Origin of the sequence: Kribbella sp. NPDC050459, from assembly GCF_040655315.1 — a bacterium.
Lineage (GTDB): Bacteria > Actinomycetota > Actinomycetes > Propionibacteriales > Kribbellaceae > Kribbella.
Map to the genome: position 1 here is coordinate 814,300 of NZ_JBFAJQ010000003.1, position 57,671 is coordinate 871,970.

Sequence of the window (57,671 nt, forward strand, 5' to 3'; positions counted from 1 at the left end):
CTCGCGCCCGACGCGGACAGGTCCTTCGACCTGCTGGTCGTCGGCGCCGGACCGGGTGGGCTGGCCGCGGCTGTGTACGGGTCGTCGGAAGGGCTGCGGACGCTGGTCGTCGAGCGCGAGTCGATCGGCGGCCAGGCGGGCACCAGTTCGCTGATCCGCAACTACCTGGGGTTCTCGCGGGGCATCCGCGGCTCGGAGCTGGCCCAGCGCGGCTACCAGCAGGCGTGGGTGTTCGGGGCGCACTTCCTGCTGATGCGCACGGTGGAGCGGCTCGAGAAGCGCGGGGACGTGTTCGTCGCGGAGATCGGCGAACTGGGCGAGGTCACGGCGCGGGCCGTCGTCCTGGCGAGCGGCGTGTCCTACCGGCGCCTCGCCGTACCGTCGCTGGAGAAGCTCGTCGGGGCCGGGGTGTACTACGGCGCGAGCGTCTCGGAGGCGCACGGGTTGAAGGACCGGGACGCGTGCGTGGTCGGCGGCGGGAACTCGGCCGGCCAGGCGGTCCTGCACCTCGCGCGGTACTGCCGCCGGGTGCTGCTGGTGATCCGTGGCGACGACCTGTCCGCGAGCATGTCGCAGTACCTCATCGACGCGATCGACGCCGCGGACAACATCACCGTCCGGGCGTCGAGCGAGGTGGTCGGCGGGGGCGGCGAGGGCCGGCTGCAGGAGGTCGTCCTGCGGGACCGGCGGACCGGTGCCGAGGAGACGATCCCGGTCGACGGATTGTTCGTGATGATCGGTGCGGTTCCCGGGACCGAGTGGCTGCCGGAGCAGGTGGGACGGGATCCGCACGGGTTCGTGCTGACCGGGTCGGACGCCGCGGCGGATCCCCGGTGGCACGAGGAGCGGCCGCCGCAGCCGTACGAGACGACGGTGCCCGGGCTGTTCGCGGTCGGGGACGTGCGGAGCGCGTCGGTGAAGCGGGTGGCGTCCGCGGTCGGTGAGGGATCGGTGGTGGTCTCGCAGATCCACACCCATCTCAAGGTTCGTTCGGATGCTTGAGCGCCGGTTCGTGTACTCACCGGCGATGGTCGGCCTGACCGCGCTGGTGCTGATGATCCCGCTCGCGGGCCTGATACTGCTGCTGCAAAGGCCACAGCTCGACGTGCACTTCGAGCACCACCCCACGCACTTCTGGCTCGTGCTGCTGACCGCCGCGCTCAGCGCCGTCCTCGCCTACACGACCGGAGCGGCCGCCGTACGACGGGGTGACGCGCGGGTGCTGTTCGTGTCGCTGGCATTCCTGTCGGCCGCCGGGTTCCTGGGTCTGCACGCGCTGGCGACGCCGAAGGTGCTCCTGGACACGCCCAACGCCGGGTTCACGCTCGCCACACCGGTAGGCGTGGCGCTGGCGTCGGTGTTCGCGTTCCTGTCGAGCCTGACCGTCTCCGGCATCACGTTGGGTCGAAGGCTGCGGGTCGCTCTGCTCGTGCTGATGGCGTTGTGGGCACTGGCCTCGGTGTTGCGGTTGTGGCCGCTGCACGGCCGCGCCGTTCCCGAGGTTGCCGACGGCATCCTCGCCGCGCTCGCCATACCGACCATCCTGCTGTACGTCGTCGCCGCGGCCCGGTACCTGCGGACGTGGTGGGCTCGGCCCTCGCTCATGCTGCTGTCGATGATCTCCGCGTTCGTGTTGCTCGGGGAGGCGATGGTCGCGCTGGTGTTCGCCCGCAACTGGGCGCTGTCGTGGTGGGAGTGGCACGTGCTGCTGCTCTCCGCGTTCGTGCTGGTCGTCGTGGGCGTCCGGATCCAGTGGTACGAGGAGCGGTTCGCCGACCTGTACCAGGAGGACACCGTGTCCGGGCAGCGCGAGCTGAGCGTGCTGTTCGCGGACCTGCAGGGGTTCACCGCGTTCTCCGAGCAGCACGAGCCGGCCGAGGTCACGGCGATGCTCAACACGTACTTCGAGGTCGTCGTACCGCCGGTGGTCCGGCGGCACGGCGGCGACGTGGACCGGATCATCGGGGACGCGCTGATGGTCACGTTCAACAAGCGCGGCGACCAGCCTGACCACGCGCGGCGGGCGGCCGAGGCCGGTCTGGCGCTGCAGGAGGCGGCCACCGCCGTCCGGGCGGCGCACCCGAACTGGCCGCAGTTCCGGGTGGGGGTCAACAGCGGGATCGCGTCCGTCAGCCTGCTCGGGACGGAGGGCGGACGGACCCACACGGTCATCGGCGACACGGTGAACGTGGCGTCGCGGATCGAGGGCAAGGCTCCGGGCGGGGCGGTCGCGATCGGGGCGGCCACGAAGGCGCTGCTGCCGCAGGCCCGCACCGAGTCGCTCGGACTGGTGAGCTTGAAGGGCAAGGCCGAGCCCGTCGAGGTGTTCCGGCTGGTCGCGCTCGGGTGAATGATCACCCGTGCCTTTCGGACGGGCACCGGGTGTTCACGTGTTGGACCTTGGAACGGCCGCGTGCCGGTGTGAGAATCCGGGCCATGTCTGCCCAGTACCTACCACGGCGCCGCGTGGGCGCTCTCGTGGTCGCTTCAAGTCTTGCCTTAGCCGGCGCCGCCGCACTGGTCGCCCGGCCTGCCGACGCCGCGTCCACCGACGTGGTCGTCACCGAGGTGTACGGCGGTGGCGGCAACAGCGGTGCGCCGTACACGAACGACTTCGTGGAGCTGACCAACAACAGCTCGGCCCCGGTCGACGTGAGCGGCTGGTCGATCCAGTACGCGTCCTCGACCGGCTCGTCGTGGCAGGTCACCAAGTTGACCGGCACCATCGCGCCGGGTACGGCGTACCTGGTCCAGGAGGGTGGCGGCGCCAACGGCCAGCCGATGCCGACGCCGAACGTGACCGGGACCATCCCGATGTCCGCGAGCAGCGGCAAGATCGCCCTGGTCACCAACCAGACCGCGCTCGCCTGCGGCGCCACCTGCCATGCGGACCCGGCCGTCAAGGACTACGTCGGCTACGGCACCGCGACCGACTCCGAGACCGCGCCGGCGCCGGGTCTGTCGAACACCACCTCGGCCGCGCGGGTCGACCCGAAGGCCGACACCGACAACAACAGCGCCGACTTCGCCGCGGGCAACCCCTCCCCGGGGACGCTCACCGGCGGTCCCGCCGAGCCGCCCGTCGACGCGAAGATCCACGACATCCAGGGCGCCGCGCACCGCTCTCCGCTGGAGGGCAAGAAGGTCGCGAACGTCACCGGTGTGGTGACGGTCAAGGGCAGCAACGGCTTCTGGTTCCAGGACCCGCAGCCGGACGCCGACCCGGCCACCAGCGAGGGCCTGTTCGTGTTCACGAGCTCCGCGCCGACGGTCTCCGTCGGTGACGCCGTCACGGTCGAGGGCTCGGTCGCCGAGTTCCGGCCGGGCGGTTCCGGCGGTACGACGAACCTGACGACCACCGAGCTGACCAACACGAAGGTCACCGTGACCGGCACGGCCGCGGTCCCGGCGCCGACCATCGTCGGCCCGGGCGGCCGGGTGCCGCCGTCGACGGTGATCGAGGACGACGCATCCGGCGACGTCGAGACGACGAGCACCGCGTTCGACCCGGCCACCGACGGCCTCGACTTCTGGGAGTCGCTGGAGGGCATGTGGCTGGGCATCGACCAGCCGGAGGTCACCGGGCCGACGAGCTCGTTCCGTGAGCTGTCCGTCGTGGCGGCCGGCGCGGGTGTGCGTACGGTGCGCGGCGGCATCCTGCTGCAGAAGACCGACAGCAACCCGGAGCGGGTGCTGCTGGACGACGTGCTGACGCCGATCCCGGACGCCAAGACCGGCGACAAGCTGGCTGGTGTGGTGACGGGTGTCCTCGACTACTCGTTCGGCAACTTCAAGCTGCTGCCGACCACGACGCCGACCGTGATCGACGGCGGCGTCACGCGGGAGACGACCAAGGCCTCGTCTCCGGTGCAGCTGTCGGTGGCGACGTTCAACGTGGAGAACCTGGACCCGTCCGACGGTGACGCCAAGTTCGACGGGCTCGCGCAGGCCGTCGTCCACAACCTCGCGTCGCCGGACATCGTCGGTCTCGAGGAGGTGCAGGACGACGACGGCGCCGTCAACTCCGGTACGACGACCGCGGACAAGACGCTCGGCCTGCTCGCCGCGGCGATCGTGAAGGCGGGCGGCCCGCAGTACGCCTGGCGGCAGATCGACCCGGTGAACAACGCCGAGGGCGGTGAGCCGGGCGGCAACATCCGGGTCGCCTTCCTGTACCGGACGGACAAGCCGTTGAAGTTCGTGGACCGGCCGGGCGGCGGCTCGACGGTCGCCACCACGATCGTCACCGACGCCGCGGGCCGGCCGCACCTGAGCTCGTCACCGGGCCGCGTCGACCCGGCGAACCCGGCCTGGGCCGCCACCCGGGTGCCGCTCGCGGGCGAGTTCAAGTGGCACGGGCAGACCGTGTTCGTGGTCGTGAACCACTTCAGCTCCAAGGGCGGTGACAACCCGCTGTGGGGCCGTTTCCAGCCGCCGGTGCAGGTCACCGCGGAGAAGCGGCACCAGCAGGCCGCGGTGGTGCGCGGGTTCGTGGACCAGATCCTGGCCAAGGACACGGGCGCGAACGTCGTCGTGCTGGGTGACCTGAACGACTTCGACTGGTCCGAGACCGCGGACATCCTGGTCGGCTCGGGCATGACCGCGCTGATCGACCTGCCGCGGACCCTGCCGCTGCCGGAGCGGTACAGCTACGTGTTCGAGGGCAACAGCCAGATCCTCGACCAGATCCTGATCTCGCAGAACCTGCGGCCGGCGTCGGCGTACGACGTCGTACACATGAACGCGGAGTTCCCGGACCAGATCTCCGACCACGACCCGCAGGTGGTGAAGCTGATCCCGCTGCCGTCCTGGGTGCGGTAACCGGAGTCTTACGTCGGTCGCCCGGGCGGGGTTTTCTTGCCCGGGCGACCGATACTGGTGTCGTGACTGATGACACCAAGCAGTACGCCGTACAGAAGTCCGACGCGGAGTGGAAGGCGCAGCTGTCCCCCGCCGAGTTCCACGTGCTGCGACAGGCCGGCACCGAGCGGCCGTTCGTCGGCGAATACACCGACACCAAGACGGTCGGCGTCTACAAGTGCCGGGCCTGTGACGCCGAGCTGTTCCGGAGCGAGACCAAGTTCGACTCGCACTGCGGGTGGCCGTCGTTCTTCGCGCCGCTGGCCGAGGACCGCGTCGAGTACATCGAGGACAGCACGCTCGGCATGAAGCGCGTCGAGGTCCGGTGCGCCAACTGCGGCTCCCACCTCGGCCACGTCTTCGAGGGCGAGGGCTACGGTACGCCCACCGATCTGCGCTACTGCATCAACAGCATCAGCCTGACCCTGACCCCGGCCTGACCTGCGCTCCGTTCGCCCGGTCGGGTCCTAGACTGGGTCGGCTGGTGGACGCAGGGGAAGGAAATCGGTGGCTGACGACGTCCGTAGACCGCGGGTTCTCGATGTGCTGGCGGCGGAGGAACCGTGGGAGGTGCCGGGCGCGTGGCTGTCCCGGATCCGGGCGCAGCTGAAGGCCTGGGCCGACGATCCTGAGGCGTTGCGGCCGTTGCGGCCGGAGGCATTTCCGGACTTCGTGAAGGGCACACCGGCGGCGGTCTGGTTCACCCACCAAGCCGCGCCGCTGCTGACCGGGTGGATCCCGGTCCTGCACGGTGAGTACGCCGACCTGCCGACCGAGCTGACCCGCGAGTTCTACCGGCCGTCGTCGCGGCTCGGCGGCAACGGCCACGTCATCTACGTGGCGCCGACGGACTGGCATCTGCAGGCGATCGCCGGCGCCCGCGGGTTCCGTGAGAACGGCCGCCGGCACGCGCTCCAGCTGTCCCGCAACGTCGTCGGGATGTTCGTCGACGCTCCCCCGATGGCGGCCCGCGCCACCGCCCTGGCCGCCGCGTTCGACCGGGTGCTGGCCGACCGCGAGCTGACCGATCTGCACGTCACCGGCGAGTACGACGAGATCGCGAAGTACTGGCGCACCGACGCGCTCAAGGATTCCGAGCGCGCCGTGCTGCCGGAGCTCGCCGGCCCCAGCGCGGCGCTGCGCTACTCGATCAACTCGGTCCGCGACACGCACGCGCGGATGCTGATGGCGAGCCCGGACGAGTACGCCGGCGACTTCGCCCAGGTGCTGGCCGAGCTGATCCTGGCCACCGGCCTGCGCGGTATCCCGCAGTCGGTGGCGAACGTCCTCGGCGACGCCGCGCTCGACGTGCACAAGGCGCTCGAGGACATCCACGAGGCCTTCACGCTGCCGATCTGGCACGGCCACGTCAACCAGTGGATGTCCCGTGCGATCCGCGGCGGCCAATCGGCGCTCGCCCGTTCCTGGGGCGCCGCCGCGGCCCGCGTCGGCGTGCACCTGTCCGGTGTGCTGGCCAAGGGCCCGTGGCCCGTGGCCGAGGTCCCGGATCTGACCACGCTGTTCCGGATGCTCGACCGCGAGCGCTGGAGCATCATCGAGAACGCGGCCGCGGCCGACCAGGAGGCGTCGCTGTCGGCCGCCTGGAAGACCGTCAAGGACGACGAGGAGCCGAAGGCGCGTCCCAGCCGAAGCGGCACCCTCGACGATCCGATGCCCGAGGTCGTCGACTTCAGCGACGACCCGCTGGCCGAGCTCGACTCGCTGATCGGCCTGGAGTCGGTGAAGGACGCGGTCCGCCGGATGGTCGCCGAGGTGAAGACCAACCTGCGCCGCACCGAGCTCGGCCTGCCGAGTCACGAGCGCGCCCGGCACATGGTGTTCGTCGGGAAGCCCGGTACGGCGAAGACCACGATCGCCCGGCTGCTCAGCCGGATCTACCACCAGCTCGGCGTCCTGGAGAAGGGTCACGTGGTCGAGGTCGACCGCTCCGACCTGGTCGGCGCCGCCGTCGGCTCGACCGCGCCGATGACCGCGGCCAAGTTCCGTGAGGCGCTCGGCGGCGTGCTGTTCATCGACGAGGCGTACAGCCTGACGCCGGAGAACACGCCCGGCGACTACGGCCTGGAAGCGGTCTCGACGATCCTGAAGATGATGGAGGACCACCGCAACGACTGCATCGTGATCGTCGCCGGGTACCACCGCGAGATGCAGCGCTTCATGGAGTCGAACACCGGTCTGCAGTCGCGGTTCCCGAAGCTGCTGTCGTTCAGCGAGTACGACACCGACCAGCTGGTCGCGATCTTCGAGCTGCAGGCGCGGCAGAAGGGCATGATCTACGGCGAGGAGGTGCTGGACAAGGTCCGCACCGTCATCCCGCCGGCGCCGCGCGGCCACAGCTTCGGTAACGGCCGGTTCATCCGGAACGTGCTCGAGGAGGCCGTCTCCAACCAGGCGACGCGGCTGTCCGCGAGCGACCCGGACTCGCTCACCGAGCGGGACCTGCGCGAGCTGATCCCGTCCGACGTCCGGCCGCCCACGTCGATGCGCGCTGAGGACTACCTGCTGCAGAAGCCCGGCACCTAAACCGGCCTCAGTTTGGCCTCAGATCGGCATGGCGAGTGCCACCGGGTTGCCGTCGGGGTCCGCCAGGTACGCCTGGCGCTCGCCCCACGGCATCGTGGCCGGCTCCTGCAGGACCGGGTGGCCGGCCGCGCGGAAGCGTTCCACCTCGGCCTCGACGTCGTCGACGTACACGAACAGCTCGAAGCGCGGCGCCGTGCCGACCGTGATGCCGAGCTGCGCCTCGGGCCAGTTCGCGTCGGACAGGCCGAGCGACGACTCGCCGCGCTCCAGGCCGACGTAGTGGGGGTCGCCCTCCAGCGGGAACTGGTACGTCGGCTCGTACCCGAGGAGCGTGTAGAACCCGACGGCCCGGCGTACGTCGCTGACGTAGAGCACCGGGAACGCCTTGCGGTGCATCCCTAGACCAGGTTGGCGATCAGGTCGCCGAGCTCGGTCCGCTTGCCGGTGAAGAACGGGACCTCCTCGCGCACGTGCCGGCGCGCCGTCGACGCCCGCAGGTCGCGCATCAGGTCGACGATCCGGTGCAGCTCGTCGGCCTCGAAGGCCAGCATCCACTCGTAGTCGCCGAGCGCGAACGACGCCACCGTGTTCGCCCGGACGTCGGGGTAGCCGCGGGCCATCTTGCCGTGCTCGGCGAGCATCGCGCGGCGCTCCTCGTCGGGCAGCAGGTACCACTCGTAGGACCGGACGAACGGGTACACGCAGATGTAGGGCCGCGGCTCCTCGCCGGCGAGGAAGGCCGGGATGTGGCTCTTGTTGAACTCGGCCGGCCGGTGCAGCGCGAACTGCGACCAGACCGGGACCAGGTGCCGCCCCAGCCGCGACCGGCGCAGCGCGTGGTACGCCTGCTGCAGCGCGTCCGACGTCGGCGCGTGCCACCAGATCATGAAGTCCGCGTCCGCCCGGAACCCCTCGACGTCGTAGATCCCGCGGATCACCACGTCGTCGGCCGCCAGCTTCCCGATCAGGTCGTTGAGCTCGGCGGTCAGCTCGTCGCGGTCCGCGTCGCCGAGCGGCGTCTCGATCTTGAACACCGACCACAAGGTGTACCTGATGACGTTGTTGAGCTCGCGGGCTTTCGGCTTACCAGTCACGGTCTCATTGTCTCCAATGCGTCCAGGTGCTCCCGCACCCGGGTGGCCGCGTTGCCACCCGATGCCACACACGCGGCGATCCCGACACCCCGGTACGCCGCTCCGCAGACCGCCAGTCCGGGGACGCCGGCCACCGCGGCCTCGACGCGATCGACCCGGTCGAGGTGCCCCACGGCGTACTGCGGCAGGCCACCGCCCCAGCGCGTCACCAGCGGGCCGACGACCGGCGCGTCGAGCCCGATGGCCTGCTTCAGGTCGGACACCGCGAGCTGGACCAGCTCCTCGTCGGACCGCTGCAGCACGTATTCCTCGCCGAGGCGGCCGACCGAGGCACGCAGTACGGCCAGCTCTCCCCCGGCCTCCGCCGACCAGGCCCACTTGGCGTGCGAGTAGGTCGAGGCCTTGATCGTCCGGTCCTCCACCGACGGGACGAGGAACCCGGAGCCGATCGCGCCGGCCGGCCAGTCACGCTTGCGGACCGCGAGTGTGACGATCGCCATACTCGCGTACTCGATCGCGGCCAGCTCGGCCGACGCCGCCGGCGCCAGCTCCGCCAGCATCCGGCCCGCCGGAGCGGCCGGTACGGCGACCACGACCGCGTCGGCGATGAACAGCGTCGGCGCGGGCACCGGCCCCGCCTCCAGCTCGAACCCGTCGGCGGTCCGCGAGATCCGGCGGACGGCGAGCTTGGTCCGGATCTCCACGCCGCGGGCGGCCAGGTCCTGTTCGAGGGCGCCGATCAGCCGGTTGATGCCGCCGACGAGGCCCGCGAACACCGGCTGGCCGGCCCGCTTCTGACCCAGTGCGCGCAGCTCGGCCGTGGCCGCGAGCAGGCTCGGCGCGGTCCGCAGCTTCGCGTACAGATCGGGTACTGCCGCGGCGAGCGAGATCTCCTCGGCCTTCCCGGCGTACACCCCGCCGAGCAGCGGGTCGATCAGCTTGTCGGTGACCGCGGAGCCCATGCGCTCGGCAACGAACCGGCCGATCGCCACATCCTCGGTCAGCGCGGGAGCCGGCAGTTCGGCCTCGTGCGCGACCTGCTCGGCGGCCGCGGCCCCGAGCACGTCGGCGGTCGCCGCCGGGTCCACCGGGACGCCCATCACGGTCGGCGGGATGGCCCGGATCCGGTCGCCGACCCACAAGCCGGCCGAGGTGGTCGCCGGATGCACCACGTCGTCCCCGAGGCCGACGGCGCGGATCAGGTCGACCGCCTCCGGCCGCCGCGCCAGCACGGACTCGGCGCCGAGATCGACCGGCACGCCCTCGATCGCGTCCCCGGCCAGCTTCCCGCCGAGCCGCGGCGAGCCCTCCAGCACCGTGATGTGCGGCGGGTTCGGCCCGGTCGCCAGCGCGTGCGCGGCCGCGAGCCCGCTGATCCCGCCGCCGACGACCACGACCCGGTTCATACCAAGCTCATTTCGTACTTCTTCCCCGGTCCCAGATCGGTGCTGCTGCTCCCGACCGCCCGGAACCCGACACGCGTCAGCACGGTCTGCGAGGCGGGGTTGTGATTCGAGGCCCCGGCCCGGAGCGCGGTCAGCCCGTAGGCAGGTGCGAGCTCGATCACCGCGCGCACCGCGGCCGTCGCCAGCCCCTTGCCTGCCCACTGCTCCGCGATCCGGTAGCCCAGCTCGGCCGATCCGTGCTCCAGATCGATCAGGTTCACCCGCCCGACCACGGCGCCGGTGCCGTCGACCAGCACGTGGAACCGGCAGATCCCGGCCTCCTGCTCGGCGAGCAGGGCCGCGTGCCGGGTCGCGAAGTCGGCGAAGTACTCGTCGCCGCGGTCCCAGATCCAGGCCGCGAAGTACGCCCGGTTCTCGCGCTCGAAGGCGAGGACTGCGTCCGCGTGGTCCGCGCGCAGCGGCTCCAGCGTGACGCCCTGGTCAGGCAGGTACATGGGCCGCCTGCACGTACTTGGTGATCCGGCGCAGCACCTCGGGGTCGGCGTCCGGCGGGACACCGTGGCCGAGGTTGAAGATGTGGCCGGGCGCCGCCTTGCCCTCGGCGAGGATCCGGTCGATCTCGGGCTCGATCGCGTCCCAGCCGGCGAACAGCAGGGCCGGGTCGAGGTTGCCCTGGACCGGCTTCGGCGCGCCGCCGGCGGCCGTGATCCGGCGGACGGCCTCGTCGAGCGGGACCCGCCAGTCGACGCCGACGACATCCGCGCCGACCTCGCTCATCAGGCCGAGCAGCTCGCCGGTGTTCACGCCGAAGTGCACCCGCGGGACGCCGTACCCCGCCATCGCGTCGAACACCTTCGCGGAGTGCGGCAGCACGAACCGCTCGTAGTCCCGCGGCGACAACCCGCCGGCCCAGGAGTCGAACAGCTGGATCGCCGACGCGCCCGCCTCGACCTGCACCGCCAGGTACGCGATCGCGACGTCGGCCAGCCGGTCCGCGAGCGCGTGCCACAGCGCCGGGTCGCCGTGCATCATCGCCTTGGTCTTCGCGAAGTCCTTGCTCGGCCCGCCCTCGACCAGGTACGACGCGACGGTGAACGGCGCGCCGGCGAACCCGATCAGCGGCGTACCGCCGAGCTCGGACACCAACTGCTGCACCGACTCCGTGGTGAACGACACATCGGCCGGCGTGACCGGACGGACCCGGTCGACCCCGGCGGCGTCCCGGATCGGGTCGGCGACGACCGGACCGACGCCCGGCTTGATCTCGATGTCGAACCCGGCCGCCTTCAGCGGGAGCACGATGTCGGAGTAGAAGATCGCCGCGTCGACGCCGTAACGGCGGACCGGCTGCAGCGTTATCTCGACGACGAGGTCGGGCCGCATACACGACTCCAGCATCGAGATTCCCTCCCGCACCGCACGGTACTCGGGCAGTGCCCGGCCGGCCTGCCGCATGAACCACACCGGCGTGTGCGGCACCCGCTCACCCCGGGCAGCGAGCAGGTAGGCGGAATCGTCCAGAGCGGAGGGTCGCGTCACACAGCGATGATCCCACGCGCTCCCGAACGCCCGGACACCCCCGGCCACGCCGCGCCGCACGCGCGGCCACACACAGCTACCGGCGCGTCTTGACGCGCGGCGGTGAGTAATCGGTCGTAGGCTGCCGATATGGGTGCCCGCAAGCAGGTCGACGCGCCACCCGCGGAGTTCACCGAGGCAGTCTCGCAGTTACGAGGTGCCCGGTTCCGGCCCGAGGTTTTCGTCGAGGAGATGCCCGCACCGCAGCGGATCGCACCGCATGCGGCGGCGGTCAGCGCCGACGTGACGGTCGACGGTGACGATGTCGCCACCGGCCGTCTGGTCGTCCTCTACGACCCGGCCGGGAACGACGCCTGGCAGTCGACCTTCCGTTGTGTCGCGTACGTGCGTGCCGCCGTCGAACCGGAGATGGTGACCGACGCGCTGCTCGGCGGCGTGGGCTGGACGTGGCTGATGGAGGCCTTGGCGGACCGGGGTGCAGACTTCCTGGCGCCGAGCGGTACCGTCACCAGGGTGGTATCGGAAAGCTTCGGCGGCATGGCCGACGACGACGCGACGGCGGAGATCGAGATCCGCGCGTCCTGGAGTCCCGTGCCCGGCCCCGGCGGCCTCGTCGACGTGACCCGCCACGCCGAGGCGTGGGGCGAGGTGCTGTGTACGGCGGCCGGACTGCCGCCCGTTCCGCCGGGGGTAGTCGCGATGCCGACCCGGCGCGGACAGCGGGGCCGATGAGCCCAGCCACCCAACAGCCGTCCGTCCCCGACGACCCGACCGCGCATCTGCCCCTCCTGGAGCTGAGGGACGGGCTCTCCGACGTCATCGACACCGACCCTGCCCTGACCGGCACGGTCGAGGCGTTCCGGTCCGGCAGCGGCCCGGTCGCGGTCGACGCCGAGCGCGCCTCCGGCTACCGCTACTCACACCGGGCGTATCTGGTCCAGTTGCGCCGTGAGGGCTCCGGCTCCGCGCTCGTCGACCCGATCCCGTTCGGGGACCTGTCGGCGCTCGGCGACGCGATCGTCGACGCCGAGTGGATCATCCACGCCGCGAACCAGGACCTGGCCTGCCTGGCCGAGGTCGGCATGGTGCCGCGGCAGGTGTTCGACACCGAGCTGGCCGGTCGCCTGCTCGGCTACCCGAAGGTCGGGCTCGCCTCGCTCGTCAGCGAGGTGCTCGGCTACCGGATGCGCAAGGAGCACTCCGCCGCCGACTGGTCGACCCGGCCGCTGCCGGCGCCCTGGCTGGTGTACGCCGCGCTGGACGTCGAGATGCTGATCGAGCTGCGGAACGCGATCGAGCAGGAGCTGCACCGCGAGGGCAAGTGGGAGTGGGCGGCGCAGGAGTTCGCCGCGATCCTCGACGCGCCGCCGCGGGAGCCGAAGCCGGACCCGTGGCGCCGTACGTCGGGCATGCACCGGGTCCGGAACCGCCGTAGCCTGGCCGTCGTCCGGGCGCTGTGGGAGGCCCGGGACCAGATCGCCGAGTCCGCGGACATCTCCCCCGGCCGGGTGCTGCCGGACGCCGCGATCGTCGAGGCGGCGTCCGCGATGCCGACCGACCGCGACACGCTCCAGCGGCTGACCGCGTTCAAGGGCCGCGGCGCGCACCGCCACATGCGGACCTGGTGGGAGGCGATCGACCACGCCCGCCGGCTCCCCGACTCCGAGCTCCCCAAGCAGGGCCCGCGGTACGACGGCCCGCCGCCGGCCCGCGCCTGGGCCGACCGCGACCCCGACGCGGCCGCCCGGCTGTCGGCCGCCCGCGCCGCGGTCGCCGAGATCGCCGAGGCGCACCGCCTCCCGACCGAGAACCTGCTCGCGCCCGACACGATCCGCCGGCTTGCCTGGTCCCCGCCCAAGGAGGTGAACCTCGAGGTGGTCACGACCTTCCTCCGCGACCACCACGCCCGCGCCTGGCAGATCGCCCTCACCGCGGAGGTCCTCACCGACGCGATGGCGTCGGAAGCCGCGACCCTCGACTAGGTCCGATTCAGCGAGGGAGCGGCTCCGGGCGCCGATGATCGCCGGCCGTGAGATCACCGCGGATCTGGTCGCGCAAGGTGAGGACGATCTGGAGTGCGCCGAGCAGGATCACCGTCGCGATGACGACAAAGATCTGGCGGTAGCTGAGCAGGCTCACCAGCAGGCTGCCCAGGGCCAGTGAGATCGCCTGCGGCGTCGCGACGAGTACCTCGACGGCGGTCGACACGCGCCCGATCAGATGACCCGGCGAACGGCGCTGCATCAACGTCGTGAACGAGACGAACGTCCACGGCAGGCCGACACCGCAGATCGCGGCGCCGACGAGCACCACGACGATGCTGGGGGCGACCACACAGACGACGGTCGACGCGGCGAGCACGACCAGTCCGAGGGCGCAGGTGGCGACCTCGCCGAGACGGCGTACGGCGCGGCTCGCGGTCAGGCCGCCGACGATCGCGCCGATCCCCTGACAGGTCACGAAGACGCCGGAGAAGGTCGGCGGCTTGCCGAAGGCGTCCATCAGCGCGTAGATCGACGACTCGAAGAAGCCGATGACGAGGATCGAGATCGCCAGCCCGGCCAGCACGTGGCGGAGCACCCGGTCGCCGGCGAGGAAACGGACACCGCCGAGCAGGTCCTCGCGGAAGGTGCTCTTCGACGGGGCCGTTGTCTCGGAGACCTTGATCGTCGCGATCAGCAGGCCGGCCAGCACGAAGGTGGCCGCGTCGACGATCGCGACGAGCCAGCCGCCCGCGGTGGCGAAGATCGCGGCGCCGGCCAGCGGGCCGAACAGCCGGTACCCCTCTTTGATGGTGGCCAGGCTGGAGTTCGCGTCGACGAGCAGTTCGTCCGGCAGCAGGTCCTTCAGCAGTCCGTTCAGCGCCGCGGGCAGCACGACGAACGAGACGCCGTACAGGAAGGCGACCACCCAGATCAGCCACACGTCGCCGGAGTCCCGGACGAGTACGAGCGGGAGTACGGCGGCACCGCTGGCGACGTTGCCCCAGACCAGGATCGGCTTGCGCGGCAGCCGATCCACCCAGACGCCGAGCACCGGAGCAGCCAGCGCCGGCAGCACCATGAAGAAGAACGTCAGGCCGGCCAGTGCGTTCGAGCCGGTGAGGGTCTTCACCCACATACTCAGCACCAGCAGCATCACCGAGTCGCCGAGCATCGACGTACTCAGGCCACCGAACAGGCGCGGGAACCCGGGCTGCGCGAACAGCCTCCTCATGAGGTCTCCACCCCCGGAAAGTACGTCGGCACGCCCCAGGCGACGAACTCGCACAGCCGCGCGTTCGCCGGGCGTTGCGACGGATCGGTCAACCGCTCGGCATGGCGGTCGAGCACGGCGTTGATCGCGCTGTTCATCTCCTCGAGCTCGTCCGCGGTCAGCCAGGCGACCATCTCGGTGTTGCTCCGCGCGGCACGCCACTCCTCGGTGTCCTCCGGGGCGCGCTGCTGCGACTCCCGCAGACGGTCGATCGCCCGCCCCATCATCACGTCGGACAGTGCTTGCGCCGCGCGTCGTTCCTCGAGCGACGGTGATGCATGCTCCTCGTCCCAACGGAACCCGAGTCCTGGCACCTTCCAGGGGCGTTGCCGGCCCTTCCCGCCCTCGGCCTCCTCGACGAACCCATGCTGTGCCAGCTTGCGGAGGTGCCACGAGCAGTTCGCCGGGGTCTCGTCCAGCCGGTCGGCCAGCTCGGTCGCGGTCAGTGGCCCGCTGAGCGACAGCAGCTCGATGATCGCCATCCGCACAGGGTGCGCCAGGGCGTTGAGTTCCCGCGGGTCGCTGAGTCGGCGGTGAGGGTTCGGCATCCATCGAAAGTACTCTTTCGAAAGAGTTGTTGCAATGCCGCACAGAAAAGATCCCCGCCGCGCGCCTGCGGCGGGGATCTCCGGTGGTCAGGCTGGGAGCTGGGCCTCGATGGCGGTGACGATCTCGTCGGACTCCGGCTCGGTGCGGGGGCGGAAGCGGGCGGCGACGGTGCCCTCGGGGCTGAGGAGGAACTTCTCGAAGTTCCACTGGATGTCGCCGGCGTCGCCGTCGGCGTCGGGGGTCTGGGTGAGTTCGGCGTACAGCGGGTGCCGGTGGTCGCCGTTCACCTCGAGCTTGCCGAGCATCGGGAACGTCACGCCGTACGTCGTGGAGCAGAAGGTCTCGATCTCCTCGGCCGACCCGGGCTCCTGACCGCCGAACTGGTTGCACGGGGCGCCGAGCACGGTGAAGCCGCGGGACGCGTACTTCTCCTGCAGGTTCTCCAGGCCCTCGTACTGCGGCGTCAGACCGCACTTCGACGCCACGTTCACGACCAGAACGGCCTTGCCCTTGTACTCGCCGAGCGAGGTCGGCGCGCCGGACAGAGTGGTCAGCGGAATGTCGTACAGGCTCATGCTCATCCTTGGGAGGTTGGGAGGTGACGGGCAAGGAAGTCTTCGGTACGGCGCCAGGCCAGCGCGGACGCCTCGGCGTGGTGGAACATCGGCAGGGGGTTGTCGAACGCGTGACCGGCGCCGTCGTAGCGGTGGATCTCGGCGTCACCCAGCCCCGGCACCACCGCATCGACCTCCAGGTAGGCGTCGTTGTTGCCGAAGTGGTGCAGGCTCGTCGCTCGCACCTTCGGCGCGAGCTCGAGCAGCCCAGGCAGGGCAGAGCCGTAGTAGCTGACCAGGACGTCGGGCGACGACACCGCGGCCACGTTGAAGCCCAGTCCGCCGCCGAAGCAGAAGCCGACCACGCCGGTGCCCCGGCCGCGCGCCCGCAGCCGGTCCAGCACCGCGACAGCGTCCTTGACCGCCAGGTCCCAGTCGAGGCGGCCGACGATGCCCATCGCCCGTGGCAGCAGGTCCGGCGAGGACTCGTCCAGGTCGGTGTCGTCGAGGCGCCAGTAGATCTCGGGCGCGATCACGTAGTACCCGAGGGCGTGCAGATCCGCCGCACGGCGCCTGATGTAGTCGGAGACTCCGAAGATCTCCTGCAGCACAAGGATTCCAGGCGCCCCGGAATCAGCGGATCCCCACTCGTGGACTGGTATCTCCGACGTCACACAGTGAAGCGTACGACCTCAGGAGTAACCGGCTCCGTTGCGGGCTCGGGCGCTGGCTCGGGTACGGGCGCCGGCATCCACGCCGTCGTCTCCGCGATCGCGTCGACGAGCAGCTTGTAGAGCCGGTCGTCCGGATCCGTCACGCACGCCTGCGAGATGCCCTCGACCGCGCACGACACCGCGCGTGGCGCCGTCCGGCGGGCGAAGTCCGGGGTCGCACGGCGCGCGCGGGCGGTGAACGACCGCGCCCACTTGGTCGCCGACGGCACCGACTGCAGCACAGCGAGCGAATCCGGCTCGACGTCGTCGAGCGGCCTCCCGTCGAGCGCCGCCAGTTGCTTCTCCCCCACCAGCAGCGCGACGGCCAGGATGTACTGCCGTTCCTGCGAGACGACCGGCAGCGCGTGCTGGATGCAGCGCGCGGTCACCCGCGGTACGACGTGCGGGTCGTCCGGGGTCAGCCCGATCACCGACGGGATCAACGGAGCCAGGCGCGAGCGCCCGGCGTCCGTGGTGCAGTCGTTGACGTCGCGGGCGACGCCCGCGAGCAACGGATGCGTGCAGGACGGATGGTCCGACCACGGCTCACCGGCCAGGTAGGACGCGAACTCCATGAAGCAGGCACCCTTGCGTGGGTTCCGATGTTTCCCCCGGCTCAGGACCGGCACGGACAGATCAAAATTGTTCATGGAACAACTCCAGTAACGCGGACCTTGAACACAGCATGCGCTCATTCGCGCCGCTTTTCCACGGGTCACGCTTTTGTGAGCGGACCCACACGCGCGGCTACTTTGGCGGTTCTGTTACTCACGGGTAGCATCGGGGTAGCTTTCCCGACCCCAGAGGAGGGCCCTCGTGCCCCGTGAGATCCGCGATGTCGTGTACGTCGACGGCGTTCGCACCCCGTTCGGCAAGGCCAAGGGCCAGTACGCCGAGACCCGCGCCGACGACCTGGTGATCAAGTGCATCCGGGAGCTGCTGCGGCGCAACCCGGGCCTCCCCCCGGAGCGGGTGGACGAGGTCGCGATCGCGGCCACCACCCAGATCGGCGACCAGGGCCTGACCATCGGCCGGACCGCCGCGCTGCTGGCCGGCCTGCCGAACACCACGCCCGGCTACGCCATCGACCGGATGTGCGCCGGCGCGATGACCGCCGTCACCACCACCGCCGCCGGGATCGCGTTCGGCGCGTACGACGTGGTCGTGGCCGGCGGTGTCGAGCACATGGGCCGACACCCGATGGGCGAGGGCGTCGACCCGAACCCACGGATCATCGCCGAGAAGCTCGTCGACACCTCCGCGCTGGTGATGGGCTCCACCGCCGAGAACCTGCACGACCGGTACCCGGGCATCACCAAGGAGCGTGCCGACGCGTACGCCGTGGCGTCCCAGGAGAAGGCCGCCAAGGCCTACGCGAACGACCTGATCCAGCCGGACCTGGTGCCGGTCGCGACCCGGTCCGCCGAGCAGGGCTGGGGCTATGCCAGCACCGACGAGCCGATGCGCCCGGGGACCTCGCTCGAGGACCTGGCGGGCCTGAAGACGCCGTTCCGTCCGCACGGGCGGGTCACCGCCGGCAACTCGGCCGGTATCAACGACGGCGCGACCGCGTGTGTGCTGACGTCGGCGGAGACCGCCGAGGAACTCGGCCTCACCCCGAAGATGAAGCTGGTCTCGTACGCCTTCGCCGGGGTCGAGCCCGAGGTGATGGGCGAAGGCCCGATCCCCGCCACCGAGAAGGCGCTGCGGCTGGCCGGCCTGACCATCGACGACATCCAGGCCTTCGAGGTGAACGAGGCGTTCGCCGTGCAGGTGCTGGCGTTCCTGGAGCACTACGGCATCGCCGACGACGACCCGCGGGTGAACCCGTACGGCGGTGCGATCGCGTTCGGTCACCCGCTGGCGTCGTCCGGGGTCCGGCTGATGAACCAACTGGCCAAGCAGTTCGAGCAGCGCCCCGAGGTCCGCTACGGCCTCACCACCATGTGCGTCGGCCTCGGCATGGGCGGCACGGTCATCTGGGAGAACCCGAACTGGGAAGGTGCGGCCGCATGAGCCTGCAGGAACTGATCGACAGCGCTTCTGCTTTGTCGACCGACGAGGTCGTCACGCTCGCACATTCCCGGGACGTCGTACTGCCCGGCAAGGCCGGCACGATGGCGCTCATCACGCTGGACAACGGGCACGACCACACCAAGCCGAACACCTTCGGGCCCAAGGGTCTGGGGTCGTTGAACGCGGCTCTGGACGCGGCGCTCGCCCGCGACGAGATCGTCGCGATCGGCGTCACCGGCAAGCCGTTCATCCTGGCCGCGGGCGCCGACCTGACCGGCGTACCGAAGCTCACCGACCGGGAGCAGGCGCTCGCGCTCGGCAAGATCGGGCACGGCGTGATGCGCAAACTCGTGGACGGCGGCAAGCCGTCGTTCGCGTTCGTGAACGGCGTCGCGCTCGGCGGCGGGCTCGAGGTCGCGCTGCACGCCACCTACCGGACCGTCTCGACGGCCGCGGGGATGCTGTCGACGCCCGAGGTCTTCCTCGGGCTGATCCCGGGCTGGGGCGGCAACTTCCTGCTGCCGAACCTGATCGGCGCGGACAACGCGGTGAAGGTCGTCGTCGAGAACGCCCTCAACCAGAACAAGATGCTCAGCGGACCGGAGGCGGTGAAGCTCGGCATCGGCGACGTGCTGCTGGAGTCGGCGGACTTCCTCGAGCAGTCGCTGCTGTGGGCTTCGAAGGTCCTCACCGGTGCTGTCACGGTCGAGCGGCCTTCGGTAGACCGCGGCGACGCGTGGGACGCTGCCGTTGCCCGGGGCAAGGCCTTCGCCGACGTCAAGGTGAGTGGCGCGGCGCCCGCGCCGTACCGGGCGCTGGAGCTGATCGCGGCCGCTCGCGACAACGATCGGGACCGTGGGTTCGCGGCCGAGGACGAGGCACTCGCCGACCTCATCATGAGCGAGGAGCTGCGCAGCGGGCTGTACGCGTTCGACCTGGTGAACAAGCGGGCCAAGCGGCCGGCCGGTGCGCCGGACAAGTCGCTGGCGCGGCCCGTTTCCAAGGTCGGTGTCGTCGGTGCGGGTCTGATGGCGGGTCAGCTGGCGCTGCTGTTCGCGCGGCGGCTCGAGGTTCCCGTCGTACTCACCGATCTCGACCAGGAGCGGGTGGACCGCGGCGTCGGGTACGTGCACGGTGAGATCGACAAGCTGCTCGCGAAGGGCCGGGTGCGCCCGGACAAGGCGAACCAGCTGAAGGCGCTCGTCACCGGGTCGGTGGACAAGGGCGTGTTCGCCGACGCCGACTTCGTGATCGAGGCCGTGTTCGAGGAACTGCAACTGAAGAAGACGATCTTCGCCGACCTGGAGAAGATCGTCCGGCCGGACGCGATCCTGGCGACCAACACGTCGTCGTTGTCCGTGACCGAGATGGCCGCAGACCTGGAGCACCCGGAGCGGGTCGTCGGGTTCCACTTCTTCAACCCGGTCGCGGTGCTGCCGCTGCTGGAGATCGTCCGCGCGGACCGGACCGACGACGCCTCGCTCGCGACCGCGTTCGCCGTCGGCAAGCAGCTGAAGAAGTCCTGCGTGCTGGTGAAGGACGCACCGGCCTTCGTGGTGAACCGGCTGCTGACCCGCTTCCTCGGTGAGGTCAGCGCGGCGGTCGACGAGGGCACGCCGATCCCGGAAGCCGATCGCGCCCTGTCTGCGCTCGGGCTGCCGATGCCGCCGTTCGTCCTGCTGCAGTTGGTCGGGCTGCCGGTCGCGCTGCACGTCGCGGAGACCATGAACCGGGCGTACCCGGAGCGGTTCGCGGTGTCGGAGAACCTGGCCAAGGTCGTTGCCGCCGGCAAGAGCTCGTTCTACGTGTGGCCGGAGGGCAAGCCGGTCGTGGACCCGGAGGTCGAGGCGCTGGTGACGGTCGGCGACAACCCGTCCACCGCCGACGAGCTCCGCACCCGGGTGCTGACCGCGCTCGCCGAGGAGATCAAGATCATGCTCGACGAGGGCGTGGTCGCGGAAGCCCAGGACATCGACCTGTGCCTGCTCCTCGGCGCCGGCTGGCCCTTCCACCTCGGCGGCATCACGCCGTACCTGGACCGCACCGGCATCGCCGAAAAGGTCAACGGCACCCGCTTCCTCCCCCGAGGCGCAGCCAGCCTCGCCTGACAGACCTGCTGGGGGGCGGTACGGAGCCGGAAGCCCGCTCCGTCCCCCAGCAGCAGTACAGCAGAGATCTGGGTGGCTGACTCAGGTGCCCTGTAAGCCGTCCAGCCGCTAGCGGAATTGGGCCTCGCGAGTTGGTACACGCCAAGCCCCCGACGGCGTCGCAGTCCGAGAATGCCAAGCCCCCAGGGCTGTTGCGTTCACATCCAGGCGGCGCGACATCGCCAACGGACACCTAAACGCTCCCCCGCCGCCTCCCGAAGACATTCCCACGGCTTTCGGCGCCCAATAGCGCGGCACCCGCCGACACAACCCCGTACGCCGGATACACAGGGCACGCCAGGAACGCCGGTACCGCTCGAACGGCAGGAAAGGCGAGCACGCCGGCTACACCGGGCACCCGCACCGCAGGCACGCCCGGCACCGCAAGCACGCCCGGCACCGCAGGCGCGGCGGGAACGCCGCGCACCGCACGGCGGGCACGTCGGGCACATCAGACCCGGCAGGTACGGCGGGCGCCACCCCGGCACGGCAGCAACGCCCGACACCGGTACCTCGGGTCCGGCGGGCACCTTGAGTACGGCAGGCACGAGTACGGCACGCACCTCGAGTACGGCGGAGCACGACAGGCACCCCGAGTACGGCGGAGCACGACAGGGCACGGCGGGCGCCCCGCCACGGCAGGAACGCCCGGCACCGGCACCCCGGGTACGGCAGGCACCCCGGGTACGGCAGGCACCCCGGGTACGGCAGGCACCCCCGGCACGGCAGCGACGCCGGCACGGGCACCTCGGGTACGGCGGGCACCGCAGGGCATCGCAGGCACGCCGGTACCGCTCCAACGGCAGGAACGGCGGGCAGGCCGGCTACACCGGGCACCGCCGGCACGCCCGGCACCGCAGCCGCGGCGGGAACGCCGCGCACCGCACGGCAGGCACGGCACGCACGTCGGGCACCTCGGGCACGTCAGACCTGGCAGGTACGGCGGGCGCCACCCCGGCACGGCAGCAACGCCCGACACGGGCACCTCGGGTAGGGCAGGGGCGCGGCAGGGCACGGCGGGCGCCCCCCGGCACGGCAGCGACGCCCGGCATAGGCACCTCGGGTACGGCGGGCACCTTGAGTACGGCAGGCACGAGTACGGCAGGCACCCCGAGAACGGCGGGCGCCATCCCGGCACGGCGGCAACGCCTAACACGGGCACACCGGGTACGGCAGGCACCTCGGGTACGGCGGAGCACGACAGGGTACGGCGGGGTACGGCGGGCGCCGCGCCACGGCAGGAACGCCCGGCACCGGCACCCCGGGCACGGCAGGCACCCCCGGCAAGGGCACCTCGGGTACGGCGGGCAACTCGGGTGCGGCGGGTACTTCGGGTATGGCGGCTTCGGATTGGTTGGGCCATAGGACGGGCTATGTGCTGCCGGGGGGGTGGAAGGATTCGGCTCTCTCCTGATCCGTTGCAGCACAACAGCCTCCTGCCTGCATGCCTGCGGGTAGGAGGTTGTTGTGTTGTCCGGCGTCGACCGGTATCAGCCCGCGGCTGCAAAGGCGGCCGCTTGCTCGAGAGCAGCCTGGTCGGCGCGCCATCGCGAGCGACCGTCGATGATCTCCTCGCGGTCGGGTGGCTCGGCGTCCGGCGGCGCCGCACGTCCGGGTGGCTCGGCCTCCGGTGGCGCTGCACGTCCGGGTGGCTGGCCGTGTGGCGGTGCGGCGCGTCGGGCTCTGGTGAGGGTGGGTGCGGGTTCGGCCCAGCTGGGGCGGGCGACGTGGACGATGCCGTCGAGGATGGTGACGTGCCAGCGGCCCCTGTGCAGGTCGACGTGGTGGCGACGGCACAGCAGCGCCAGGTTGTCGACCTTGGTGTCGCCGCCGTCGATCCAGGAGATCAGGTGATGGGCGTCGCACATGATCGGCGGGGCCCCGCAGACGACGCAGCCGCGGTCGCGGGCGTCCAGCGCGCGGCGCATCGCCCCGGTGACCAGCCGCACGCGGCGGCCGACGTCGAGGGGTTCGGAGTTCGAGCCGAGCACCAGCGGGATGATGTTCGCGTCGCACGCCAGGCGCCGGATCGTGGCCGCGGACAGCCCGCCGCTGTAGACGGTGCGCCCGATCGCGTCCGCGGTGGCGGACCTGAGGTCTTCGAGGTCGATCGTGATGGTGATGTTCGCCTTCGCGCCGTGCCCGGCCACCCGACCGCCCGTGCCCGCGGCGGCAGCTGTGCCTGCGCTACCCGCGGTGGGTGCGGCGGTGTCCCATGCAGCGGCGGCGATGGTCAGCGCGGTGGACAGGGCGTCGGCCTGGCGCTTGTCGCGCGGGCGCGGGTCGTGTTCGCCGTCGATGGTCTTGTGCGGGCGGGCGCCGGCATGGACGACCGCGCGCAGGAGTTCGGCGTTCTCGTTGGCCAGGAACCCCTTGAACTTCACCCCGTTGTCCGCAGCCGAGAGCGTCAAGGAGTCGCGTTCATACGCCTTCAGCTCTTCCGGTTCGGGGCCGTCGGAGTCCAGCAGGTCGGCGATCTCCTTGGCGGCGGTGCGCAGTTCGCCGGGCGACAGGTGGCCGGCCAGCCCGACCAGCTGCTCCGCGGCCGCGTCCAGGTGTTCCACCGGCACCCGCGACCGGACCCGGTCGAGCGGGGACACGATCGCGGCCGCCTGCGCCGGCCGCAGCAACCAGCCATCACCACCACCGGCCCCGGATCCGCTGTCGTCGGATCGGTTGTCGTCGGGTGCGTCGGTGGGTGCGGAGGAGGCGGTGCGGTCGAGGGCGGCCGACACGGCCGGGTAGTGCGGGGCGGTCTGGGCGAGGCGGAGGGTGCGGCGGGCGGCCGGTGGGTCCAGGCGGTACCGGAAGCGCAGGAGTTCTGCGGTGTCGCGGGCGCCGAGCTCCTGGGCGTACCCGGTGGACTCGATCGCGGCGACCACGCTCAGCCGGTAGGCCTCCAGGCGGGCGAGCTCGGCCTCGACTGTGTCGAGAGTGGACAGCAGTTCGCCGCCACTCATCGACCACGCCGGCCGCTCGCCCAGGAGTTCCATGGCATCGACTCTAGACGGCGGCACCGACAGTTTCCGAGCCGGAATCCCCTTATTTTGTGGGCTGTTCGGGGGCCCACACCAGCAAACACCACGCGCCACCCGACGGCACCGATGTGGCGTTCGGACATGGGTGGGGCCTCCGCGATCGCCGTCTCGTCATGATCTAAGCGACGCGCGGTGGGCGATTCTGGAATCGTTGCTGGCGATCGCTGGGGCCACGTGGCGGGGCTGGCAAGGCCCGCGCGGGGCTGGTCGACGGTGTGCGGTTCAGGATCCGGGTCAGCCGTCCGATGGGTACGGCCCGTGGTGGCGGGCTTATGCGTTGTTCGCGTGCTGGCAGTTGGTCGGCGTGTCGGACGAACTCGAGCAGGCATTGATCGCCCCGGCTGACGCCGGCGGCAAGGCCGGCTGGCAGGTCTCGGTGGACTCCAGTACCGCCCAGGTCCCATTGCCCGCCGCGACAGCACCCACCGCGTGCCTGACGAGCCCGACGACGGCGCGCTCGGGCGATCGCGCCGAGGCTGGTCAACCAAGATCCAGTTGCTCTGCGAACGCGACCGGCAGGTGCTGGCGTTCGTGCTCACGGCCGGCCAGGCCGGCGACTCACCGCAGATGATCCCCGTCCTGCAACGAATCCGGGCCTCGCGGCCCGAGCGGGTGCTGGCAGACAAGGCCTACTCGTCACGCGCCAACCGCACCTACCTGGCCCGCCGAGGCATCAACGCCCTGAAAGACAAATGCCTCGTCGCGACGCGCTACTCGCCGACCTCCTCGCGATCCAGCCCCACGGGGTCGTGGCCGGGTGAGGTCGTGGTGTTTGCTGCGGTTGTACGGCGTACCGCGGTAGGTCAGCCTTTGAACTTCTTGGCTGCGGCCGCTAGTTGGGCGGGGGTCAGGCCGGTGTCCTTCTGGAGGGCTGACTCGCCCTGGGTCGACAGGTCGGCGTACAGGGTGGCCAGCTTCTTTTCGCCCAGTTTGTCGGCGAGGTAATCGACGATCCACCAGCTGGTGCCGTAGGCCAGGTCTGCGTCGCCGTCGAAGGTCGCGGTGCTGGGGAGGGACTTGAGCTTCGGCAGGTACGCCGTGCGGACGCGTTTGCGGTACGGGTCGACGGACCAGTGCGGGTCGTCCTCGATCGAGCGGCAGCGGACGTACTCCGCCAGGCCCTCGACCGCCCAGATCGGCGTGTTCATCCCGAGCGTCGCCGTCGCCACGTGCGTCATCTCGTGCACGAGCAGGTCCTTGTCGAGCCGCTTGCGCAACGCCGGGTTCACCACGATCCGGCTGCCGATCGGCCGCCCGACGGGCTTGCCCATCTGCTCGCCCTCGAACAGCGTGACGGCCTTCGCGGCGATCGTCCAGCCGTCGCCGCTGCCGGCTGTCCAGAGCGTCGACATCACCCGCACCTGCGGCATCGCGACGACCAGCACGGCGCCGTTCCACGGTCGCTTCCAGTGCCTGCGGACCGATTTCACGGCCTGATCCGCGGCCGCTGCGACCTTCTTGCCGAGCGCCGCCTCGCGCTTGTCGACGACCACGACGACCTTGCCCCGGCGGACGAGCTGGACCTCCTCGAAGTCCCACGGCTGCCGGTGCCCGGCCTCGGTCAGGGTCTCGTCGAACCCGGTGTCGTCGACCAGCACCCAGGTCCCGCCGCGCGGCACGAACGTGTATCCGAGGTCGGTCTGCACCGGCCGCGGGTCCAGCCCACCGATCTGGTACCGCATCATCACCCGCGTCGAGAACGCCGTCATCCCGAACTTCTCGACCAGCGCCGGCGAGTCCTGGAACGCGTCTGCGGTGAAGTACTGCAGCGTCGCGAACCCGAACTTCCGCAGGTTCGTGAACAGCAGCCGCTGACGGGCGACGAGCTCGGCCTGCTTTGGGTCCACGGGGGCCAGGAAACCCTTCAGGTCACCCTTCCGTACGGCGGCGGCCCGCCGGGCCAGAACGGCGTCGACCGCCTTCTTCCGCGCCGCCTGCTCGGCCGCGCTCAGCTCCCCCGGCGTCTTGCTCGCGGTGCCGGTCTTCGCCAGGACCGCGGTGGCCGGTACGCCGCCGTCCAGCGCCCGGACGGCGACCACCGCGCCGGACGCGGTCAGCGCCAGCGCGGCAACGCCTGCGAACAGGCGTTTCGGGTGTTTCATCGGTGCCCCCCTCGGACAGTCGGCTGATCCTAGCCGACTGCCCGAGGGCTGCGTTCAGGCTTTCTGTACCTCGCCGGTGCGCTGCTCCAGCCCGACCCGGCTCTTGCGGTAGCCGTAGGCGGCGTAGACCACGAAGCCGAGCACCATCCAGATCGCGAACCGCAGCCAGGTCTCCAGCGACAGGTTCAGCATCAGGTAGAAGCAGATCAGCGCCGCGAGGATCGGGATCACCGGGTTGCCCGGCACCCGGAACGAGCGCTCGATGTCGGGGCGGCTCTTGCGCAGCAGCGGCACCGCGATCGACACCAGGGTGAACGCGGCCAGCGTGCCGATGTTCACCATCTCCTCGAGCTTGCCGATCGGGGTCACGCCGGCGACGATCGCGACGACCACGCCGATGCCGATCGTCAGGCGGTACGGCGTACCCCACTTGGCGTGCGTCTTGCCGAGTTGCCGGGGCATCAGGTGGTCGCGGCTCATCGCGAACACGACCCGCGCGGCACCGATCATCAGGGTCAGCACGACGGTGGTCAGACCGGCCACCGCACCGGCGGAGATCAGCGTCGCGAAACCGCCCCGGCCGACGGACCGGAACGCCTCGGCCAATGCAGCCTCACCGCTGATGTCGGTGTAGTTCACCATGCCGGTGATGACGATGCAGACCAGCACGTACAGCACCGTGCAGATGGCCAGCGACCCGATGATGCCGCGGGGCAGGTCGCGCTGCGGGTTCTTCGCCTCCTCGGCGGTGGTCGCGACCACGTCGAACCCGATGAACGCGAAGAACACCAGCGACGCGCCCGACACCAGGCCCATCACGCCGAACGTCGAGGGTGTGAAGCCGAACAGGGCCTGGAACAGCGGCGTCGTGATCGTGACGTCGCCGTTCTCGGCCGGCACGCTGGGCGGGATGAAGGGCGTCAGGTTCGAGCCCTTGATGTAGAACAGGCCGGCGACGATCACGAACAGCACCACGAACAGCTTGATCGCAACGAGCACCAGGTTGACCCGCAGCGACTCCTTGATACCGATCGTCGCGAGTGTCGCCAGCACCAGGACCAGCAGCATCGCGAGCACGTTGACGTTGCTGTCCGGCCCGATCGAGGACGGCCAGCCCAGTCCGATCTGTTCCAGGAACAAGGCGGCGTACGTCGACCAGCCCTGCGCCACGACGCTTGCCCCGAGCATCAACTCGAGCAGCAGGTCCCAGCCGATGATCCAGGCGAAGATCTCACCGAGGGAGAAGTACGAGAACGTGTACGCGGACCCCGACACCGGGACGGTCGACGAGAACTCGGCGTAGCACAACGCGGCCAGTGCGCAGCAGACGGCGGCCAGCACGAAGGACAGTGCGATGCCCGGTCCGGCGTACAGCTTGGCCGCGCGGCCGGTCAGGGTGAAGATGCCGGCACCGATGATGACACCGATACCGAAGACGGTCAGGTCGACCGCGGTGAGGCGTTTCTTGAGCTGGTACTCCGGTTCGTCGGTGTCGGCGATCGACTGCTCGATCGTCTTCTTCCGCACAAGACTCATCTGGCGCCTCCTCGAGGTGGACGGAACCCTTCGAGCCTGTACCTCTGACCGGGTGAGGTCAAACCGCCACTCAGCGTTGCGGCTCGTATGTTGTCAGCGACGTCCACAGCGTCGCCTCGGTGAGCCCCGTACGGCTCAGCAGGATGCGGTCGCGGGCGGCCTGGTCGGTGCCGTTGCGGGCCATGTCCTCGTACAGTTCCTCGACCTTGCCGAGACCGATCCGCCGCACCAGGTACCGGACGGCCAGCCAGCTCACGCCGTACACGTCGGCGGAGTTCTGGTAGAAGCCGGCGTCGCTGGGCAGCGAGCTCAGCTGCGGCAGCGCCTCGTCGACGACCTCCTGCTCCCACTTGCCGACCTCGCCGGCTCCGCTGACCGCCTCGATACCGCTCCAGGACACGTACTCCGCGGCGCCTTCGGCCAGCCACAGCGGTTCGTACCCGCCGAGGTCCGCGGTCGCGACGTGGGTGATCTCGTGCGACAGCAGGATCTCGTCGACCCGGTCGCGCTCGTTCGGGTTGACCACGATGTACCCGCCGGCGACCGTACCGTCGGCCGTCTCCTGACCGGGCAGCGAGGAGAACGTCGTACCGGTGCTGGCCGCGGACTCGATGTCCTCGTCGGCGAACCTGGCGTCGCGGACCTCGGTCTCGTCGAGCGCGATCACGAACACCGACCCGCTCCACCGCAGCGGCCAGTACGCCGCGACCTCGCCGAGGCCCTCGGTCGCCTCGGCGACGATCGCCCGGCCGCGCGCCGTGTCGCCCTTCTCGACGACGACCAGGACGCGCGGCCCGCGCTGCACCTCGATCCGGCCGAGGTCCCAGGCCTCCCGGTGCGCGCCCGGCCCGAGGTCGGAGTCCAGCTCGTCGTCGGCGGTGATCAGCCAGCGGCCGCCGCGGGCGACGAAGGTGTAGCCGAGCTCGGTCGTCACCGGCGTGAAGTCGACCTTCTGGATCTGGTACCGCATCAGCACCCGGACCAGGTACGTCGTGCTGCCGTGGGCCTTGAGCACCGCCGGGTTGAACCGCTCCTCGGCCTGGCTGTAGCCGATCTCGGTGAAGCCCATCTCGACCAGATTCGCGAACAGGACCTTCTGCTCGGCGCGGAGCTTCTTGTTCGCGGGGTCGACGTCGGCCAGGAACAACGCCTCGTTGCCGGTCTGCACGGCCTGCGCGCGGCGCAGCAGCACGGTGTCGACGGCGACCCGGCGGGCGGCGACGGCGGCGGCGATCCGGGACGGCTTGGTGCCCGTCGCCGGCGGCGGGGCCGGGGTCGCGGTGCGGGTGGCGGCCACCCGCTCGCGGGCGTCCTGCTCGCGCTGTTCAACGGTGTACACGACGCCGCCCGACACCAGGGCAACCGCCACCAGCAGACCCAGCCAGCGGCGGGGTCCTGGCGGACCGGACTTGGGCGTCGTCGCACTCACTTCGGGTCGTTCCCTCCGAGTACCCGGGTGGTCGCAGCCGGGCCACCCTACTCGACGCCGGGCGGTTACGCTGCCGCAGCAGCCTTCAAGGCGCGGAAAAGTCCCGCTTCCGTCATCCCGACGTGCTCGAGCATGATCCGGTCGCGCTCCTTCTGGCTCGACCCGAGCGCGGCCAGCTCGCGGTACAGCGTGCCGACCTCGACCCCGCCGAACCGCGTGAACAGGTAGTCGAGCGCCAGCCAGGACAACGGGTACGAGCTGTCGGCGCGCGCGAAGAACGTGTCGTCGGTGGGCAGGCTCGTCGCCTTCGCGAGGTACTTCGTCCGCACGTCCAGCCGGTACTGCGGGATCGCCAGGGGTTTCTGCCCGTCCATCGGCAGGAACTCGACGTACGTCGCGGCGCCTTCGACCATCCAGCGCGGGGCGTACGGGCCGTACGGCGCGGTGGCGACGTGGGTGAACTCGTGGGCCAGGGTGCGGGCGTCGACCTTGGCGCGGTTGTGCGGGTTCACCACGACGTACGAATCGGTCCGCTGGCCCTCGCCGGTGACCTCGCCGGGCAGCGTGCGGTACACCCAGGTCGCCATCGCGAGCGCGTCCTCGGCGTTCTTCGGCTGCGTGTAGTCGGCGCCGCGGACGATCTTGTCGTCGAGCGCGATCACCACGCCGGAGCCGTTCCAGCCGCCGGGCCAGTTCTTCGAGACCGCCTGCACCGCGCTGCCCGACATCGCGGCCAGCTTGTCCGCGAGAGCCTCCTGGCCCTGCTCCACGACGACGAGGACGCGCGGCTCACGCTTGACCAGGACCGGGCCGAAGTCCCAGGCCTCCTGGTGCGAGCCGCGCGGCAAACGCTTGTCCAGATCGGAGTCGGAGACGAGCACCCAGGTGCCGTTCGAGCGCTGGGTGAACGTGTAGCCGAGCATCGCGCGCACCGGGACCAGGTCGATGGCGCGGATCTGGTAGGTCATCGCGACGGCGACCAGGTACGTCGACGGGCCGTACTTCTGGGCGATCGTGTCGTCGTACTGCTGGGCCAGCTGCTGGTAGGCGAGCTTCGCGAAGCCGAACTGGCGAAGGTTCGTGAACAGCGTGCGCTGGCTCGCGACCAGCCGCTTGTCGCCGGCGTCGACATCGGCGACGAACGCCTGCTCGTTGCCGGTCAGTACAGCCTGCGCACGGCGTTTCAGGACCGCGTCGACGGCCGCCGCCCGCGCGGCCTGGTCGACCGTCGGCGTGCTCGTGGCCGGGTTGGCAACGCGATCGCCGGCCTGGCTCGACCGATGCAGGGCGAGGCCGCCGGCCACCGCAATCGCCACCAGGACGAACGACAGCAGCAGCGGCCAGACCCGCGATCGCCGGCGCGCGGCAGCGTGTCTGCTGTGCCGCCCTGGCTCGGCCATGGGCCGTTAGGCGTTACCCGGACGGCCGCGGGCCGGATCCGGCTCGTTGAGCGCGTGGCCGTGCTGGCGCGTGAGCTGCTCGGTGATCTCCCGCGCCACCTCCTGGCCGGTGAGCCCGATCTCCTGCAGGACAGCGGCCCGCTTGGCGTGGTCGAGGAACTGCTGCGGGATGCCGAAGTCGCGCAGCGGGGTCTTCACACCCCCGTCGCGCAGCGCCTGGGCGATCATCGTGCCGCAGCCGCCGGCGCGGCCGTTGTCCTCGATCGTGGCGACCAGCTCGAACTCCCCGGCCAGCTCGATCAGCTCGGGCGGCACCGGCTTCACCCAGCGCGGGTCGACCACGGTGACGCCGAATCCGTGCGCCTCGAGCCGCTGCGCCACCTCCATCGCGGTCGCGGCCATGGCGCCGATCCCGACGAGCAGCACGTCCTTGCCGGTCCGCCGCAGGATGTCGAGCTGCCCGATCCGGTCGATCGCCTCGATGTCCGGGAACACCTCGCCCTTCGCGTACCGCAGGACGGTCGGGGCGTCGTCGACGTCGACGGCCTCGTTGAGGAGCTCCTGGACGCGCTTGCCGTCCCGCGGCGCGGCGAGCCGCAGGCCGGGCACGACCTGCAGGATCGACATGTCCCACATGCCGTTGTGGCTCGCCCCGTCGTCACCGGTGACACCGGCCCGGTCGAGCACGAACGTGACACCGCACCTGTGCAGCGCGACGTCGAGCAGGAGCTGGTCGAACGCCCGGTTGAGGAACGTGGCGTACAGGCCGACGACCGGGTGCATGCCGCCCATCGCCAGACCGGCCGCGCTGGTCACCGCGTGCTGCTCGGCGATGCCGACGTCGAAGGTGCGGTCCGGGAACTCGTCGGCGAACGCGGCCAGGCCGGTCGGGTGCAGCATCGCGGCGGTGATCGCGACCACGTCCGGGCGGCGGTGGCCGATCTTCACCAGCTCGTCGGAGAACACGTCCGTCCAGCCGCGCGGCTTGTTCGCCGGGCGGATCTGGTGGAAGTTGTCCTCCTCGTCCTGCTCGGCGGCGGCGTATCCGTAGCCCTTCTTGGTGACCGCATGCACGATCACCGGGCCGCCGAACGACTTGGCGTTGCGCAGCGCGTCCTCGAGGGCTTGCCGGTCGTGGCCGTCGACGGGGCCGACGTACTTGAGGCCGAGGTCCTCGAACATGCCCTGCGGGGCCAGCATGTCCTTCAGCCCCTTCTTGATGCCGTGCAGCACCTCGTACATCGGCGGGCCGACGTACGGCGTGCGGCCGAGGTTCTTCTTGATCAGGTCGAGGATCTTCTCGTACCGCGGGTTGGTGCGGAGGCTGGTCAGGTGCGTCGCCAGGCCGCCGACGGTCGGGCTGTACGAGCGGCCGTTGTCGTTGACGATGACGACGAGCTTCAGGTCCTTGGCGGCGGCGATGTTGTTCAGCGCCTCCCAGGCCATCCCGCCGGTCAGGCCGCCGTCGCCGATCAGCGCGACGACGTGCCGGTCCTCCTTGCGCAGGCGGTACGCCTTGGCGAGCCCGTCGGCGTACGACAGCGCGGTCGAGGCGTGGCTGTTCTCGACGACGTCGTGCTCGGACTCGGCGTGGCTCGGGTACCCGGACAGGCCGCCTTGCTGACGGAGCGTGCCGAACTCGCCGGCGCGGCCGGTGAGCAGCTTGTGCACATACGTCTGGTGGCCGGTGTCGTAGACCAGGCGGTCGCGTGGCGAGTCGAACACGCGGTGCATCGCGAGCGTGATCTCGACCATGCCGAGGTTCGGGCCGAGGTGACCACCGGTCCGGGACACGGTCTCGACCAGCACGTCCCTGATCTCCGCCGCCAGATCAGTCAACTGCTGATCGGTCAGCTTCCTCAGGTCGGCCGGCCCTCCCAGCGTCTCCAGCACGCGCATCGAGCTCCTCCCGCGGGTCGTCCTCGAATACTTGAGTCTATGCATCCCGCGCCCGGAATCCGAACTCGGCAACGGCCTTCCCGGTCGTCCCGGGCAATCTCACCTTCCAGGACGCCGCCCGGGTGCGCCAGGTTCGAACGTGTGGCTCGTCTCACCTAGGGTGATCGCGTGGAGATGGTGACGACGTTGTTCCGGAAGTACGACGGGCAGCCGCATCGTCTGGTCGAGGCGATCCGGCTCGGCGAGGACGAGTACGGCCTGTGGGTCGGCTCGGTCCCCGGGACGCAGGGCCGGCGCGCCGACGGCAGTTGGCAGACGATCGACCATCACCGTGTCCGCCTGTTCCCGCACGGTCAGTGGTGGAGCGCCCTGTTCAACGACACGCCGCACCAGACCGCGATCTACTGCGACATCACCATGCCGCCCGAGTTCGGCGTCGACTCGGTCACCGCCGTCGACCTGGACCTCGACATCCGCCTGCTCCGCGACGGCACCGTCCGCGTGATGGACGAGGACGAGTTCCGCGACCACCAGATCCGCTACCACTACCCGCCCCAGGTGATCGCCACCGCCCAGGCCACCTGCAACCACCTGGCCGCCACCATCACCACCACAGAACCCTTCCTGACCGCCTACAAGCCGTACCTGGAGCAGGTCCGCGCCCTGTCCGAAGACTGAGCGGTTGAGGTGACCGGCCCCCAGGGCTAGGAGCCCCCCTGAGCCCTCGAGGGCCGATCACGATGACGACCTAGGGCCGACATCCCACCATGCTCGGTCGCTGTCGGCGACGGGTCCACCGCTGACAGCAAAATTGCAGGAAGTTGCAGTGCTGCCGAGCGCGGCGGCGGGCTCGCGGATGAATATGCTGCGGCGGTGGGGATCACGGTGACGATCATTGACGTGTCGGGGGCAGGGCGGGTCGGGGCGACGACCCTGCTGGAGGGGATCTCGAGCCGGACGACGCTGCGCGATCTCGTGCGGACGCGGGTCCGGGACGAGGTGGCGCGCTTCAACGCCGCGCCGCAGCCGATCTTCCGGGGACTGGTGATGCCCGAGGGCGGGTCGCCGGCCGAGGACGGGTTCCGGGTGCCTCGGCAGCGGCAGCTCGACTGGGAGCGGCAGGCCGATCGGGCGATCGAGGCGTTCGGAAGGAACGGGTTCTTCGTGCTCGTGGACGACCGGCAGGTGACCGGGCTCGACGAGGAACTCGAGCTGACCGCGGACACGGACATCCGCTTCGTCCGCCTGGTCCAGCTGGTCGGCGGCTGAGCGTGGCAGGCGACGAGGCCGCGACCCTGGTCGCCGCGGCGCTGGAGGCGTTGCGTGGCAGGTCCTGGACGGCCGACGGGGACGCCCGGGCGATGCCTCAGATCCAGGCGATCCAGCAGGCGCCGGAAGCGCTGCGGCGCGAGTGCATCCTGACCGCCTCCGATCGGGTGGACAGCTACCACTGCGTGCAACTGCTGTCGGTGATCGCGCGCAAGCGCGTCCAGCTGTCCGAGGAGCAGATCGAGCGACTGCTGACGCCGCGGCTCGGCGAGCTCGAGCAGCCCGAGTTCTGGTGGAGCAGCGAGGCGCTCCGCGCGGTCAGCCGCCAGATCGAGCACGCGTACGCCGCGTTGCCCGGCGTAGAGCAGGAGCGGTTGAAGCCGCTGATCGTCCGGGCGGCTGATCAGGCTCAGGACGCGGCGACCGCGACCCGGCTGAGGAAGCTGGTGGGGCCCGAGGACAAGCTCCGCGTCGACCTGATCGACGGGGGCGACGACGTCGGGCCGCGCCTGCGCAGCGCGTTCGAGGCCGCCGGCGAACCGGCCGACGTGGTGGCAGCGGCGGTCGACGTTCTCGCGGCGTTTCCCGGCAGCGGCCGACCGTCGAAGAAGTGGCTCACCGAGGCAGAGCACGTCGCCGGCCGGCTGACCGGTCCCGCGGAGCTGGTCGGTGCACTCCTCGATGCGCCTCTCGACGCGAGCGACAGCGAGACGGCGTACACCCACAACGCCAGCACCTACACCGTGCCGCACTACGCCACCGCCGCCAACGAGGCCTTCCTGTGCGGAGTCGTCGCGCTCGCGGGGCTGCTGCGGGATCCGGCGCTCCTGTCGCGGCTGCGGCGGCTTGCGCTCAAGACCGTGACCGTTATCGGGGGTCAGTTCGGAAACCCCCGAAGCCTTCGGATCGCCAACGCCTCGGCGCAGGCGATGGCCGACATCGGCGCACCGGCGTCCATCACCGAGCTGCTCGCACTCGAGCGCTCCGTGCGGCACGGGACCCTGTTGAAGCAGATCCGCAAGGCCGTCGACGCGCTGGCCTCGGCGCAGGGAATGACCCGCGACCAGCTTCTGGAACGCGCCGTCGAGACCCATGACCTCGACAGCGACGGCAAGCGCCGCACGGAGCTGTCGCGAGGCTTCGCCGAGGTCGTCGTGGACGGAAGTACGGCCTCGCTCGTGTACGTCGACGAGAACGACAAGCCCCGCAAGTCCGTACCCCCGGACGTGAAGCTGGCCAGCGGCGACAAGCTCGCAGCGATCCGCGATCAGCTCAAGGCGATCCGGAAGACGATCGCCGGCGAGCGTGTGCGGCTGGACGGCCTGATGGCGGCCGACCGCTCCTGGCCGCTCGACGACTGGCGCAGCTGGTACCTGGACCACCCGGTCACGGGTCGGCTGACACGCACTCTGGTCTGGGTCTTCAGCACGCCGCAAGGAGAGAGCATCGTCGGCGTTCCGCTCGACGGCGCGACCGCGGTCACGAGCTCGGGTCAGCAGGTCGAGATCCCCCGGCAGGCAGAGGTACGGCTCTGGCACCCGATCCACGCGTCCGCGGACGACGTACGGGCGTGGCGACGGCGGCTGCTCGAGCAGCAGGTCGTCCAGCCGTTCAAGCAGGCGTTCCGCGAGCTGTACGTGCTCACGCCGGCCGAGGAACAGACGCGCGTGTATTCGAACCGCTTCGCCGGGCATGTCTTCGGACAGGTCCAGGCTCGCGCGTTGATGAAGGGGCGCGGATGGTCCCCGGTCGCGGTCGCGTGGTGGGACGACGGCATCGACAACGGCGTGGCCCGGCGTACGTTCGACGCGGCGGGAATCCGCGCCGAGTTCTACTTCGACCCGATCCACGACCTGCAGCCGGACGCGACCGACCTCTACCCGTACTGCACCAGCGACCAGGTGCGTTTCGTCGACGTCCGCGGTGACGAGTCGGTCGAGCTGGCCCAGGTTCCGCCGCTCGTCCTCACCGAGGCGCTGCGCGACGTCGACCTGTTCGTCGGGGTCACGTCGATCGGCGCCGATCCGGAGTGGCTCGACCGCGGTACCGAGCGCCGCTTCGACACGTACTGGCACACGTACGGCTTCGGTGATCTGTCCGCGGCCGGCGAGATCCGGCGCGAGGTGCTCGAGCAGCTAGTCCCGCGCCTCGCGATCGCCGACCGGTGCTGGTTCGAGGACCGCTACCTGATCGTGCGCGGCGACCTCCGCACGTACCGGATCCATCTGGGCAGCGGCAACATCCTGATGGCGCCGAACGACCAGTACCTGTGCATCGTGGCCGCCCGCGACGGCCAGGCGCAGAAGCTGTTCCTGCCGTTCGACGACGACCCCGTCCTCAGCCTGGTGCTCAGCAAGGCGTTCCTGCTCGCGAACGACACCGCGATCACGGACCCGACGATCACCGCCCAGATCAACCGCCGCTGACCCGGCGGCCGATAGGTTGGGCGGCATGCGTGATGTTCGGGTGGTCTATCGCAAGTACGACGAGAAGCTGCACTGGCATCAGTGGATGCGCTATCTGGGCGAGGACGAGTACGGCGTGTGGCTCGGCGCGCCGGCGGGGTCGGTGTCGCAGCGGGGCGACGAGCTGACGGTGACCCAGGAGCAGGCGCACGTGCAGCTGTTCCCGCGGGACCAGTGGTTCACCGCGATCTTCAACGACGAGCCGCGGTACACCGAGATCTACGCCGACATCACCACGCCGGTCGAGTTCTCCGACGACGTGGTGACGATGATCGACCTCGACCTGGACGTGATCAAGCGCCGCGACGGGACCGTGTTCATCGACGACGAGGACGAGTTCGCCGAGCACCAGGTCAAGTACGCGTACCCGGCGGACGTGATCGCGACCGCCCGCCAGACCTGCGACTGGCTGGTGCGAGCGGTTGCGACCGACGAGCCGTTCCTCACCGTCTACAAGACCTACCTCGACAAGGTCAGGTAGCCGGGCTAGAGCGAGGTCCGGCCCATCGCCACCGCGACGACGCCGACGAACGTGAGCAGGAGCGCCGAGCCGGGGTGCATGCCGATCGAGATCCGGATGTCGCGCTTCTTCCAGGCCAGGTGGACGCCCGGGTACAGGAAGACGAGCTTGGACAGCACGGTCCACGGGGCCCAGAAGTGGTACACCGAGAAGAAGAACACGTTGAAGATCGGGGCCCATCCGCGCAGCTGCGGCAGGCGGGGCAGCAGGAACCCGCGGAAGTAGTACTCCTCGATCAGCGGCAGGAACCAGCCGGTGAACGGGCCGCAGATCAGTAGGGTGGTCAGGAGCTTCTGCTGCGAGTACCCGTTGAGGTACGACGTGGCGCTGTCACCGGTGCCCGCGTAGTGGATCCACGAGAAGGCGTTGTCGTAGAGGAAGTTGTCCAGCGGGGTCAGCGACAATGACACGACGGTCATCCACAGGAGGCAGCCCACGATCAGCGCGGTGACCTTGCCGCGCGAGACCGGGCGGTCCAGGTACCTCAGGGCGCCGCGCAGGCAGTAACGACCGGTGACCTGCCTACCCAGCCAGGCCATGCCCAGCAGCAGCGGAAACAGGACCACCGCCAAGGCGATCGCCCAGGCAAGGAACGGCGGGTAGTGGATCGCGCGGACGACGGGCGCGGCGACGAAGGCGTAGACCGCGACGATCAGGGCGCCGGGGACGAGGTGCAGCGCGATGGACAAGGGGATCGAGTGTTTCTCGGCGAGCAGGGTCTCGACGAACTTCGGACGGGGCTTCGTGAGCGTGGTTTCGGTCATGCCAAGAAGATTCGCGGCCCAGCCTGACACGGACCCGCCACGAGCCTGACGCGCTACCGCCACCGAGAACTACTGCGCTGTATGGACGCTCAGGACCCCGTTCTTCAGCATCATCACGCCGGGGAGCGGGCCGCGCTGGCCGGCGTACATGTCGGCGATCGGGGCGACGGTCAGGTAGAGGTTCTGTCCGGGCGGTACGTCGACGGCGACGGCGGGGAGTTCGATCGTGCGTCGTACGCCGCGCGCGGTGGCCTTCTCGCGGAGCGGCATCGTGTTGTTCTGGACGACCTTCGCGGTGAGCGGGCTCGTGCCGACGCTGAGGGCGAAGTACGCCCCCGACCGCGGGATCACCGTGTAGACGTCCGCGGTCAGCGTGGGCGTGCCGGCGATCGTGACCGGGCCCTTCGCGATCGGCAGGTTGACGGGGAGTCCGACGCCGGTCGGCGCGACGATCTTGCCGAGCTCGTAGCGCTTGTCGAGCGTCAGATTCCGTTGCGTGAGGCAACGGCCGTCGGCGGTCGCCAGGTGGTACGCGCCGAAGCCGGTCAGCCCGGTCGCCTGGTGCAGGAGCCGCAGCCGCATGAAGCGGATCGAGAGGCTCGAGAACGACGGCGATCCGAGCGTGACCGAGCAGGGGTCGCCGGCGGTCGCGTAGCCGGGAGGTACGACGCTGGGCAGCGTGTGGCCGCCGTTGTACCCGACGAAGATCGACCGGGCCCGGGCACGAGCGGTCAGCGCGTGGTCGAAGTTCGCGAGGCCCTGGTTGAGGTTGAACAGGTTGTCGGAGATCCCCTGGCCGAACAGCACTGGGATGTCGAGCTTGCGCCCCTGCCGCACGTGCCAGGCCGGTCCGTTGTGCGCGAAGAACGCGTCGAGGTCGCGTCCGGCCTGGCCGGCCGGCCAGGCGCCGGTCGCGATCAACGCCACGAACGCCTTGGACACCGCCGGCGGCAGATGCGTCCCGCCGCCCGCGAACAGGATCGACAGCCACATGGTCCGGGCGGCCTCCTGCGGCGCGAGGCTCTGCTTGAGGTCCCACCAGGTGATCTCCGGTGCGAGCGCGTCGAAGCGGGTCCGGCCGCGGTCGCGAAGCTCGGTGAAGGCGCCGGCGAACTGGTAGCCGCCGCCGTACGACCCGCCGATGGCACCGATCAGCGGGTCACCGGGACCTTGCTTCGTCACCCAGTCCAGCCCCGCGACGAGGTCGACGAGCTTCACCACGTCGCGCCCCTCGTAGTCCGGGTTCATCACGTGCGCGACGCCGGTGCTCTGGCCGAAGCTGCGTTGGTCGAAGCTCAGCACGCCGAAGCCCGCGTCGAGCCACGCCTTGAATGCGGCCGGGTCCGTGGTGCGGCTCCCACCCCAACCGTGGCTGTGGAAGATCAGCGGCACGGTGTGCTGCGTCGACGCGGTGGCCGGCTTGAACAGCGAGTAACAGATCCGCACGGGCGTCGTCGTACCGGTCTCCGGGACCGACTCCACACATCCGTTGCTGACCGTGTCGGCCGCCGCCGCGGGAACGACCGAGGAGCAAAGCAGCGCGATCACAGCGACCAGCCACAGCAGACGACGCATCAGTCACTCCCGGTGATCGACGGATCTCGCTTCGCACACGCTAGAGGACCGGCTGGGGCCTGACCAGTCCCCGGCCTCAGCCGTGGGCGAACCGTTGGGCAGAAACTGGGTGGAATCGGCCGCGCGCTGCGACACTGTGCGCGTGCATATCGCGATCGAGGTCGTGGCCCTCGTCGCCGTCGTCGCGGCCGGCGCCGCGTTGGCGCGGCGGTTAGGGATCTCGGCCCCTCTGCTGCTGGTGGTCGTCGGGATCGCCGCGTCGTACCTGCCGTTCATCCCCCGCGTCGAACTCGCCCCCGAGGTCGTCCTGGTGGGATTCCTGCCGCCGTTGCTCTACTCGGCGGCGATCAAGACCAGCCTGGTCGACTTCACCAAGCACCGGCGCTCGATCGGGCTGCTGTCCGTCGGCCTGGTCGCGTTCACCGCGCTCGGTGTCGGCGTGGTCGCCTGGTGGCTGCTCGGCCGGGTCGCGGAGTCGATCGGTCAGGAGCCGCTGCCGTTCTGGGCCGCGTTCGCGATCGGCGCCGTCGTCGCGCCGCCCGACGCGGTCGCGGCGACCGCGATCGCGAAACGGGTCGGCCTGCCCCGGCGCGTCGTCACGATCCTCGAGGGCGAGAGCCTGATGAACGACGCCACCGCGCTGGTGTGCCTGCGCACCGCGATCGCGGCCGCGCTGGTGGCGCCGACCGTGTGGGACGTCAGCCTGGACTTCCTGCGTGCGGCCGGCGGCGGTGTGCTGATCGGCATCGCGGTGGCGTTCGTGCTGGCCAAGGTCCGGCGCCGGTTCACCGATCCGGTGCTGGACACCACGCTCAGCCTCACCGCGCCGTTCATCGCCTACATCGCGGCGGAGAACCACTACGTGCACGCGTCCGGCGTCCTCGCGGTCGTGGTCACCGGCCTGCTGCTCGGCCACAAGGCACCGATCATCCAGTCGGCCAAGTCGCGGATGTCCGAGCGGACCAACTGGCGGACCTTCCAGTTCCTGCTGGAGAACACGGTCTTCCTGCTGATCGGGCTGCAGACCCGGTGGATCCTCGACGACCTGACCGCGAGCCCGCTCCCGACGTGGCTGATCGCGACCACGACGATCGCGGTCTTCGTCGCCGTGGTGCTGCTGCGGCCGATCTGGATCATCCCGACGACGCTGCTGTCGCGGCGCTTCCTCGGACCGTCCCGGCCCGGACCGGTGTCGCGCAACGCGCTGATCGTGGTGTCGTGGGCGGGGATGCGCGGCGTGGTCACGCTGGCCGCGGTCTTCACGCTGCCCGAGAGCACGCCACACCGGGAAGTGCTCGTGTTCATCGCCCTGGCCGTCACCGCGGGCACCCTGCTCGTGCAGGGCTCGACGCTCCCCTGGCTGGTACGCCGCCTCCGCCTGCCCGGCCCCGACCCGGCGGAGGACGCGTTGCAGGAGGCCGCCGTACTGCAGGGCGCTCATCGGGCCGCGATCGAGAAGCTCGACGAGATCTCGACGCCGACCGATCCGCCCTCGGTCCTCGACGTCCTGCGGCAGCGGGGCGAGGCGCGCGCACAGGCCGCGTGGGAGCGGCTCGGGCGGCCGGAGACCGAGTACGAGACGCCCAGCGAGGCGTACCGGCGGCTGCGGATCGAGATGCTGCAGGCCGAACGCGCGCACATCCTGAAGGTTCGCGACGCCGGGCTGGTCGCGGACGAGGTGCTGCAGCGGGCGCAGAACGTGCTCGACATCGAGGAGTCGATCCTGGATCGCGACGAGGACGACGACGTCGGCGGGCGGTCCGAGGACCTGAAGCCGAAGACGACGCCGGGTGGGGCGTGTGAGCACCTGGAGCAGGCGCCGGTCGTGGTCACTCCGAACACCCCGGACGGCTGCGAGGAGTGCCTGGCCGAGGGAGGCTCCTGGGTTCACCTGCGGCTGTGCCTGGGCTGCGGTCACGTCGGGTGCTGCGACTCGTCGGTGATGAAGCACGCCAGCAAGCACCACGAGGAGACCGCGCACCCGGTGATGCGCAGCTTCGAGCCGGGCGAGACCTGGCGCTGGTGCTTCGTCGACGAGAAGCTAGGTTGACCAGATGGCGGACTGTCTCTTCTGCTCCATCATCGCCGGTACGACACCTGCGCAGATCGTGCTCGACACGCCGGACGTCGTCGGCTTCCTCGACATCCGACCGGTGTTCAAGGGGCACACGCTGATCGTGCCGCGGGCGCATGTGCCGACGATGGTGGAGATGACCGACGAGGTGATGATCCCGCTGTTCGGGGCCGCCCGATCGGTCGCGAGCGCCGTCCGGACCGCGTTCGACGCGCAGGGCTCGTTCGTTGCCGTGAACAACGTCGTGTCCCAGTCCGTGCCGCACCTGCACGTCCACGTCGTACCACGCACCAAGGGCGACGGTCTGCGCGGCTTCTTCTGGCCCCGCACGAAGTACGCCGACACCGCCGAAGCCGAGGAGTACGCCGGAAAACTGCGCGCCGCCCTCGGCGACTGAGCAGCTCGGCTTTCCTGGTCAACTCGATGACGTGAGCATCAGCCGGGGATGCTTTTCTCGTACTCCACCTGGGGCAGCGGGTTGCCGTCGCCGAAGTCGCGGGTCCGGGTGGCGCCGGTCTCGGTGAAGCCGCACTTGAGGTAGAACCGGCGGGACTGCGGGGTGTCGCGGAGGGTCCAGAGATGGACGTGGCCACCGAGCTCTCGCAGGGTGGCTTCCATCAGCGCGGCCGACACGCCGCTCCCCCAGCCGTCGGGATGCGTGTAGAAGCTGTGAATCTCCGCGAACCCGGGCCGGCTCCCGGACGCGCCCGCCCACGACATCGCGAGCGGTCGCTCGCCGACGAACCCAAGCATGACGAGCCCGTCCCCCGCGCTCAGTCGCTCGTGCCATCTGGTCAGCCGGCTCTCGATCCCTTCCCGCGCGACATCCTCGGAGAAGAGCGGCGCGTAGGCGGCGCCCCAGGACGCGGCATGAATCTCGCCGACAGTCACACCGTCGGCCGCCGTCGCGCGTCGCGCGGAGAAGGCTCCGGCCGCCCGGTCGGGGCGCTCCGTGGACCGGTGAGTCGGGGCTCCCGCGACTCCGTCCGCGGACTGATCCGTCGGGGCTCCCCCAAATCCATCCGCGAACTGATCGCTCGGGGCGCCTCCAGCTCTCTCAGTGGACTGGTCGGTCAAGGCGCTCCTCCAGCTTCGTCAGCGCGCGCTCGACGGCGACGCGCACAGCCTGATCGGGGTCGTCGGCCAACGGCCGGATCGCCTCCGCGTGCTCGAACTCCCCCGCCGCACCGACCGCGCGAACCACGGCCGCCCGCACGCGCGGCAGCTCGTGGCCCAGATCCGGCAGCAGCGCGTCGACCAGCTGGCCGAGCTCGCGCTGCGCGGTGATCTTGGCGACATGCTCCCGCACCCGCCAGGCCGGATCATCCGCTGCTCGGCGGAGCACGTCGACGACGTCATCCCGCCAGATGTACAAGAACACGCGGGCTGCCCAGACCCGGATCCAGTAGTAGTTCACCGGATCAACAGGCGACTTCCACCCGCCCGGGTTGTCCGCCCCGGTGATCGCCACCAGCTTCGGCAGCTCAGCCCCGTACGCCGCCTCCCCCGAGATCTCCCCGCCGAGAAACGCGACACACCAGTCGATCACGGTGTCCTCGCCGTACGCCGCACACGCGGCCCGCACGACGTCCCGCGGCGACTCCCTCTCGCTCATCCCCCCAGTCAACCCCACGGCTCCGACAGTTCCCGGCCGCCGAGTCGTGGACAGCGGCTCTGAAGATCAGCCACAATCCACGACTCGCGCTGCGCCGCACGAACCATTCGCCACGACTCGGCGACCGCCGGGAGTGCTCAGCCCGCGATCAGCGAGCGCAGCACGTACTGCAGGATGCCGCCGTTGCGGTAGTAGTCGGCCTCGCCGGGGGTGTCGATGCGGACGACCGCGTCGAACTCCTTGACCGCGCCGTCGGGCGACGTCGCCTTGACGTACACCGTGCGCGGGATGGCGCCGTCGTTCAGCGCGGTGACGCCGGTGATGTCGAAGGTCTCCTCACCGGTCAGGCCGAGCGACTCTGCGGTCTCGCCCTCCGGGTACTGCAGCGGGAGGACGCCCATGCCGATCAGGTTCGACCGGTGGATGCGCTCGAACGACTCGGTGATGACGGCCTTCGCGCCGAGCAGCGCCGTGCCCTTCGCGGCCCAGTCCCGCGACGAGCCCGAGCCGTACTCCTTGCCGGCCAGGATCACCAGCGGGGTGTTCTGTTCCGCGTACGCCTGCGCGGCGTCGTAGATCGTGGTGACCGGCGCGTCGTCCTTGGTGAAGTCGCGGGTGAAGCCGCCCTCGGTGCCCGGCGCGATCTGGTTGCGCAGCCGGATGTTCGCGAACGTGCCGCGGATCATCACCTCGTGGTTGCCGCGGCGGGAACCGTACGAGTTGAAGTCCTTGCGGTCCACACCGTGCTCGGCCAGGTACTTGCCGGCCGGGCTGTCGGCCTTGATCGAGCCGGCCGGGGAGATGTGGTCGGTGGTGACCGAGTCGCCCAGCTTGGCCAGCACCCGGGCCCCGGCGATGTCGGTGACCGGCGACGGGTCCTTCGCCATGCCCTCGAAGTACGGAGGCTTGCGCACGTAGGTCGACTCGGCGTCCCACGCGAACGTCTTGCCCTCCGGCGTCGGCAGCGACTGCCAGCGCTCGTCACCGGCGAACACGTCGGCGTAGTCCTTCGCGAACATCTCCTTGTTGATCGAGTTCGCGATGGTGGCCTCGACCTCGTCGGCGCTCGGCCAGATGTCCTTCAGGAACACGTCGTTCCCGGCGGTGTCCTTGCCCAGGGCATCGGTCTCGAAGTCGAAGTCCATGGTGCCGGCCAGCGCGTACGCGATCACCAGCGGCGGGCTGGCCAGGTAGTTCATCTTCACGTCCGGGTTGATCCGGCCCTCGAAGTTCCGGTTGCCGGACAGCACGCTCACCACCGCGAGGTCGGCTTCCTGAACTCCGGCCGAGATCGCCTCGGGCAGCGGGCCCGAGTTCCCGATGCAGGTGGTGCAGCCGTAGCCGACCAGGTGGAAGCCGAGCTTCTCCAGGTACGGCGTGACGCCGGCCTTCTCGTAGTAGTCGGTGACGACCTTCGACCCGGGCGCGAGCGAGGTTTTCACCCACGGCTTCGACGCGAGGCCCTTGTCGACCGCGTTCTTCGCGAGCAGCGCGGCCGCGAGCATGACCGACGGGTTCGACGTGTTGGTGCAGGAGGTGATCGAGGCGATCACGACGTGGCCGTGGTCGAGCTCGATCTCCTGACCCTCCAGCGAGACCTTCGTCTTCTTCGACGGGCGGTCCTTGGCGGCGTGCACCTCGTGCGGGCTGTCGTCGACGTTGCCGTGGCCGTTCGGCGCGTCGCTGGCCGGGAAGCTGCCGGTCTCCGACGGGTCGACGTCCTTCTCCTCCGCGGCGTAGTCCGGCAGCACGCCGCGGAACGACTCCTTGGCCTTGCTCAGCTCGATCCGGTCCTGCGGCCGCTTCGGCCCGGCGATCGACGGTACGACGGTCGACAGGTCGAGCTCGAGGTACTCGGAGAACCGCGGCTCGACGGCCGGGTTGTGCCAGAGGCCCTGCTCCTTCGCATACGCCTCGACCAGCGCGACGTCGTCGTCCGACCGGCCGGTCAGCCGCAGGTAGTCCAGCGTGACGTCGTCGATCGGGAAGATCGCACAGGTGGAGCCGAACTCCGGGCTCATGTTGCCGATCGTGGCGCGGTTCGCCAGCGGGACCGCCGCGACGCCGTCGCCGTAGAACTCGACGAACTTGCCGACCACACCGTGCTTGCGCAGCATCTGGGTGATCGTCAGCACGACGTCGGTCGCGGTCGCACCGGCCGGGACCGCACCGGTGAGCTTGAAGCCGACCACCTTCGGGATCAGCATCGACACCGGCTGGCCGAGCATCGCGGCCTCGGCCTCGATCCCGCCGACGCCCCAGCCGAGCACGCCGAGGCCGTTCACCATCGTGGTGTGGCTGTCGGTGCCGACGCAGGTGTCCGGGTACGCCTGGCCGTTGCGGACCATGACGGTGCGGGCCAGGTGCTCGATGTTCACCTGGTGCACGATGCCGGTGCCCGGCGGGACGACCTTGAACTCGTCGAACGCGGTCTGGCCCCAGCGCAGGAACTGGTACCGCTCGCGGTTCCGCCCGTACTCGAACTCGACGTTGCGCTCGAACGCGTCCGGCGTACCGAACACGTCGATGATGACCGAGTGGTCGATGACCAGCTCGGCCGGCGCCAGCGGGTTGATCTTGGTCGGGTCACCGCCGAGCTCGCCGACTGCCTCGCGCATCGTGGCCAGGTCGACCACACACGGGACGCCGGTGAAGTCCTGCATGATCACCCGCGCCGGGGTGAACTGGATCTCGGTGTCCGGGGCCGCGTTCTGGTCCCAGTTGCCGAGCTTGCTGATGTGCTCAGCGGTGATGTTCGCGCCGTCCTCGGTGCGCAGCAGGTTCTCCAGCAGGACCTTCAGCGAGTACGGCAGCGTGTCCGCACCCTCGATGCCCGCCAACCTGAAGATCTCGTACGACTGTCCGTTGACCTCGAGTGCACCCTTGGCACCGAAGCTGTCGACGCTCGCCATCAACCCGCTCCTCTTGTCCGCTCCGTGTCCGCTGCGCCCCATCCTGCCGAGCGCGTTGACCGGCTGCGAGGTCAGGTTCACCTAACCTCGCGCCGCAAACTCTCTCGACATCAAGATACACGACATCGAGCCAACTTTCCCGCGATCAGGAAACCTGTGGAAGAACCTCCGCCGCGATCAGGTCGAGGTGGTCGAGGTCCTGCAGATCCATGATCTGCACGTACTGGCGCTGCGATCCGACCGCCGCGAACTGCCCCAGCCGGTCCACGACCTCGGCCGGCGTCCCTGCGATGCTGTTCGCCTTCAGGTCCTCGACGTCGCGGCCGATCGCCTCCGCCCGCTGCTTGACCTCGGCGTCGTCCTTGCCGACGACCACGGTGTGCGCGGTGGACAGCGCGAGCGTCTTCGGGTCACGTCCCTGCGCGACGCAGGCGGCCTGCACCCGCTGGAAGAGCGTCTCGGTGACGTCGACACCGCGGAACCCGGCGTTGAACTCGGCGGCGTACTTCGCCGCCAGCTCCGGCGTCCGCTTCTTGCCCGCGCCGCCGACGATGATCGGCGGGTGCGGCTGCTGCACCGGCTTCGGCAGCGCCGGCGAGTCGCTGATCCGGTAGTGCTCGCCCTGGAAGTCGTACGTCTCCCCCACGGGCGTGTCCCACAGGCCGGTGATCAGCTCGAGCTGCTCGGACAGGATGTCGAAGCGGCCGGGGGTGTCGGGAAAGTCGAGGCCGTACGCCTTGTGCTCGGCCTCGTACCAGCCGGCGCCCAGGCCGAGCTCCGCGCGGCCGCCGCTCATCTGGTCGACCTGCGCGACCGAGATCGCGAGCACGCCGGGGTTGCGGAACGTAGCCGAGCTGACCAGCGTGCCGAGCTTGATCCGCTGCGTCTCGCGGGCCAGCCCGGCCAGCGTGATCCACGAGTCGGTCGGGCCCGGGAGGCCGTCGTTGTCGCCCATGACGAGGTAGTGGTCGGAGCGGAAGAACGCGTCGAAGCCGTTCTCCTCGGTCTTGCGGGCGACCGCGAGAAGGTCGTCGTACGAGGCGCCCTGCTGAGGTTCGGTGAAGATCCTGAGAAGCATGGCGCCCACGCTATCTCGCGCTGGTGTACAGCTTCTCCAGGTACGACGGCTGCCACTCGGGACCGCGGTCGTACAACCGGCGGACCAGCCCGTCGACGTCGAGCCGCTCCTCCACCGGGTTGTCCCACCAGTCGGGCACCTGGTCGTACCAGCGGTCGATCCGCAGCGTCCGGCCGGCCGCGTCGATCCGCGCGAACAGCCACCCGCCCAGCTCGCTGCGCGCCTCCGTCAGCCACAGGTCGCCGAGCAGGCCGCTGAGCTTGTCCGCCGCGAACTCCGGGTCGTCGACCTCCGGCGGCTCCAGGTCGAACCGGTACGACGGCGCGCCCGGATCGAGCACCTGCACCTGGATCGTGAACCCCGACGGCACGATGGCCGTCCGCGCCCGGCACCACTCGTGCAACGCCTGCACCGCCTCCGACTCCTCCGGCCGCGGCCGCGGGCGCTCCACCTCGGCCCGCATCGCTTCCTCGATCGAACCGGCCACAGGCACCACCCGCGGCCCGCCACCCCCGATCAACCCAAGCCCGGGCACCACCATCGCGACCGCGTCCAGGCGATCCGTGGTGGCATCGTCCGGCGCGTCATCGAAACTGACCGCAGGAATCACACCGGTCGGCTCGTCGTCGTCGACGACGGGCATGCTCCCCGTAGGCGTGTCGTCGTCCAACTCCGCCGCGTCCCAACCACCCGCACGCCGAGCATCCGCAGATTGCTCCGCGCCGGCCTCGGTCCAGTACCGCGAATCCCCGGGCTGACCGCGCCGTCCGTCGCCATCCGGTTGCGCCATCGAGTCCTGGCCGGCGTGCGGTCCACCCCAGGACTGCGCCTCCGGACCGGGGCTCTGCTCCAGGCCGGCGTGCGGTCCTGCCCAGGACTGCGAGGCCTGGCCGCGAGCAACGTAGGGCTCAGGCTCGGGTTGCGGTTCTGGCTCGGGTTGCGGTTCTGGCTCGGGTTGAGGCTCCGGCTCGGGCTCCGGCATGGGGTCCGGCTCGGGCTCTGGGTACGGCTGGGGGAACGGCTGCGGCTCCGGCTCGGGCAGGGGCTCCGGTCCGGGTTCGGGCTCCGGGTCCGGGATCGGCGTCGGCTCGGGAGCCGGGCCGGGCGTCGGCTCCGGGCCCGGGATCGGCTCGGGCGTCGGGGTCGGGTACGGCTGGGGGCCGGGGCCTGGGGTGGGCTCGGGTGTCGGGCCTGGGTACGGCCGGGGGGTTGGCTCGGGTGCCGGGCCTGGTTCTGGCGCGGGTGGGGTGGGCTGTGGCCAAGGAGCGGGGTGTGGTTCGGGCTGGGGCCACGGTTCGGGGTGTGGTTGCGGCCAGGGCTGAGGATGAGGCTCTACCTGACCTTCAACCTCCGCCGCACGAGCCCGCGCGAAGACCTCGTCCTCGCCGTCGAACTCCTCGTACCGCTCATCACCCCCCGCCACGTCACCCGGCACATCGACGATCCGCAGACCATCAGCCCGCACGTCGCCTGTCCAGACCCCCTCACCGACAGACCCAGACCTCCGTACGCCGCCAGCCTGCGCATCCTCGCCCGGCTCGTCACCGGCCGACGCCCGTACGCCGGAAGCCCTCGCTGCCTCACCCGGTACATCGTCGGTCGGCGCAGACGCTCGTACGTCCGAGGTCCGCACAGGCTCGCCCGTCGGCGGGTGCGGCTGTACGTCGGAAGCCGGGCTGAGCTCCATCGGTACGTCGGAAGTCCGGGCTCCCCGGCCCGGCAGCTCGCCGGTCGGAGCGAAGGCTCGTACGTCGGAGGCCGGCGCGGGCTCAGCCGGTACGTGAGAAGTCGGCTCGGATGCCTCGCCCAGCGGCGTACGTGCGCGTGCGTCGGCGGCCCGTGCATCGGGCGCATACCTCCGTACGTCGGCTGCGGGCGGGGCTGTCTGCGGTACGGCGGTGGTTGACGCCTGCACCTCGGAGGCTGGTGCGGGTGAGCTTGGGTCCGCGCCGTCGAGGATTGCGGGGATCTCGGCGGTCTGGTCGTCCGCGTCTGCGAGGTCCGAATGGTCTGGCGTCGGGTCGGGGTCGGTGTGTGCGACCGGGGCGAAGGGAGACGGGCCGGTGAAGGAGGCCAACTCCTCCTCGTCGGCCGCCGCCTCGACGTACGGCCGGTCTGCATCCTCGCGAACGTCAGCGGTGCCGTCCGCCCGCCCAGCGTGGTCGCCGGCAGGACCGGCCTGGTCGTGCGCCAGCCCAGCGTGGTCGCGGGTCGCACCGGCGTGGTCGCGGGCAGGGCCAGCGTTGTCGTGGGCCGGCCCAGCGTGGTCGCGGGCCGGACCGGCGGGGTCGCGGGCAAGGCCAGTGGGGGCGTGGGGCGGACCCGCGGGGTCGTGGGTCGGACCGGTCTGGTCGCGGGCAGGGCCGGCGTGGTCGTGGGTCGGACCGGCGGGGGTGTGGGCAGGACCGGCGGGGGTGTGGGTGGCGGCTTCGTGTGGCTGGGGGTTGTGGGCCGCGGTCTCTTGGGGCGGGGTGGTGTCGTGGGCGCGGTCGACCGCCGCCGACTCGTCTGCGGGGAGGTCGAGGACTGCTTCGATCTCGGCGGTGGGTGCGTCGTCGTCCTCGAGGTCTGCGTTCGGGGCGAACGGTGAACCGGCAGGCGCCGCGTCCGGTGCCTGGCCGGCGGTGAAGGGCGAACCTGCCGCGCCCGGCGCGAACGGCGAGTCGGAACGAGCGACTTCCCGAGCATCCCGCGTGAACGGCAACTCGGGTACGGCGCCCTCCCGATCGTCCCGCGCGTATGGCGCGGCTTCCCGGCCGTCCCGAGCCAACGGCGAGTCGGGACGGGCGGGCTCCCGGGCACCCTGCGCGAACGGCGGGTCGGGGTGTGCGCCCTCCCGAGCATCCTGCGCGAACGGCGAGTCCGGACGGGCTACCTCGCGAGCATCCCGCGCGAACGGCGAGTCGGGACGGGCAGGCTCCTGGGCATTCCGCGCGAAGGGCGAGTCCGGGCGGGCTGCCTCGCGAGCATCCTGCGCGAAGGGGGAGTCGGGGTGGGCTGGTGGCGCGGGTGGGGTGTTGGTCGGGTCGGTCGTGGGGGCTTCTACCCATTGGCCGTTGACCCAGCCGGGGCCGGTCCATGGGGGCTCGGCTTCGGGGAAGGGGGTGTATTCGCTGGTTGCGTCCTGGTCGGACCAGGACTGTTGTTCGGCGGTTTCGAAGTCCTGGTCCGCGGGAGCGGCCGCGGCGGGGGCGTCGGCGAAGAGGCTGTTGTAGAAGTCGTCGCCTTCGTACATCCCGCCGCCGACGCGCGGCGGCTCGGAGGACGGGAGGTTCGGGTTGTAGGCCGGTGTCGGAAGACCCGGACCGGACACGTTCTCGGGGAGGTATGTGCCGGGCGCAGCGAGATCAGCCTCGGGCCGTTCGTACTCAGGCTCCTCGGCGGTCTTCCGGCGCCGCAGCCAGCCCTGCTTCCGAGATCCGCCGGTGTCGTCGGGCTCGCCGGGTGACAGCGGCGGCGGGTCGGCGATCGGCTGGCCGGTGAAGGGGCTGATGCCGGGCGGGACGACGTACGACTCCTCGTCGTCGGCCTGCGGGTTGTCTCCGATCACGGCATCTTCAACGACGGACACCTCGGCCGTGTCAGGGTCCGCGGCGAAACTTGCCGGTTCTGCAACGTTGCGGGTGAAGTCCTCCGCGGCGACGACGCCGGCGGGCAGGTCGGGCTGCACCGGGGACCGCGGGTCGATGGCGAAATGGCCGAAGTACGCCGCGAGGGCCGGCGCCGAGATCCCGGGGCCGGCCGCGGCCCGGATCAGCTCCACGCCCTGCGGGCGGAGCTCGTCGAGGCCGCCTAGGTAGTCGCACCACTCCGCGACCCACTCGGCCATCACGTCGGCGGTGGCCTCGTCCGAGGTGATCCATTGCCCGATCGGCGCGAACCCGTCCTCGACCGGTTGCCACGGATCGCCGGGGTACGACGCGCGCGCCCAGCTCCCGTTGAACGCGCCGTACACGAAGCCGAGCTCGCCGGCGGTCTGCCGCTGCCGCACCTCGGGCTGCCCGATCCAGTCGGGAGATCCGGCCAGCAGGTCCTCGCCCGCGGTCTGGCTGTGCTGCGTGTGGAAGCCCCACAGCACCGCCCGCCCGTCCTCGAGCCGCACCATCCGCAGCACGGACGCGGTCTCGTCCTGATGGTGGTACCCGTCGGCGTCCGCATACCACCGGCGGTCGAAGCCCGTGGCATGGGCGACCGCGGCGAGTGCGGTCCAGCGGGCGCGCAACTCCTCCGGGTCGTCCAGGTCAACGAGCGGCATCAGGTCTCCAAGCGCATGTGGAATCCAGGCCCAGACGCTACCCGAGCCCTCCCGGACTGACCACTTCACTGTCCACAGGCTCGAGAATGGCGACGCACTCGATGTGGTGGGTCATGCCGAACAGGTCGAAGGCGCGCAGCGACGCGATCCCGTACCCGAGCCGCCCGAACGTCTTCAGGTCCCGGGCCAGCGCCGCGGGATCGCACGCGACATAGGCCACCCGGCGCGGACCGAGCGCCGCGATCCGCCGTACGACGTCCTTCCCGGCGCCGGTGCGCGGCGGGTCCAGGACGACGAGGTCCACGTGTTCCAGGCCCTGACCGGCGGCGGCGTTCAGCACCCGGTCGACGTCGCCGTTCTCCAGCGTCACGCCGTCCAGGTCGTGCAGGTTCCGCCGGGCGTTCCGTACGGCGTCCTTGTCGCCCTCGATCGCGAGCACCGGGCATCCCGCCTCGGCCAGGAAGGCCGCGAACAGCCCGGCACCCGAGTACAGGTCCAGCGCGGTCTCTCCGGCGACAGGCTCCAGCCCGCTCAGTACGGCGTCCAGCAGCATCTCCGGCGCCGCAGGATGGACCTGCCAGAACCCACCGGCCTCCACCAGGAACCGCCGGTCGCGTACAACCTCAACGAGCCGCTCCCCCGGGTCCTTGTCGGTCTGTACGGCGGTCTTGCCCTCCGACGACACCACGGCCTGCACAGACGTCACGCCCGGCCACCGTGAGCCAAGGACGTCCGGGGTCCCCGGATGCGCGATCAGGCATCGGTCGATGGGCACCAGGTCGTGGGAGCGGTGTGCGTACATGCCAGGCCGGCCGTCCACCACGGCGTACCGCATCCGGGTCCGCCAGCCGAGCCCGTCGTCGCCCGGGGACTCCATCACGATGGTCCGCTCGATCCCGCCGATCCGGCGGAGGGTGTCCGACACGACCGTAGCCTTCAGCCGCCGCTGCTCGACGATGTTGGCGTGCTGGAAGTCGCAGCCGCCGCAGCGCCCCGGCCCGGCATACGGGCACGGCGGCTCGATCCGCTGTGGGGACGGCGTGAGCACCTGGACCGCGTCGGCCCGCAGGTACTTCGCCGTCTGCTCTGTGATCCGGGCGTGCACCAGCTCCCCCGGCAGCGCGTGCCGGACGAAGACCACCTGCCCCTCGTGCCGGGCGACGCAGTGTCCCCCGTGCGCGACTGGCCCTACCTCCAGCTCGACTACCGCCCCGACCAGACTGTCCTCGTCCGTCATGAGCTACCGCCCCATGACCCGCCGAGCGGCCGCGAGGCATTCAATACAGTCACCGATCTCCTGACGTCTTTCGGGCCCCGCGCCGTACCTGGCCGGCTACCCGTTCCACCCGGTCCTGCCGCTCCTCGGCCCCCTGCGACGAGAGCAACTGATAAGGAACGGACGTAACCATGACACCAGGTGTGAACAAGAGCCGCCCCTTGAGCCGCAGTGCGCTCTGGTTGTGCAGGATGTGCTCCCACCAGTGCCCAACGACATACTCCGGGATGTAGACCATCACCACGTCGCGCGGCGACTGCCGCCGGATGTCGCGCACGTACTGCAGGATCGGCCGGGTGATCTCCCGGTACGGCGAGGCGAGCCGCTTGAGCGGGATCGGGATGCCGCGGGCCTCCCACTCGGCCTGCAGCGCGTCCGCCTCGTCCCGGTCGACGTCGACGGTGACTGCCTCGAGCTGGTACGGGCGGGCCGCCTTGGCGAAGGCCAGGGCCCGCAGGGTCGGCTTGTGCAGCTTGGAGACCAGGACGATCGAGTGCACCCGCGACGGCAGCATCAACGGCTCGTCGCCCTCGGCGGCCATCTGCTTGCGGACGGTGTCGTAGTGCCGGTGGATGCCCTTCATCAGCACGAACAGCACCGCCATCGCGATGATCGCGATGTACGCGCCGAGCAGGAACTTCGTGATCAGCACGATGATCAGCACGATGCCGGTCAGCGTCAGGCCGATCGCGTTGATCACCCGGGACCGCTTCATCCGGGCCCGCTTGACCGGGTCCTCCTCGGTGCGCAGCAGCCGGGTCCAGTGCCGGACCATGCCGGTCTGGCTGACCGTGAAGGACACGAACACACCGACGATGTACAGCTGGATCAGCCGGGTGACCTCGGCGTTGAAGGCAACGATCAGCACGATCGCGAAACCCGCCAGGATGATGATGCCGTTGCTGAACGCGAGCCGGTCGCCGCGGGTGTGCAGCTGGCGCGGCAGGTAGCCGTCGCGGGCGAGGATCGAGCCCAGCACCGGGAAGCCGTTGAAGGCGGTGTTCGCGGCGAGCACCAGGATCACGCCGGTGGCGGCGGCGACCAGGTAGAAGCCGGGCGAGAAGTGGTCGAAGATACCCTTCGCCAGCTGGCCGATCACCGGGTCCTGGTGGTACCCCTCGCCGACCGGCTCACCGTCGCGCAACAGCTGGGTGGCCGGGTCCTCGGCGAACCGCACTTTCATCACGTTGGCCAGCGCGACCACGCTGACCACCATCGCGATCGAGATCGACCCGAGCAGGGCCAGCGTGGTCGCCGCGTTCCGGCTCTTCGGCTTCTTGAAGGCCGGTACGCCGTTGCTGATCGCCTCGACACCGGTCAGCGCCGCACACCCGGACGAGAACGCCCGGAGGATCAGGAACGCCATCGCCAGACCGCTGGCGCCGTGCGCGAACTGGTCCTCGGCGGCGATGTCGAGCGTCGAACTGCTGGCGTCGGGCAGGGTGCCGAACAGCAGCCGGCCGAAGCCCCAGGCGGCCATCCCGAGAATCGTGAACATGAAGATGTACGTCGGGATCGCGAACGCAGCCCCCGACTCGCGGACCCCGCGCAGGTTCATCGTGGTGAGGAACAGCACCGCGATCACGGCCGCGGTCGCCTGGTGCCCCTCGAGCCCCGGGATCGCCGAGGCGGCGTACTGCGCGGCCGACGAGATCGACACCGCGACGGTCAGGACGTAGTCCACCATCAGGGCGCTCGCGACCGTCAGTCCCGCGGTCGGCCCGAGGTTCACGTTGGCGACCTCGTAGTCACCGCCGCCGGACGGGTAGGCGTGCACGTTCTGCCGGTAGGACAGCACCACGACCACCAGCACCACCGCGACGGCCAGCGAGATCTTCCAGGAGATCGTCAGCGCGGCCAGGCCGGCGATCGACAGGGTCAGGAAGATCTCGTCGGGCGCGTACGCGACCGACGACAGCGCGTCGCTCGCGAAAACGGGCAGGGCGATGCGCTTCGGCAGCAGGGTCTCGCCCAGCTGGGTGCTGCGCAGTTTGCGACCGAGCAGCAGCCGTTTGCCGATATCGCCTAGAGCGGGAGTCACACCGGTGATGTTAGAGGGGGTCGCGGTCCGTAGAGTCATAGGGCGGCAGAGGGTGGCCGGTCCGTGATGTCAGCCGAGGGCCCGGTCCGGTGTAGCGTCTATCCCTGCCGAACGAGCCAGTAGGCCCCTGAAGGGGCGAGGAGTGATCAGGCAGTGCACGTCGTCATCATGGGCTGCGGCCGCGTCGGGTCGACGCTCGCGCGCGGCCTGGAGAAGCGGAGCCACACGGTCGCGATCATCGACCAGTCGGCCGACGCGTTCCGCCGGCTGAGCCCCAACTTCACCGGCCGGACGATCGTCGGCATGGGTTTCGACCGGGAGATCCTGATCGAGGCCGGGATCGAGGACGCCGAGGCGTTCGCGGCGGTCTCGAACGGTGACAACTCGAACATCCTCGCCGCCCGGGTGGCCCGCGAGACGTTCGGGATCGGCAACGTGGTGGCCCGCATCTACGACCCGGGCCGCGCCGAGGTCTACCAGCGGCTCGGCATCCCCACGGTCGGCACGGTCCGCTGGACCGTCGACCAGATGATGCGCCGGCTGCTGCCCGAGGGCTCCGAGCCGGAGTGGCGGGACCCGTCCGGGACGGTCCGGCTGGCCGAGGTCCACGTGCACGCGGACTGGATCGGCCGCGCCGCGTTCGACATCGAGAAGGCCACCGGCGCCCGGGTCGCGTTCCTGACCCGGCTCGGCGAGGGACTCCTGCCCCGGGCCGACACGGTCATCCAGGAGGGTGATCTGGTCCACGTGGTGTTGCTCGAGCGGGACGCCGCCGCGATCGAGTCCCAACTCGGCACCAAGCCTGAGGAGCTGTGATGCGGGTAGCCATCGCCGGCGCCGGCAACGTCGGTCGTTCGATCGCCGGCGAACTGCTGGAGAACGGTCACGAGGTGCTGCTGATCGACAAGGACCCGCGCGCGATCAAGGCCGAGTCCGTACCGCGCGCCGAGTGGCTGCTCGCCGACGCCTGTGAACTGTCGTCGCTCGAGGAGGCCGCGCTCCAGCGCTGCCAGGTGGCGATCGCCAGCACGGGTGACGACAAGGTCAACCTCGTTGTCTCGCTGCTCGCCAAGACCGAGTTCGGCGTCCCGCGGACCGTTGCCCGGGTCAACCACCCGCGCAACGAGTGGATGTTCAACGAGGCCTGGGGCGTGGACGTGTCGGTGTCCACGCCGCGGATCATGTCCGCGCTGGTCGAGGAGGCCGTGTCGGTCGGCGACCTGGTCCGGCTGTTCACCTTCCGCCAGGGCGACGCGAACCTGGTCGAGCTCACCCTGCCCGAGGACTCCCCGATGATCGGTCAGCGGGTCGGCGACGTCGACTGGCCGCTCGACACGGCGCTGGTCGTGATCCTGCGCGAGGGCCGCGTGCTGCGTCCGGACCCCGAAGGCACGCTCGAGCTCAACGACGAGCTTCTCTTCGTCGCCGCCGACGAGACCGAGGAACAGCTCGAGGCGATGCTCTCCCCGCACCACCACCACAAGGCGGAGTAGCCCCCCAAGTAGTCCCCCCGAACGGGAGCCGGACCAGGGCCCGGCTCCCGTCACAGGTCAGCGCAACCCGAAGGCTCGCACGATCTCCTGGTCGACGGTACGGCCTGCCCCGTCGTCGGCCCGCGTCCGCAGTGTCACGAACTGCGCGGACCGAGGCGCGTCCAGCCGGATGCTCCAACTGGCCGCGGTACGACGTACCTCGGCGTGCCGCCAGGTCTTGCCGTCGTCGTACGACACGTCGACCGTCGGCCTGTGGATACCGAGCGCCGACGACGTCTCGGACCAGCGTGGCGTGACGCCGAGTTCCGCCGTACGGCCCGCCCGGCCGTCGGCGTCCACGTCGACGGCGTAGTGCAGCTGGATCAGCGACTCACTGATCGCCTCATCCGACGTAGCCGAGGTGAACCCCCACTCGGTGCGGGTCGAGGTCGAGAACGGGTTCGGGTAGGTGCCCCGGCTGTTCTCGGCGACCAGCCGGTACGGCAGCCGGTCAGGGCTCAGGCCGGTCGCGGTCAGCTGGTCCCGCTGCTCCTGCTTCACCAGCTGGTCGCCTTGGTACAGGCTGAGCTGCTGGGTGAGGTCCCAGTTGCCCTGCGCGGTACCGATGACCGGCCCGGTGCCCCAGCCGGGCGACACAGCGGTCAGCTGGTCACCGCTCCGGACCGGCGAGTATCCCTTCGCCAGCCACGGTCGCTGGATCGGCCCGAACCACTGGATCGGCGTCCGGCTCCCGGCCCGGTAACTCGTCCAGCCCGGCTCGACCTGCTGGATCTCGCGCAGGATCTGGGCACTGGCCTGGTACTGCACCCCGGCGGTCACCCAGTCGGTCCGCGTCCCGGCAACCGGCATCCCCCAGCTGTTCATACTCGATTCCCAGTCTCCGTTCCACACGTCGTACCGGTTCTCGACACCGTCGCCCGGGCGGAAGTTGCGGTAGGCAACGTCGAGGCGGGCGAGATCCCGCGGACCCGGCCGGTACGTCGGGTCGGCCGGGACGTGATCGGCGAAGTGCGACAGGTCGTACTGGTAGGCCGTCACCGGATTGGAGTCGGCGGTGAGTGTGTGCTGCCGGCCCTGCTGCAGTGCGGTGATCAGGCGCTCACCCTCGTCCCGGGTCAGCGTCGCGATCGTGAGCGGCGGCGGCGCCGGCGCCCAGATCGAGTCCACCCACGGGTCGAGCTTCCCGACCCCATCGTTCACCACCACGAGCAGCTTCGCCCCGGCCTCGGCCGCTGCCGCAGCCTGGTCCTGCACCGACACGGCGTCACTGCGCCGGACCACCACGGCCTTGCCCCGGCGGTCCACGCCGCGCGCCGCGGCAGCGGACCCGTCTCCCGCGTACACGGCCTCCAGGTCCTGGCGGCCCTTCGGCAGCGGCGTCGCCGCCCGCCGGACGCGCACGTCGTCGTACGAGCCGAGTGTGAGCGCGGGCTGTTCGAGCCGCCAGCGCGCGCCGGCCACGAACGCGCCGTCGGTCACCTTCTGCGTCGGCAGTACCCACGCGCTGTCGTAGCTCGGGTCCGGCCAGCGCGAGGAGCCGACCGAGAAGTCCCGGCCGAAGTCGCGGTACGTGTTGACCCGCACCTCGCCGAGCGTGGTGGCCTGGGGGGCCGTGCTCTTCAACTGGCGAGCCTGGCGCGCGTCGTACGTCGCCGTCCGGTCCTGGTCGAGGTGGATGTCGACCAGGCTGAGAACGGCGAGGCCCTTGCTGCTCGGCCCATGTGTACCTTCGACGTCAGCGGTCAGCCAGGTCGTGTAGTCGCCAGCCGGGAGCCGCAACTGCACACCCTCCTCGCCGACCGTGAACTGGCCGTAGCTGCCGCGCCCGATCAGGATCGCGTCACCGGCCAGCGGCCGCCCGGACCGGTCCTTGGCATTCAGCGTGAGTACATGGCGCTCGCCCTCCCCGCCGATCCCGATCAGCGTCCCGAGCTGGCGGTGATTCGCGGCGTCGACCGCGACGAGCCGGCCGGACAGCTGCTTGTCGACCGGTAGCAGGTCGACCGCGGCGGTGAGCGTCACACTCGCCGTACCGTGCGCCGGCACGGTGACCGCCGACGCCGAAAGCGTGAACAGGCCCGCCGGAGCCTCGTCGACCTGGGTCGAGAGCTCGAGAGTGGCGTCGGTGTCACCACCGTTCGTGTAGGTGATCTCCTTGACCACCTTCTCCCCCGCCGGCACCGGCCAGGTGTGATAGCCGGAGTACGCCGAGGCCGTCGCGGAGAGCGGTGACTTGCTGGTCGCTGCGATGTC

The 57,671-nt window shown here is 70.5% G+C and carries 43 protein-coding genes and 1 pseudogene (2 of these 44 only partly in view); 18 read left to right on the forward strand and 26 right to left on the reverse strand.

Translation table 11 applies throughout. The features are described from left to right. From AB0I12_RS15130 to AB0I12_RS15150, 5 genes are all read left to right on the forward strand, one after another. On the forward strand, nt 1-1,002 hold the 3' portion of the coding sequence (locus tag AB0I12_RS15130; RefSeq protein WP_359929421.1) for an FAD-dependent oxidoreductase. The gene continues 726 nt to the left of window position 1, outside the view; only the last 1,002 of its 1,728 coding nucleotides appear in the window; its start codon lies beyond the left edge, outside the window; its stop codon occupies nt 1,000-1,002. Then, nucleotides 995-2,350: an adenylate/guanylate cyclase domain-containing protein gene (locus AB0I12_RS15135; protein ID WP_359929423.1), complete on the forward strand. Its 1,356-nt coding sequence runs from the start codon at nt 995-997 to the stop codon at nt 2,348-2,350. Before AB0I12_RS15130 ends, AB0I12_RS15135 begins: the two co-directional genes overlap by 8 nt. A gap of 86 nt (nt 2,351-2,436) precedes the next feature. Then, the gene (locus tag AB0I12_RS15140) at nt 2,437-4,821 is read left to right on the forward strand and encodes a lamin tail domain-containing protein (protein ID WP_359929425.1); all 2,385 of its coding nucleotides are present in this window, start codon (nt 2,437-2,439) and stop codon (nt 4,819-4,821) included. Between the two features lie 62 nt (nt 4,822-4,883). Beyond that, nucleotides 4,884-5,300 (forward strand): peptide-methionine (R)-S-oxide reductase MsrB, encoded by a 417-nt coding sequence (msrB, locus tag AB0I12_RS15145; RefSeq protein WP_359929427.1) that lies wholly within the window; start codon nt 4,884-4,886, stop codon nt 5,298-5,300. Nucleotides 5,301-5,367: 67 nt separating this feature from the next. Beyond that, a complete protein-coding gene (locus AB0I12_RS15150) occupies nt 5,368-7,404 on the forward strand; it encodes an AAA family ATPase (protein ID WP_359929429.1) in 2,037 nt (678 codons plus the stop codon). A gap of 18 nt (nt 7,405-7,422) precedes the next feature. On the opposite strand, the gene AB0I12_RS15155 is transcribed toward AB0I12_RS15150, so the two are convergent. From AB0I12_RS15155 to hemE, 5 genes are read right to left on the reverse strand one after another with little or no spacing between them, the layout of a single operon-like run. Continuing rightward, complete coding sequence (locus AB0I12_RS15155) at nt 7,423-7,800, reverse strand: VOC family protein (protein ID WP_359929431.1); 378 nt, start codon at nt 7,798-7,800, stop codon at nt 7,423-7,425. Between the two features lie 2 nt (nt 7,801-7,802). After that, nucleotides 7,803-8,498, reverse strand: coding sequence for a hydrogen peroxide-dependent heme synthase (gene hemQ / locus AB0I12_RS15160; RefSeq protein WP_359929433.1), 696 nt, complete (start codon nt 8,496-8,498; stop codon nt 7,803-7,805). Beyond that, nucleotides 8,495-9,904: a protoporphyrinogen oxidase gene (hemG, locus tag AB0I12_RS15165; protein ID WP_359929435.1), complete on the reverse strand. Its 1,410-nt coding sequence runs from the start codon at nt 9,902-9,904 to the stop codon at nt 8,495-8,497. Before hemG ends, hemQ begins: the two co-directional genes overlap by 4 nt. After that, the gene (locus tag AB0I12_RS15170) at nt 9,901-10,398 is read right to left on the reverse strand and encodes a GNAT family N-acetyltransferase (RefSeq protein ID WP_359929437.1); all 498 of its coding nucleotides are present in this window, start codon (nt 10,396-10,398) and stop codon (nt 9,901-9,903) included. Before AB0I12_RS15170 ends, hemG begins: the two co-directional genes overlap by 4 nt. Next, nucleotides 10,385-11,443 (reverse strand): uroporphyrinogen decarboxylase, encoded by a 1,059-nt coding sequence (gene hemE / locus AB0I12_RS15175; protein ID WP_359929439.1) that lies wholly within the window; start codon nt 11,441-11,443, stop codon nt 10,385-10,387. Before hemE ends, AB0I12_RS15170 begins: the two co-directional genes overlap by 14 nt. A gap of 129 nt (nt 11,444-11,572) precedes the next feature. Between hemE and AB0I12_RS15180 the strand changes: the two genes are divergently transcribed. After that, the gene (locus tag AB0I12_RS15180) at nt 11,573-12,175 is read left to right on the forward strand and encodes a DUF3000 domain-containing protein (RefSeq protein WP_359929441.1); all 603 of its coding nucleotides are present in this window, start codon (nt 11,573-11,575) and stop codon (nt 12,173-12,175) included. Then, on the forward strand, nt 12,172-13,425 hold the full coding sequence (locus AB0I12_RS15185; protein WP_359929443.1) for an HRDC domain-containing protein: 1,254 nt from the start codon (nt 12,172-12,174) through the stop codon (nt 13,423-13,425). The genes AB0I12_RS15180 and AB0I12_RS15185 overlap by 4 nt, the downstream gene beginning before the upstream one ends. 7 nt (nt 13,426-13,432) lie before the next feature. On the opposite strand, the gene AB0I12_RS15190 is transcribed toward AB0I12_RS15185, so the two are convergent. The 5 genes from AB0I12_RS15190 to AB0I12_RS15210 all read right to left on the reverse strand — a co-directional run bounded on the left by AB0I12_RS15190 (nt 13,433) and on the right by AB0I12_RS15210 (nt 17,089). Next, the gene (locus AB0I12_RS15190; RefSeq protein WP_359929445.1) at nt 13,433-14,659 is read right to left on the reverse strand and encodes an MFS transporter; all 1,227 of its coding nucleotides are present in this window, start codon (nt 14,657-14,659) and stop codon (nt 13,433-13,435) included. Next, nucleotides 14,656-15,246, reverse strand: a complete 591-nt coding sequence (locus AB0I12_RS15195; protein ID WP_355690526.1) for a helix-turn-helix domain-containing protein — start codon at nt 15,244-15,246, stop codon at nt 14,656-14,658. Before AB0I12_RS15195 ends, AB0I12_RS15190 begins: the two co-directional genes overlap by 4 nt. Before the next feature lie 87 nt (nt 15,247-15,333). After that, nucleotides 15,334-15,822, reverse strand: coding sequence for a glutathione peroxidase (locus AB0I12_RS15200; RefSeq protein ID WP_359929768.1), 489 nt, complete (start codon nt 15,820-15,822; stop codon nt 15,334-15,336). A 2-nt stretch (nt 15,823-15,824) separates the two neighbouring features. After that, complete coding sequence (locus tag AB0I12_RS15205) at nt 15,825-16,475, reverse strand: dienelactone hydrolase family protein (protein WP_359929447.1); 651 nt, start codon at nt 16,473-16,475, stop codon at nt 15,825-15,827. Beyond that, a complete protein-coding gene (locus AB0I12_RS15210) occupies nt 16,472-17,089 on the reverse strand; it encodes a hypothetical protein (protein WP_359929449.1) in 618 nt (205 codons plus the stop codon). Before AB0I12_RS15210 ends, AB0I12_RS15205 begins: the two co-directional genes overlap by 4 nt. Nucleotides 17,090-17,330: 241 nt before the next feature. Between AB0I12_RS15210 and AB0I12_RS15215 the strand changes: the two genes are divergently transcribed. Together AB0I12_RS15215 and AB0I12_RS15220 are read left to right on the forward strand one after the other, a co-directional pair. Next, complete coding sequence (locus tag AB0I12_RS15215) at nt 17,331-18,530, forward strand: acetyl-CoA C-acyltransferase (RefSeq protein WP_359929451.1); 1,200 nt, start codon at nt 17,331-17,333, stop codon at nt 18,528-18,530. Further along, the gene (locus AB0I12_RS15220) at nt 18,527-20,638 is read left to right on the forward strand and encodes a 3-hydroxyacyl-CoA dehydrogenase NAD-binding domain-containing protein (protein ID WP_359929453.1); all 2,112 of its coding nucleotides are present in this window, start codon (nt 18,527-18,529) and stop codon (nt 20,636-20,638) included. Before AB0I12_RS15215 ends, AB0I12_RS15220 begins: the two co-directional genes overlap by 4 nt. Nucleotides 20,639-22,167: 1,529 nt before the next feature. Here AB0I12_RS15220 and AB0I12_RS15225 read toward each other — a convergent pair. Next, nucleotides 22,168-23,670 (reverse strand): DUF222 domain-containing protein, encoded by a 1,503-nt coding sequence (locus tag AB0I12_RS15225; protein WP_359929455.1) that lies wholly within the window; start codon nt 23,668-23,670, stop codon nt 22,168-22,170. A 501-nt stretch (nt 23,671-24,171) separates the two neighbouring features. On the opposite strand from AB0I12_RS15225, the pseudogene AB0I12_RS15230 reads away from it, so the two are divergent. Next, nucleotides 24,172-24,390, forward strand: a pseudogene (locus AB0I12_RS15230) (transposase); the annotation flags it as partial. A gap of 128 nt (nt 24,391-24,518) precedes the next feature. Here the strand turns inward: AB0I12_RS15230 and AB0I12_RS15235 are convergent. The 5 genes from AB0I12_RS15235 to dxs form a co-directional block, all read right to left on the reverse strand. Next, nucleotides 24,519-25,817: a hypothetical protein gene (locus AB0I12_RS15235; protein ID WP_359929457.1), complete on the reverse strand. Its 1,299-nt coding sequence runs from the start codon at nt 25,815-25,817 to the stop codon at nt 24,519-24,521. Nucleotides 25,818-25,871: 54 nt separating this feature from the next. Then, on the reverse strand, nt 25,872-27,353 hold the full coding sequence (locus AB0I12_RS15240; RefSeq protein WP_359929459.1) for an amino acid permease: 1,482 nt from the start codon (nt 27,351-27,353) through the stop codon (nt 25,872-25,874). Between the two features lie 70 nt (nt 27,354-27,423). Continuing rightward, on the reverse strand, nt 27,424-28,782 hold the full coding sequence (locus tag AB0I12_RS15245) for a hypothetical protein (RefSeq protein ID WP_359929461.1): 1,359 nt from the start codon (nt 28,780-28,782) through the stop codon (nt 27,424-27,426). Between the two features lie 65 nt (nt 28,783-28,847). Further along, a complete protein-coding gene (locus AB0I12_RS15250) occupies nt 28,848-30,182 on the reverse strand; it encodes a hypothetical protein (RefSeq protein WP_359929463.1) in 1,335 nt (444 codons plus the stop codon). A 6-nt stretch (nt 30,183-30,188) separates the two neighbouring features. Continuing rightward, nucleotides 30,189-32,081: a 1-deoxy-D-xylulose-5-phosphate synthase gene (gene dxs / locus AB0I12_RS15255; protein WP_359929465.1), complete on the reverse strand. Its 1,893-nt coding sequence runs from the start codon at nt 32,079-32,081 to the stop codon at nt 30,189-30,191. A 174-nt stretch (nt 32,082-32,255) separates the two neighbouring features. Here dxs and AB0I12_RS15260 point away from each other — a divergent pair, with 174 nt between their 5' ends. The 4 genes from AB0I12_RS15260 to AB0I12_RS15275 all read left to right on the forward strand — a co-directional run bounded on the left by AB0I12_RS15260 (nt 32,256) and on the right by AB0I12_RS15275 (nt 36,296). Continuing rightward, on the forward strand, nt 32,256-32,759 hold the full coding sequence (locus AB0I12_RS15260) for a DUF402 domain-containing protein (RefSeq protein ID WP_359929769.1): 504 nt from the start codon (nt 32,256-32,258) through the stop codon (nt 32,757-32,759). A gap of 195 nt (nt 32,760-32,954) precedes the next feature. Further along, nucleotides 32,955-33,350, forward strand: a complete 396-nt coding sequence (locus tag AB0I12_RS15265; RefSeq protein ID WP_359929467.1) for a hypothetical protein — start codon at nt 32,955-32,957, stop codon at nt 33,348-33,350. A 2-nt stretch (nt 33,351-33,352) separates the two neighbouring features. Beyond that, nucleotides 33,353-35,776 carry a DUF4132 domain-containing protein gene (locus tag AB0I12_RS15270; RefSeq protein ID WP_359929469.1) on the forward strand — a complete coding sequence of 808 codons (2,424 nt, stop codon included), beginning with the start codon at nt 33,353-33,355 and terminating at the stop codon, nt 35,774-35,776. A 25-nt stretch (nt 35,777-35,801) separates the two neighbouring features. Further along, a complete protein-coding gene (locus AB0I12_RS15275) occupies nt 35,802-36,296 on the forward strand; it encodes a DUF402 domain-containing protein (protein ID WP_359929471.1) in 495 nt (164 codons plus the stop codon). A gap of 5 nt (nt 36,297-36,301) precedes the next feature. Here AB0I12_RS15275 and AB0I12_RS15280 read toward each other — a convergent pair whose 3' ends face one another. Together AB0I12_RS15280 and AB0I12_RS15285 are read right to left on the reverse strand one after the other, a co-directional pair. After that, nucleotides 36,302-37,099: a CPBP family intramembrane glutamic endopeptidase gene (locus tag AB0I12_RS15280; protein WP_359929473.1), complete on the reverse strand. Its 798-nt coding sequence runs from the start codon at nt 37,097-37,099 to the stop codon at nt 36,302-36,304. A 69-nt stretch (nt 37,100-37,168) separates the two neighbouring features. Further along, complete coding sequence (locus AB0I12_RS15285; protein ID WP_359929475.1) at nt 37,169-38,674, reverse strand: CocE/NonD family hydrolase; 1,506 nt, start codon at nt 38,672-38,674, stop codon at nt 37,169-37,171. 142 nt (nt 38,675-38,816) lie between these two features. Between AB0I12_RS15285 and AB0I12_RS15290 the strand changes: the two genes are divergently transcribed. Together AB0I12_RS15290 and AB0I12_RS15295 are read left to right on the forward strand one after the other, a co-directional pair. Continuing rightward, the gene (locus tag AB0I12_RS15290; protein WP_359929477.1) at nt 38,817-40,724 is read left to right on the forward strand and encodes a Na+/H+ antiporter; all 1,908 of its coding nucleotides are present in this window, start codon (nt 38,817-38,819) and stop codon (nt 40,722-40,724) included. A 4-nt stretch (nt 40,725-40,728) separates the two neighbouring features. Then, on the forward strand, nt 40,729-41,145 hold the full coding sequence (locus AB0I12_RS15295) for an HIT family protein (protein WP_355690494.1): 417 nt from the start codon (nt 40,729-40,731) through the stop codon (nt 41,143-41,145). 38 nt (nt 41,146-41,183) lie between these two features. On the opposite strand, the gene AB0I12_RS15300 is transcribed toward AB0I12_RS15295, so the two are convergent. The 7 genes from AB0I12_RS15300 to AB0I12_RS15330 all read right to left on the reverse strand — a co-directional run bounded on the left by AB0I12_RS15300 (nt 41,184) and on the right by AB0I12_RS15330 (nt 53,925). Beyond that, nucleotides 41,184-41,639, reverse strand: coding sequence for a GNAT family N-acetyltransferase (locus AB0I12_RS15300; RefSeq protein ID WP_359929480.1), 456 nt, complete (start codon nt 41,637-41,639; stop codon nt 41,184-41,186). Nucleotides 41,640-41,805: 166 nt separating this feature from the next. Further along, complete coding sequence (locus AB0I12_RS15305; protein WP_359929482.1) at nt 41,806-42,363, reverse strand: HEAT repeat domain-containing protein; 558 nt, start codon at nt 42,361-42,363, stop codon at nt 41,806-41,808. A gap of 137 nt (nt 42,364-42,500) precedes the next feature. After that, nucleotides 42,501-45,275 (reverse strand): aconitate hydratase AcnA, encoded by a 2,775-nt coding sequence (acnA, locus tag AB0I12_RS15310; RefSeq protein ID WP_359929484.1) that lies wholly within the window; start codon nt 45,273-45,275, stop codon nt 42,501-42,503. Nucleotides 45,276-45,420: 145 nt separating this feature from the next. Further along, complete coding sequence (locus tag AB0I12_RS15315) at nt 45,421-46,353, reverse strand: LLM class F420-dependent oxidoreductase (RefSeq protein WP_359929486.1); 933 nt, start codon at nt 46,351-46,353, stop codon at nt 45,421-45,423. 10 nt (nt 46,354-46,363) lie between these two features. Next, entirely contained in the window at nt 46,364-50,608 is a 4,245-nt protein-coding gene (locus AB0I12_RS15320; protein WP_359929488.1) for a hypothetical protein, read from the reverse strand. 37 nt (nt 50,609-50,645) lie between these two features. Continuing rightward, nucleotides 50,646-51,845: a class I SAM-dependent RNA methyltransferase gene (locus AB0I12_RS15325; RefSeq protein ID WP_359929490.1), complete on the reverse strand. Its 1,200-nt coding sequence runs from the start codon at nt 51,843-51,845 to the stop codon at nt 50,646-50,648. A 49-nt stretch (nt 51,846-51,894) separates the two neighbouring features. Beyond that, on the reverse strand, nt 51,895-53,925 hold the full coding sequence (locus AB0I12_RS15330; protein ID WP_359929492.1) for an APC family permease: 2,031 nt from the start codon (nt 53,923-53,925) through the stop codon (nt 51,895-51,897). A 153-nt stretch (nt 53,926-54,078) separates the two neighbouring features. On the opposite strand from AB0I12_RS15330, the gene AB0I12_RS15335 reads away from it, so the two are divergent. After that, on the forward strand, nt 54,079-54,741 hold the full coding sequence (locus AB0I12_RS15335; RefSeq protein WP_359929494.1) for a TrkA family potassium uptake protein: 663 nt from the start codon (nt 54,079-54,081) through the stop codon (nt 54,739-54,741). Then, entirely contained in the window at nt 54,741-55,418 is a 678-nt protein-coding gene (locus AB0I12_RS15340) for a TrkA family potassium uptake protein (RefSeq protein WP_359929496.1), read from the forward strand. Before AB0I12_RS15335 ends, AB0I12_RS15340 begins: the two co-directional genes overlap by 1 nt. A gap of 57 nt (nt 55,419-55,475) precedes the next feature. Here AB0I12_RS15340 and AB0I12_RS15345 read toward each other — a convergent pair whose 3' ends face one another. Beyond that, nucleotides 55,476-57,671 carry the 3' portion of a S8 family serine peptidase gene (locus AB0I12_RS15345; RefSeq protein WP_359929497.1) on the reverse strand. Its footprint extends 1,434 nt past the window's final position, so only the last 2,196 of its 3,630 coding nucleotides appear in the window; its start codon lies off the right edge, out of view — the gene reads right to left on this strand; the stop codon is at nt 55,476-55,478.

Coding starts and splice junctions, on each gene's coding strand:
- AB0I12_RS15135 (WP_359929423.1), top strand. CDS start 995: ATGCTTGAGCGCCGGTTCGTGTACTCACCGGCGATGGTCGGCCTGACC.
- AB0I12_RS15140 (WP_359929425.1), top strand. CDS start 2,437: ATGTCTGCCCAGTACCTACCACGGCGCCGCGTGGGCGCTCTCGTGGTC.
- AB0I12_RS15155 (WP_359929431.1), bottom strand. CDS start 7,800: ATGCACCGCAAGGCGTTCCCGGTGCTCTACGTCAGCGACGTACGCCGG.
- hemG (WP_359929435.1), bottom strand. CDS start 9,904: ATGAACCGGGTCGTGGTCGTCGGCGGCGGGATCAGCGGGCTCGCGGCC.
- AB0I12_RS15170 (WP_359929437.1), bottom strand. CDS start 10,398: ATGTACCTGCCTGACCAGGGCGTCACGCTGGAGCCGCTGCGCGCGGAC.
- AB0I12_RS15180 (WP_359929441.1), top strand. CDS start 11,573: ATGGGTGCCCGCAAGCAGGTCGACGCGCCACCCGCGGAGTTCACCGAG.
- AB0I12_RS15185 (WP_359929443.1), top strand. CDS start 12,172: ATGAGCCCAGCCACCCAACAGCCGTCCGTCCCCGACGACCCGACCGCG.
- AB0I12_RS15190 (WP_359929445.1), bottom strand. CDS start 14,659: ATGAGGAGGCTGTTCGCGCAGCCCGGGTTCCCGCGCCTGTTCGGTGGC.
- AB0I12_RS15195 (WP_355690526.1), bottom strand. CDS start 15,246: ATGCCGAACCCTCACCGCCGACTCAGCGACCCGCGGGAACTCAACGCC.
- AB0I12_RS15200 (WP_359929768.1), bottom strand. CDS start 15,822: ATGAGCCTGTACGACATTCCGCTGACCACTCTGTCCGGCGCGCCGACC.
- AB0I12_RS15210 (WP_359929449.1), bottom strand. CDS start 17,089: ATGGAGTTCGCGTCCTACCTGGCCGGTGAGCCGTGGTCGGACCATCCG.
- AB0I12_RS15220 (WP_359929453.1), top strand. CDS start 18,527: ATGAGCCTGCAGGAACTGATCGACAGCGCTTCTGCTTTGTCGACCGAC.
- AB0I12_RS15225 (WP_359929455.1), bottom strand. CDS start 23,670: ATGGAACTCCTGGGCGAGCGGCCGGCGTGGTCGATGAGTGGCGGCGAA.
- AB0I12_RS15235 (WP_359929457.1), bottom strand. CDS start 25,817: ATGAAACACCCGAAACGCCTGTTCGCAGGCGTTGCCGCGCTGGCGCTG.
- AB0I12_RS15240 (WP_359929459.1), bottom strand. CDS start 27,353: ATGAGTCTTGTGCGGAAGAAGACGATCGAGCAGTCGATCGCCGACACC.
- AB0I12_RS15250 (WP_359929463.1), bottom strand. CDS start 30,182: ATGGCCGAGCCAGGGCGGCACAGCAGACACGCTGCCGCGCGCCGGCGA.
- dxs (WP_359929465.1), bottom strand. CDS start 32,081: ATGCGCGTGCTGGAGACGCTGGGAGGGCCGGCCGACCTGAGGAAGCTG.
- AB0I12_RS15260 (WP_359929769.1), top strand. CDS start 32,256: ATGGTGACGACGTTGTTCCGGAAGTACGACGGGCAGCCGCATCGTCTG.
- AB0I12_RS15275 (WP_359929471.1), top strand. CDS start 35,802: ATGCGTGATGTTCGGGTGGTCTATCGCAAGTACGACGAGAAGCTGCAC.
- AB0I12_RS15280 (WP_359929473.1), bottom strand. CDS start 37,099: ATGACCGAAACCACGCTCACGAAGCCCCGTCCGAAGTTCGTCGAGACC.
- AB0I12_RS15285 (WP_359929475.1), bottom strand. CDS start 38,674: ATGCGTCGTCTGCTGTGGCTGGTCGCTGTGATCGCGCTGCTTTGCTCC.
- AB0I12_RS15295 (WP_355690494.1), top strand. CDS start 40,729: ATGGCGGACTGTCTCTTCTGCTCCATCATCGCCGGTACGACACCTGCG.
- AB0I12_RS15305 (WP_359929482.1), bottom strand. CDS start 42,363: ATGAGCGAGAGGGAGTCGCCGCGGGACGTCGTGCGGGCCGCGTGTGCG.
- acnA (WP_359929484.1), bottom strand. CDS start 45,275: ATGGCGAGCGTCGACAGCTTCGGTGCCAAGGGTGCACTCGAGGTCAAC.
- AB0I12_RS15315 (WP_359929486.1), bottom strand. CDS start 46,353: ATGCTTCTCAGGATCTTCACCGAACCTCAGCAGGGCGCCTCGTACGAC.
- AB0I12_RS15320 (WP_359929488.1), bottom strand. CDS start 50,608: ATGCCGCTCGTTGACCTGGACGACCCGGAGGAGTTGCGCGCCCGCTGG.
- AB0I12_RS15325 (WP_359929490.1), bottom strand. CDS start 51,845: ATGACGGACGAGGACAGTCTGGTCGGGGCGGTAGTCGAGCTGGAGGTA.
- AB0I12_RS15340 (WP_359929496.1), top strand. CDS start 54,741: ATGCGGGTAGCCATCGCCGGCGCCGGCAACGTCGGTCGTTCGATCGCC.